This is a genomic window from Methylobacillus sp., from assembly GCF_036844465.1.
In the GTDB taxonomy this organism is placed as follows: domain Bacteria; phylum Pseudomonadota; class Gammaproteobacteria; order Burkholderiales; family Methylophilaceae; genus Methylobacillus.
The window spans coordinates 176257-233765 of sequence record NZ_DAIUFW010000005.1 but is presented as its reverse complement, the minus strand read 5'-3'; the positions used below and the strand labels follow the sequence as shown (position 1 = coordinate 233765).

Here is a 57509-nt window from a genome sequence, read left to right as displayed (position 1 = left end):
CAGGCAGCGCCAGCGTTACCGGCTGTTCTATCGCCTTCATCGTCGGCAGCACACGCTCCAGCAACAGGCGGGCGGCTTGCGTGTCGCCTTCCTTGGCCTTTTCAACTAACTGCCCGATGATTTCCGGCAGGTGTGCAGCTATGCCTTGCCTTAACCGTGTAACCTCTCCGATACCTGGCGGCCTTCCGTTGGGGTTCCCTGATTCGCCAGCTTTCCAGCGTCCCCGCTTTTTCTGCTCTGTCATTCCTGTTTTTCTCCTGTTCTATCAAGTGCCTCGAGTACGTCCCGGCAATTCCGCGCCATGAAAGCCACGCCACCAGCACAGCGGATACGCTCAAGGAACAAACTTTGCTCTGGCCGTAGCCTGCCCTTGGCGGCCTTCACCTCCACGCCCAGCAGGCGGCCATCCTTCATCTGTCCCAGCACATCGGGGCAACCCTTCCAGCCGAACCTTATAAACCGTTTACCGATTCGCGCGGCTCCCGAGTTCATGCGCTCACACCACGCAACGGCAGGGTGTGCAGATAGCGCCTGCAAAACCTCTCGTAATGCTCCAGCCTCTGGGGTTTCGTTCTTACGTTCCACGGGCAAGTCATCGCCAAATAAATCACTCATGGCATACCTCCCGTTTTCTTTCCCGTTCCCGTTCCCGCTGTTCCCCCCTTATATAGGGGGGGGCGGGAATCGCGGGAAAACCCGAACAATCCCGAAACGGGAAACTTCGGGAATCGCGGGAAACTTCTGAAACCCGCATGGATAAAGCCTTGCAGCCGGATTGACCTTTAAAATGCACTCTTTGGAGCTTCCCGTTTTTTCCCGTTTTCTTTCCCGAAATGTCCCGTTTTGCACTTTCAGGATTTCGGGAAGATTCAGACTATCCATAGCCAGCCCTCCCGATGTTCCAGCAGTCCTCGGGATACCAGTCCACTGATTGCGGATTGTGTGCGCTCTGTCTGGCGCTTGGTTTCACATGGCAGCCTGTCCCTCGTTTTGGCTATAGCATCTTCCAGCCTTATGCACGGCCTCCCCGCTGGTGCGCCAGCTTGTCCGAATGTTGGCGAGTTCTTGAAAACATCCTGTAGCGCCTCCCAGATGATTTTTTGATTCCCAGACTTTGGCGGCAGGGCGCGGCGTATCTCTCGGCCCATACCATCGGCAGGGATTGCCACGCATGAAGTGATTTCCTCTCCGTCATCATCGTGGCCCACTGGCACCACGTGAAGCGCGAAGGGAAACGCCTCCCCGGTCATATCGTCTTTGGACTTTTGCACCTTCCATTCTTTGAAACCTTCCCCGTTAATCACCTCCACGGCGCTATCAAGGGCAGCGTATAGGCTGGAATGGCCACGTAACCCGGCGCTGGCGTTCTTGCCCGTATGGTGTACCAGCAGCACCAGCCCGCCCGTCATGCCTTGCAGTTGCTTTGCAGCGGCAATCAGGCGGCCCATGTCGGCGCTGGAGTTTTCATCAGCCCCCGGCGCGGCGCGGTTCAATGTGTCGATAATCACCAGCCCATTACTACCCCCCTCGGCATTGATTGCCCTTGCAAGGTCTGGCACGTCATCGCTTAACAGGTCGAAAGGCTGGGTAATAAATCGCAGGCAGTCAGGGATTGGCCTGTCATGGTGCAGCGTCCATGCCTTCGCCCGCTTGCCTAAACCCGCTTCACCCTCTAAGCAAACGTAGGTCACTGGCGACTTAATTACTCGGCGACCAAACCACTCATAATCACCACCAGCAACAGCGGCCCCCATGTCGAAGGTTAAGAAACTCTTACCGCTACCGCTGGCCCCATAGAGGGCGGCTATCCCCTCTGCAGGCAGCACACCACGTACCATCCAGCGCATGGGCGGGGCGTTGCATAGGTCGCTACCGGTTAGCAGCTTAAAGCGCATTGCAGGGCTTTTAGCGCGTTCCAGCAGTTCAGCTAACGCCTCGGCCCCAGCCTCTTGCAGATAGTCGTTTGCGTCATAGTTGGCGGGCTTCTCGGCTGGCATCTCTGCCCATCGGCCCGAAACCTCGGCGGCTATCTCGGCGGCTTGGCTTTCCTTGCCCTTGTCTGGTACCACCACCAGCAGCGCGGCGGGGTTCTGTTCGCGTATCGCCTTGGCTACGGTCAATATACGCCCAGCCCCGAAACTCACAGCGGCGGCGGCTCCAGTCGCTTGATTGATAGCCCATGCTTGCCCGATGCCTTCGCAGATATAAGCGCGGTCTTTTATCGCTCCAACAGTGAAAAAGCCATCATTGAACGATGCGCCGGGCAGGTTCAGCTTGTCGCCCTTGTCAGGTGGAATGAATTGCAGCGTTTGCAGCTGTTCGCCCTCCCAGCATGGCACCGCCAGCCATCCGCCCACATTTTGGCCACGGATGATTAACGGCTCGGCAGTCGCCGGATATACTCGCAATCCGTCCGGCTTCCCCTTTTTCCTGCAAATATAGCCATCAGCAGCATCAGCAGGGATGCAACGGCCCCATATTTCGGCGGCTTTAGTGTCTGTGGCTTGCGTAGCGGCCCTGTGGCGCGTTTTCTCTGTCTTACCTATATTCTGATATGGCTTGGCATTTTTTAATCGCTCTGTGCGCGTTTCTGTCCATCCATTTTCCTTCGCCATACCGTACAAGGTCGCCTCTGTGACTGCTCCAGTATCGTTAAATGATTTCCAGACAGCCCGGCAATCGTTCACGCCTGAATAGTTGCCAGCGGTTGCGCTCCAGTCGTGGAAGTCATCAAAAGACAGCCCGGCAGACTTAGCGGCCATGCCTGCCCGTATCCAATCCTCCCGGCTGCTCCCAGCATCGATATGGAATAACGCCTCTCTGGCGCGGTCTATGTCATTCATGGGCGGCCTCTCCGAACACTTCACGGATAACCTTTGGCGGCAGGAAATAGCGGCTTATGATGCGCGATTGACAGTCAGCCGATGGTGCAGGCAGGTCATGCGATTCAACGGGCCAGCCCAAACCCTTCAGGATGAAAACAACAGCAGACAAACGCCAGCTACCTGTTATCTGCTCGAACTCGGGATGTGTGAAAGTCTGGCCATTAAGCATCATTGAGAGGCAACGGGCCGGAAGGGTGTTCGGCGTTGGGAAAATAGGGTTAAAATCCGGTTCTGGCAGGAATGAAAGTTGCACCCCGGATGATGCTTGCAGGCTGTCCGGGGTTTTCATTTTGCGCCACCCTCTAACAGTTCACGGATTGCGGCTACTGGCCACGCAAGGCGGCCATTGATACGCACCGGGCGAATTGGGCCATTCTCAAGGCAGGCCCATGCCCGCAAGGTCTGGCCTTGGCGGTTTAGATAATATGCAGCGGGTGCTGTCGGAACCGTGGGGCTGGTTACTTGCTCCAGCGGCGGGTATTGAATATTGGCGGTTTTCATTGCGTACCTCGTTTTGTTGTTTACGAGGCTTCACAATCTTTTACCGCTAATTTTTTAATGATGCGGCGGTATTATGGCGCTAGGTTTAATGCGGCTTTGCGGGTAGGTGTCTGGTATCTGTCCGGTATTATGGCGCGGTATTTGGGCCAGTATATAAATAATCGGCTTTATCGCGCCATTCTTTCTGCCAATCTGGCAGTCGAACGAATACAGCATTAAGTTGGCTTTCTCTGACTCCCCTGTCATGAAGTGCTACGGCAATTAAAGCGGGGTTCCATGTTGCTGGTGCCTTCCCTGCACTGCCACGCGCAACACGGCACTCCTCTAACCATTTAGGCGGTGCGCCCAGATTCTTGGCCCACTTGTCGCGACTCCAATACAATCCATCAAATGCGTTGGCAATTCTTGGCGATGGTAAACCGGATTTAGCTTCCACTTTCGCGGCTGGCGTGGGTGTTGCTTGTTCGTCGCCAATGCTGACAATCCGTGGCGCAATTCGATTTAAGTCTGCAACCATAACGCGCAGATGGTCGCGGGTTCGTTCGATATATGGAAAGTAAACTATATTCCCATCGTAACTTTCAGCATATTGAATCCGTGCGCTGCCTTCCGCTTCGATTTCAAATAAATGGCCAGGCGGAATTACCAGCAACCCGGCCTTAAAATCTTCGTTGGCTTGCTCCATTGCGTTATACATTTTCACAAAGCCAAACGCCGCACAGATTTTTATCTGCCCCATTACCCCGGCCCTAAGAATAAGGGCAGGCTCTATATGTCGCTCCGTCTTGTTGCTCAAATATTGCGCGGCCTCGGCCAGTGTTAAATATCCCATCTTTGCACCCCTTCCGTGTGCTGCCTTCAATCAGGAAACCGCGCCATGCTGGTGAAGGTTCCAGCAGTTCGGGAGCTACCCTAGGCGCGGCTTAACTTTTACCGTCAGGCGGCGGCGTTGCCCTTCACTAACTGCAAGCCTGTTTTCACTGGTACAAACTCAACCCCGGCCTGCTCCAGTATCCATGCCTCGATTTTCACGTGCCACATACGCAACAGGTCAAGCGGGCGGCGGATATAGTTCTGTTCTCTCACACCCTGTGGTGCGTGGCCCTGTATCTGCGCTGAAATGCCAGCGGGAACCTCTATCCACTCGCACAGGCTGGCAAAGCTACGGCGCAACCCGTGCAGCGTCACATCGACACCAGCAACAGCACAGGCTTTATGATGCGCTGCCCTAGGTTCCTGCAAGCGTCCGGTTTTGGCTGTAAGGCTTGAGAATACCCATCCATTCCGGCGCGGCAATGCTTGCAGCAGGTTCGCCACATAGGGCGTTAACGGGATAATCCGCTGCCCTTCCACCTTGTCTTTAATCGTTATGCTGTTCCACTTGAAATCCACATCATCCCAGCGGATGGAGGCTAGTTCGTTGCGTCTGGCTCCAGTAAGTAATAAGGTTTGCAGATAGGCGCTAATGACGGGGTTCTGCATCTGGCGGATAGCATCAAACCATGCGGGCAACTGTTCGCGCTGTAATACATCGTTCTTAGGCTTTGGCTTGCCTAGGCTCTCACGGGCGGCTTTACTTTGCGCGGCGTTGGATTTAATCAGGGCCTTATACTCGGGATTACTGGCACACCAAAACAGAAACGCCTTCAATAGTCGTAACGATAGGCGGGCGCGGGTCGGTCTTTTCGTGGCCTGTTCCTCGGCCCATGCCTCCACCACTTCCGGCGTTAAATCAATCAGGCGGATGTTGGCCAGTGGTGCCAATGGCCCCGGCTCTGTCAGTTTGGGGCTACGTTTCCTTTTCTCTCCACCGGCCTGCATATCCTTCACGTGGTCGATATAGTGGCGCTCTGACCATTTCGGCTTACGGGATTTAATGTATTCCTTCCACGCCATCGAAACGGTTACAGCTTCACGGGCGGCCTGTTCTTCAATGGCAACGGCGGCGGCTTCCTTGGCCAGCCTTGCGGATTCCCTTTCGGCGTTCGCCTCGGCCTTCACTTGGCGCGGGTCGTTTCCTTGGTCTATCAGTATTTGAAGGCGGCGGGCTTCGGCCTGTGCATCTGGAATGTTCCATACAGCCACATCCCCGATAGTCAGGCGCATGGACTTGCCGTTAACCTTGGCCTGAAAGATATAGGACTTAGCCCCGCCAGCGGTTGCGATGATTCCCAGCCCTTTGACTTCAGCACACCATAGATAGGCGCGGCTTTTATCTTTGGGGCAATGGAAGGCTGCAATGCGCCCCGCTGTCAGCTTGTGCTTTGTCGCCTTGATTATCTGTCCCATGTTCGGCCCCCTTCGCTCTCATGTCACCAGTATGTCACCATGAAATGAGTATAACGAGGAACACTAATCAACACAAACAAAACATGATATATCTATAAACTAGTGTTTTATATGGGATTTAAGATAAAGCAGGAATGACAATCAACAGGGATAAATGCCATTTTGTGAGGATTGAAAATCCGCGTGTCGGCAGTTCGATTCTGCCCCTGGCCACCAAGGAATATCAAAGGGTTAGCTTCAGAGATGAGCTAGCCCTTTTTTCGTTTTCTGGCATTTTTCTGGCAAATTCCTGCAAAGCATTGCGCGCCAAAGCATCCTCTTGGTATTACTTCACTGCGAGCTTCCTCGCTTTACAAAAAGACGCGCCATATGTAAATAGAGATGTTGAATGTCATTACGTTTGTTCTTTTTAGGCGCATTTGGCTAGGTTGTTGTAGCAATTTTCGGGAAATTTGATACATGACTATCCTCGTGACCGGCGGTGCTGGTTTTATTGGCAGTAATTTCGTTCTCGACTGGCTGGCGCAGTCGGACGAGACTGTCATCAATCTAGATAAGCTGACTTATGCGGGCAACCTTGAGAATCTTGCCAGCCTGCAAGCGGACGGACGGCATATTTTCGTGCGGGGCGACGTGGGCGACCGTGTGTTGGTGGATGGGTTGCTGGCTGAGCACCGCCCGCGTGCAGTGCTCCATTTTGCGGCCGAGAGCCATGTGGACCGCTCCATTCACGGTCCCGAGGATTTCATACAGACTAATATTGTCGCTACTTTCCGGTTGCTTGAAGCGGCACGGACTTATTGGAGTGCTTTGCCCGTGACCGAGCAGGTTGATTTCCGCTTCCTGCATGTCAGTACCGACGAGGTGTATGGCGCCCTGAGCCCGGATGATCCGCCCTTTGCCGAAACCAACCGCTACGAGCCCAACAGCCCTTATAGCGCCAGCAAGGCCGCCAGCGATCACTTGGTGCGCGCCTGGCACCATACCTATGGTATGCCGGTATTGACTACCAATTGCAGTAATAATTACGGACCCTATCACTTCCCCGAGAAACTCATCCCGTTGATGATTGTGAATGCGTTGGCAGGCAAACCGCTGCCGGTTTATGGCAATGGCTTGCAGGTACGGGATTGGCTGTATGTGAAAGACCATTGCAGCGCCATCCGCCGCGTGCTGGAGGCGGGTGCATTAGGAGAGACCTACAACATTGGCGGCTGGAATGAAAAGCCGAATATCGAGATCGTGCAGCGGGTCTGTGAATTGCTGGACGAGATGCGCCCCAAGGCGGATGGCAGCAGCTACAAGATGCAGATCACGCATGTGGTTGATCGGCCTGGGCATGACCGGCGCTACGCTATCGACGCGCGCAAGATCGAGCGGGAACTGGGCTGGAAGCCTGCTGAGACCTTCGATACCGGTATTCGCAAAACCGTACAATGGTATCTGGATAACCCTGCCTGGGTGGAGCATGTGCAGACCGGTGCCTACCACGACTGGGTCGCCAAACAATACGAGGTTGCATGAATATCCTGCTGCTGGGCAAAAATGGGCAAGTTGGCTGGGAGTTGCAGCGCAGTTTGGCTGTGCTGGGACAAGTCACCGCCCTGGATTTCGACAGCAGTGACTATTGCGGCGATTTCTCCAACCCAGAGGGGGTGCGTGATACCGTGCGCGCGTTGCGGCCCGACGTGATCGTCAATGCAGCCGCGCATACCGCTGTCGACAAGGCCGAGAGCGAGCCGGAATTGGCGCGGCTGCTCAACGCGACCACGCCCGGTGTGTTGGCCGAGGAGGCCGGGCGCCTGGGCGCATGGCTCGTCCACTACAGCACAGATTACGTGTTTGACGGCAGCAGCAGCAACCCATGGAGGGAAACCGATGCGCCTGCCCCCTTGTCTGTCTACGGCGCGACCAAACTGGAAGGCGAGCGGGCCATTCAGCAATCGGGATGCCGTCACCTGATCCTGCGTACCAGCTGGGTTTACGGCGCGCGCGGCGGCAATTTTGCCAAGACCATGTTGCGCCTGGCGCAGGAGCGCGAGCGACTCACGGTGATCGATGACCAGTGGGGAGTGCCCACCGGCGCCGACCTGCTGGCGGATATCACCGCGCATGTCATCCGCCATTTGCAGCAGCATCCGCAGGACGGCGGTTTGTATCACTGCGCCGCGAGCGGCGAAACCACATGGCATGCTTATGCCGAGTATGTCCTTGCCTACGCAAGGCAAACGCAACCAGCGCTTCATTTAAAAGCTACCGAAATCGCGCCTGTGCCTACCAGCGCTTTTCCTACACCAGCACAACGGCCGCACAACTCGCGGCTGGATACCACCAAGCTGCAAACTGCCTTCGGCCTGGTGCTGCCGCCCTGGCAGCAAGGCGTGGCGCGCATGCTCACTGAAATTCTTTGACGGTATTGACGACGATGACAACATCACGCAAAGGCATTATCCTCGCGGGCGGCTCGGGAACCCGGCTGCATCCGGCGACACTGGCGATCAGCAAGCAACTATTGCCGGTCTACGACAAGCCCATGGTCTACTACCCGTTGAGCACGCTCATGCTGGCGGGTATCCGCGATATCCTCATCATCAGCACGCTGCAGGACACGCCGCGTTTTGAACAATTGCTGGGTGATGGCAACCAATGGGGTCTGCACCTGGAATACGCCGTGCAGCCCAGCCCGGATGGATTGGCACAGGCTTTCCTGATCGGCGAACAGTTTCTGGGCGATGCGCCCAGCGCCCTGGTGTTGGGTGACAACATCTTCTACGGCCATGATTTCCACGAACTGCTGCACCACGCACATGACCGAGCCGAGGGAGCCAGTGTCTTTGCCTATCATGTGCATGATCCCGAGCGCTATGGCGTGGCCGAGTTCGATGCAGCGGGCAAGGTGCTTTCGCTGGAAGAAAAGCCTAAGGCGCCGAAGTCCAGCTATGCCGTTACCGGCTTGTATTTCTACGACAACCAGGTGGTCGAACTCGCCAGGCAGCTCAAGCCTTCGCCGCGCGGAGAGCTGGAAATTACCGATTTGAACCTGCTATACCTGCAACAAGGCAGGCTCAATGTTGAAATCATGGGTCGTGGCTATGCCTGGCTCGATACCGGCACGCACGAAAGCCTGCTGGAAGCCGGGCAGTTCATCGCCACGCTGGAGCACCGTCAGGGCCTGAAGATCGCCTGCCCCGAAGAAATCGCCTGGCGCCATGGCTGGATAGACAGCGCCCAGCTCGAACGCATGGCCCAGATGCTCGCGAAGAACGGCTATGGCCAATATTTGCAACGGTTGCTGAAAGGAAAGGTATATTGATGCGCGCCACCCGCTTGGCTATCCCTGATGTCGTCTTGATCGAGCCCAGAGTGTTTGGTGACGCACGTGGTTTTTTCTTTGAGAGTTTTAATCAGCAGGCCTTCAACGAAGCGACTGGTACTTGCTATCAATTCGTGCAGGACAACCATAGCCGCTCTGGCAAAGGTGTGTTGCGCGGCCTGCATTACCAGATTCAGCAACCCCAGGGCAAACTGGTACGTGTCGTACGCGGCAAGGTGTGGGATGTTGCCGTGGATATCCGCAAAAGCTCACCTACTTTCGGGCAATGGGTCGGTACTGAGTTGAGCGATGAAAACCAGCGCCAGCTATGGGTGCCGCCGGGCTTCGCGCATGGTTTCGTGGTGCTGAGCGAAAGTGCGGACTTTCTGTACAAAACTACTGATTACTACGCGCCGTCGCATGAACGCTGCATAGCCTGGAATGACTTGCAGCTTGCCATCCAATGGCCGTATGCGGGCGAACCCAGCCTGTCGGCCAAGGATGCGCAAGGCGTCCTGTTCGCAGATGCAGAGGTGTTTGCCTGATAAGGCTTCTGGCATCCTCTGCGAACTGGATCTGGCATATTCATGCTGCATGCATGCTTCATGAGGCACGACAGTCCTGAATCAAACCTCTTCCACGCTATTGGCTACTGCCGCGTAAAGATCTCGCGTGGCGGCCAATACCGCTTCCTGCACTTTGGCTGCCGGAACGATGCTGCCGTCAGCACCGGGCAACGCGCGGGTGGCTGTTGCGCTGGCGACGATAGTAGGCGCGTAGCCGAGGTTGAATCCTCCATGCGCGGTAGAGTTGACGCACATGTGTGTCATGAAGCCTGCCAGGACGATATTCTTGATACCCTGGGATTTCAGCAGCGTATCTAATTCTGTCTCATGAAAAGAGTTGGGGTAATGCTTGGTAATCACGGTTTCGCCGTCAACCGGCGCCACGATGTCGGCAATCTGGCCGATGCGGGCACGCACGTCATACGGTGTGCCCTCGCCCGCATCGTGCTGGATATGAATGACCGGCACTTTGAGCGCGCGGGCTTTTTCCAGCAGCAGCTTCGCCTGCTCCAGCGCGGCTTCCACGCCTTCCAGCTTCAAGAGGCCTTCGCGGTAGGTGTTCTGACAGTCGATCATGATCAAGGCTGAATCAGTCAGCTTGGCCGGGGTTTGGCTTAGGCCTACCAGGTCGCGTAGTGTAGTGGTCATTGTTTCTCCATGTCTGTAAAGATAAGGTTGCAAATCCATGGGTTGTTGGTCTGCGCCCAAATTCTGTCTCTTTTTCGCATAGGGCGCAAAGTTTCTTTTATTAAGATATATGGTGATTGAATGGTGAGAGCCGGCTCTCACCATTCATGGCATGTAATGCTCATCGGGCCGATTTAATCAGCCTTGGCCATGCCGCTACCCAGCAGCAATCGTGATCAAAACCCGGCACCGTGAGCAAGGCAGGTTGCTGGCCGGAAGGGAAGCGGCGCTGATAGGATTGGGCAATGTCCGGCTCGATCACAGTGTCATTGGCGCCCACGTAATGCCATTGTGGAATGGCAGACAGCGCTTGCCATTCATCTGCGGGATTGAGCGAGCCTGTCAGCGGGCTCAATCTCTGTCCATGCGTCCAGGCCTGGGTATCCAGGTTGCCTGCCACAGTAACCAGCCTGATGACATCATTTCTTCGCGCTGCGGACAATGCGGCGATAGCACCGCCGCCCGAGTATCCGACCAGAATCAACGAAGTGGCGTGATAACGTTGCTTCAGTTGGTTGATGGCGAGATTGGTGGCCGTGATGATTTCCGGCGCGAAGCGGTGGCTGGTCCAGTAGCGGTTGCTGCAATGGCGACGGTCATGGCCGGTAATATACTGGCATGGCCGACCGAGATATACCGCTTGGTGCCCAGGGTCCTGAATGGCCAGTTGCAATCCCAGGGGCCGTGCAGGCGTTGGGTCGAAAGAAGGCGTGCGCGCATCCACCCACGCCAGGCCGTCGCCTTCTATATAGATTGTCAGTATGCCTTGCTGGATGGCAAGGCCGGGCGGAGCAAAAGCGGCGAGCACGAATTGGCCGCCATCCAGATGCATGCGTTCCCATCCGGCATCCTTGGCGATATTTCCGGCGGCAACATGGCGTTGCTCGATGGATAATGAGGCGCATCCGGCGACTAGCAGGCAAGTAAAGATAACCAGAATTTGTCGATAAGGCATGTAGAACGCAAACCGTTGTGTCATTGGGCTTTGATATAGGCCAGATCCTGAGCACGACGCAAGCCTGGCCATGATAGCGGGATATAAAAAACCAACGCCCACATCAGTAGGCGTTGGTTTTACAGGGATTGTCACATGTTTGGGATTAATTAAAACGCCCAGCGTACCTTGAGCGAAGCAGCCTGACCGACGAAATCGCTGCGGCCTTCCACATCATAGCGCGCGGTAATCTCGGTGCGCTCGGTGGCATTCACCGTCAGGCCGATGCCAGCGCGGCCAATCCAAGGGCTGAGTTCAAGGCCCTGGGTACGGAAGGATGCCCCGCCGCCGACATAACTGGAAGCAATACTGTTTTTCTGGTCAAACAAGTCATACCCGATGCCGAGGTTGGCAGTCAGCGCCGCGCGGTCCGTCATCCGGTGCTGCAAATGGCCTTCCATCATGGCGATGAGCTGTTCCGTGTTGTCGCCCTTCACTTTCAGGTTGAGAGCATCAGCGCCCTTCTCGGTGTAGGACTCATTGCGAATCCAGAAATAATCCGCGCGTATCGAGGGAATGAAACTCGTCCGCTCGCTCAACTGGATACCGTGGCTGATCCCCACGCCCACATGCGCCGTGGTGCTGTCGAAATCAGACTTCGCCACACGGTTCAGTCCGCCGAAAGTAATGCTGCGGCGGCCATTGTTCTTGTTGATGCCGACATCGGCCTGCCAATTGATTTCCACCGCGGGATTGGAAACCAGCGTGTGGCTGCCATAGGCAATCACCTGATAGGCGTCAATATCAGCGCGGTTGGAACGGGCGTTGGATTTGCCGTCGACATCGCTGTTCATATACGAGAAGGCGAGGCCCAGGCGGTTGCTGTCGTTGACCTCGGCATCCGCCCCGATGATGAAACCGTAGGTATCGGCATCGTAACCGGCAACACCTTTGCGGTTGTTCTGGTTGGCCTTGGCGGCAATTGGCTTGAACCAGAAGTGTTTATCGCCGAGGAAACCCTCGCCGGAAGAGCGGCCAATATTACCTTCCTGGCGTGCCTGGATGACGCGGTTGGTGGTGCGCATGCTGTTGGCAGTCACCTGGTTGATGCTGGCGCTCATCAGCGGCAAGGTTTGGGCCACGGCGTTGGAGACTTCCTGCGCGGAGCCCAACTGGCCCAGCGCAGTGACGATATTGGCCATATCGCCCGTGGTTCCGCCTGTGACAAAACCATCCAGCACCCGTGCTGCGCCTGCACCCTGGCTGAAGCTGGCAGAGGCGATGCTGTCGTGGATTCCGCTATTGCTGGTGGCAATGGTCTTGAGATCAATATCGTTGCCATTCACTGCGGCTTCAAAATCGAAGAGATAGCTGTTATCGGTCACGTTGAAGGTGGTGGCATTGAGATTGCCGCCAGCAGACACCATGCCTGACAACGCATTGTCGTTGGCGAGTGTGTTGACCTGAGAAACATTGACGTGCAAGCCAGTGTCTGCGTCAAACGTGGCATCGCCGGTGACGCGCAGCCTGCCATATTGCGCCGCGCTGGTGGCGCCTATCTCCAGTGTTGCGCCAGCATGCTGGTGGTAGTCGTTGTCAATTTGCGCCTCTGTATTGGCATTCACGATAACCCTGCCTTTGTTTTCCACGACAGCCGTCAGACTCTTGCCATCATTAAAGAAACTGGCAATGTCAGCATGATTGGCCAGCGTCAATGTGCCGCCGCTGTTGATCTCAAGATGCGATGTCCTGATTTCGTTTTCCTGGGTGAAGGTGCCGTTGACGACAACGGCTGCATTACCGTATATCCCGCCAGTTACACGCCCACTGCTACCTTCAAGATAAAGTGTTGCATCACCCAGGTCTACACTCCCATCAATCAGGCCCCGGTTCACAATACCGTTGGTAATGGTGCCAAAATTAGTAATGGCATCATAAGGGTGTCCGTCTCTTCGGCTGGAAATGGTGCCTTCATTGATGATTTGATCAATGGTTCCTCCATGGCTATTAAGAATAGCCTCACCACCATCAATGTGCTCGATGGTGCCTTCGTTATGGATCAGGCCAATATGCCCCGCATTGTGAATAGTGTAGTTGCTAGGGAGCGGGACAGGGTCTTCGTCACCGTCGTATTTGGAAATCATTGTCGCGCCAGCCAAGTTTCTCAATTCGGTAATTGTGCCTGCATTGAAAACAGCGTCTCCGTAATAGCTGGAAATCGTACCGCCATTGGTGATCGAGACATCGTCTACACCGTTTCCAACATGGATGGCAGCAGGTATGTCGGTGTCAATTTTCCCATTGTTGGAGATCGTGACGGTTTCATTGCTGGCAGGCGCGCATTGTGTGGTTTCAGTGCCGGGGATGGTGGAAGCGCCTCCGCTGCCGCAGGTGCTGGCTGCCAATATCTGGCCATGTTCCATCATGGACAAGGCAGCAATCACGGCTGTGGACAAGAGGCGTCGATTCATTTTTCTCATTGTTTTCCCTTTATTTGGAGTGGTGGTGAATGGAGTGCATTGCATGTTAAGCACGGGGTATTTCACTTAACGGCATATATCAATTCAACTTTAAAGGTTGAATTTCACCTTTAAAAGTCCTTCATGTCAATTGGTTGATAGTCAACTATTCAAGTTGGGTATCCACTTATGACACAGAACACTAAACAGCTCGCAGCGCAAATAGGCCGTAGCATCGCCAGACATAGGCAGGGCCTAGGCATTACCCAGGATCAGGTGGCGGAAAAACTGGGGATCGGGAATGAGGCGGTTTCCCGGATGGAGCGCGGCATTACTATCCCGACCATCGCCAGGCTGGCGGAATTGGCGGATATTTTTGATTGCGGCATAGAGGAATTGCTGCTGGATACCAGCCATCGCCCGCAGGATCAGGCAAAGAGGATCAATGCCATGTTGAGTCGTCTGTCCTCTCAGGACAGGGAAATGATCATTGAGACTATCGAGAAGCTGTTTACCAGGCTGGTCAAGAATTAGCCGGAGGCAGGCATGCAATATCGCATGTGATGTAAATGTGCGTTGCGGGCAAATTTCAAACCCTCGGTATTCGTGAGAAAATCACCTCATGCCGCGTTTATTCTATTCCTTGCTGATTTATCTCCTGCTGCCGTTCATTCCCTTGAAGCTGCTGTGGCGCGGCTGGCGTCAGCCTGAATATCGCCAGCATTGGGGCGAGCGGTTTGGTTTTTTCAGTGTTTCTGTCACCAAGCCGCTGATCTGGATGCATTGCGTTTCCGTGGGAGAAACACGCGGCGCGGCACCGTTGATCAGGGAGTTGCAGCGGCATTACCCGCAGTACCAAATCCTGCTGACGCATGCGACGCCGACAGGCCGTGAGGCCGGGCAGCAACTGTTTGGTGATAGCGTGCTGCGCTGCTATTTGCCGTATGACACGCCCGGGGCGGTGGCGCGGTTTCTGCGCCATTTTCAGCCCAGCGTCGGCTTGCTGATGGAAACCGAGCTGTGGTTCAACCTGATTGCGGGCTGCAACGCGAACGATATTCCTCTCCTGCTGGTCAATGCGAGACTTTCTGCCCGATCAGCGCGGAGGTATGCCAGATTGGGTCGGCTGGTCAGCGATGGCCTGCGGCAGTTGACGGCGATTGCCGCGCAAACGGAGCAGGATGCGCAGCGGTTGCAGTTATTGGCTGCGGCACAGGAGCAGCATTTGCCGGTTGAGGTGATGGGTAACCTTAAGTTCGACGTGATGCCGCCACCCGAGGCTTCGCAGCAAGGGAGAATATTGCGCGGATATTTTGGCGTCACTCGCCCAGTGTTTCTTGCCGCCAGCACGCGTGAAGGCGAAGAGGCGATGGTGTTGGATGCCATTACCGCTATGCGGTTGCCGCATTTGCTGACCGTGATCGTGCCGCGTCATCCACAGCGCTTCGATGAAGTGGCGAACTTGTTGGCAAAACGAGGGGTGCGTTTTGCGCACCGCTCCGAGTTGACCGAGGTGTTGCCTGACGATATAGAAGTAGTGCTGGGCGACAGCATGGGAGAGATGTTCGCTTATTATGCGGCTTGCGATGCTGCTTTTATCGGCGGCAGTCTGCAGCCGTTGGGCGGACAGAACCTGATTGAGGCCGCAGCAATGGGCAAGCCGGTGTTGATCGGGCCGCATACCTTTAATTTTGCCGCGGCGACGGAGATGGCGATTGCCGCGGATGCGGCATGGCGCGTGCAGGATGTGACAGGGTTGGCGAGTGCGTTGCAGCGCTTATTTGGTGACTCAGCATTGAGAGAGGCGATGAGCCGAAATGCCTCGACGTTCAGTGCCAGCGCAGGCGGTGCTACGCAGCGGATTAGCAGCCTTGTCGAGCGTTATTTGCCAATTGCCTGACAGATGGCTTGTATCTCAGGCAGGTTATCTCACCAGGCGTGAAATCATCTTGAAAGCATCTCCTTCCGCTTTTTCCAGCCATTCGAAGGTGATGGATTCGGTATTACTCACAATGACGCCCGCTTGGCGCAAGCGGTGCAGGGCATTTTCCTTATTGGCCGGGTTGCGGGACAGCACGGCATCTTCCGCCACTATTACCTGGTAACCCTGTTGTTGTAGCTGCAAGGCGGTTTGCAGCACGCAGATATGGGCTTCCATTCCGGCCAGTACAATGTGGGGCCGTTCGGTATGCAATTGCTCACGGAAAGCGGGCACCGCATAGCAGGAGAATGCGGTTTTCTCGATGCGGACGGCTTTGCCCAGGTTTTCCAGCAAGCCAGGCAACGTGCTGCCCAGACCTTTGGGATATTGCTCGGTGTAGATGACCGGCACATCCAGCAGATCAGCTGCCTGCAACAGCGTGCTGCAATTGCGCGTCAACACTGCGATGGAAACAGGTTCCATGGCGGCGGCCAGTTTTTCCTGCACATCAATGATGAGAAGCTGGCTGAGGGGACGTGAGGCTAGGTCAGTGGCGGGCATGATATTCAATCCGGTGATGCGCTGGTCAGCACCAGGCGCTGGTTGATGTCGGCGAGGTCGGTTTCTGTCAGCAATCCGACCGCAAACTGGAGCCTGAGCACATTCATGAGATAGCTGTAGCGTGCTTGCAGCAAGTCGCGCTTGGCGGTGAACAATTGTTGCTGGGCGTTCAGTACATCCACGCTGTTGCGCACGCCGACTTCGTAACCCAGGTTGGTGGAATCGAGCTGGCTCTGGCTGGAACGGAGCGCTTGTTCATAAGCCTGCACCTGCGCCACGCTGCCGGTGAGGTTGAGATAGGCCTGGCGCGTATCCAGCTCCGATTTTCTGCGGGCGGCTTCCACTTCGTCCTGCGCTTTTTGCTGATTGGCGATGGCTTCTCGCACGCGCGAGCTGACAGCGCCGCCCTGGTACAGCGGAATATTCAGCTTGAGGCCGATGGTCGCATTTTGCAGGTCGCTGCCGAATCCGTTCGGGCTACCGCCCGCGCGGTTATCCACATAGCTGCCGACCATATCCAGCGTCGGCCAGTGGCCCGCGCTCATGCGCTCGATTTCCTGCGTAGCCAGGCGCAGAGTTTCCTGCTGGATGCTCAAGGCCAGGCTGTTTTCTGCTGCCAGATGCACCCATTGCTCCATATCCTGCGGCTGGGGCGGGCGAGTTTGCAGGTTTTGTCGCACGGTGGCCAGCCGTCCAGGTAGCTGGCCTGTGATTGCCTGCACCGCGCGCTTGCGTACTTCATAGTCGTTGATCGCGGTGATTTCCTGCGCTTGCAGCAAGTCGAACCTGGCTTGCGCTTCATTGACATCGGTAATGGTGGCTGTGCCCACCTCGAAATTGGCCTGGGCCTGTTCCAGCTGCCGGGTGATGGCAGCTTTCTGGCTGTTGACCAGGTCAATCTGGTCTTGTGCCAGCAGCACGTCAAAATAAGCCTGCGCGCTGCGCAGCATCAGGTCCTGCTCGGACTGGATCAACTGTTTGTCGGCTTGTGATACCTGGGTTTTTGCCTGCTGGTATTGCACCCAGTTTTCCCGGCGCAAGATGGGCTGCGTGAAATTGACGCCGAATCCGAACACATCGAAAGACTCCCGTCCCGCATTCCGGTAAACGGCATTGGAACCTAAATAGCGGATATCGGTTTCGGAATGGCTGGCGTCGGTTGTGAAGTTGACCGTGGGGCGATACAAGGCCTTGCCTTGCTCAATTTTCTCCTGCATCGCCAGATTGCCGCTGCGGACGGCAGCTAGCGTGGGGTCGCTATTAAGCGCCATCTGGTAGATATCCAGCAGGTTGCTTCCTTGCTCCGCCTGGAGACTGGGACTGAAGGCGAATACAAACATAGAGATGAAAAGGCTGGCTGGTTTCATGGCCTGGATTTCTGGTCAGCGCGGATGCGCTCAATTAGGTGATTGGACAAAGCATGATGAGAAACGGGAGCCCAGGCTCCCGTTTTTTTATGATCAAAAGCTGAATTTTTCCGGCTGTGGCGCATTGTCGAGCTGTGGCAGGCAGGTTTCAAAGATCACATCATGGCGGAATACATCCTCACTGATGCGGCGGATCAGGGTGGCTTCCATCACAGGCGCTTCGCCGATGACGACAAACAGCTTGCCGCCGACATTGAGCTGCTGTGCGGCAGCAGTGGGAGGCAGCGCCAACGAGCCGGTAAAGACGATGATGTCGTAACGGCCATAGCCTTCCCAGCCATTGACGCCATCACCCAAATGCAGGGCCACATTGTCGATATGGTGGCGTGCCAACCGCTCGTGTGCTTGTTTGCGCAGATCATCAATGATCTCGACGGTATGCACTTCACGCGCGAGCGAGGCGAGCAGGGCGGTGAAATAACCACTACCAGTGCCAATTTCCAATACCTTGTCTGGTGGCTGGATGGCCAGCGATTGCAGAATGCGGCCTTCCATCTTGGGGGAAAGCATGGTCTGGTCGAAACCGATCGGGATTTCGATGTCCGCGAATGCAAGACCCTTGTACTGCTCGGGAACAAAATCCTCGCGTGGTACCTGGCCCAGCAACTCCAGCACAGTGCCATCCAGCACCTCCCACGGGCGGATTTGCTGCTCTATCATGTTGAAGCGGGCTTGTTCTACATTGTGTTGCATCGCATTTCCATCACATGGCTGTCGGTCTGCCGATTATAGCGTCAGGCGGCAGAGTTTCAAGGGATAGTCTCGGTGCCACTAACCTGACCGTCGCCATCATCCAGCTTGTACCGACTCAGCTTGTACCATAGTGAGCGTTCGCTGATGTCCAGCAGCCTGGCAGCACGACTTTTGTTGTCATTGGTTTGCTGCAAGGCGGCACGGATCATATCTTTTTCCAACGCTTCAGTGGCGAGTGGGAGCGACAGGTTGCGGGGAAGACCGCTGTCCGCAACATTGGTTGTTATTACTGCTGGCGCATGGCCGGTAATATCAGTGGGCAAGTGCTCAAGGCCGATGGGCTGGCCCGCACAGATGATGGCGGCCCGTTCCAGGATATTCTGTAATTCGCGGACATTACCCGGCCAGCGATAGGCTTGTAGCGTTTGCTGGGCCTGGGCAGACAAGGCAAGGCCGCGCGGCTTCAGGAAATGCTCCGCCAGAGCGGTGATGTCGCTGACACGTTCCCGTAATGGCGGCAAATCAATGCGAAATACATTCAGGCGATAGTAGAGATCCTCGCGTAATTTTCCCTCGGCGATAGCCTGCAATGGGTCGCGGTTGGTCGCAGCAAGCACGCGGATATCCACCTGGATATCGCGATTGCTGCCCAGGCGCTCAATGACGCCCTGTTGCAATGCTCGTAGCAGCTTGGCTTGCAGTGCCATAGGCATTTCCGTGATTTCATCAAGGAACAAGGTTCCGCCATCCGCCAGTTCGAATTTGCCAATACGGGTTTTTACCGCGCCGGTGAACGCGCCGCGCTCATGGCCGAATAATTCCGATTCGAGCATATCTCCCGGAATTGCCGCACAATTCACTGCAACGAATAATGCATCCTTGCGCGGCGAGAGCTGGTGGATGGATTGGGCAACCAGCTCCTTGCCGGTCCCGGTTTCGCCAGTGATCAAGGTAGTGGCTTTTTCCGGGGCAACCTGGCGGATGGCGAGAAGGAGTTTCTGCATGGCCGGGCTTTGCCCGATCAATTGGATATCCTGACTGGCTTCGGTGCGCAGGTAGCGGTTTTCCAGTTTCAACCGGCTCAGCGAAAGGGCGCGGTCAATGGCGATTTCCAGGGTGCTGAGGTCGAACGGGCGCAGTATGTAATCGCTGGCGCCCAGCTTCATGGCCTCGACCGCGGTGGCAATCTCGCCCTGGGCGGTGACGATGATGGCGGGAACCTCGATATGCTCCTGCTGCATGACGGAGAGCAGCTTGAGTCCGTCCATGACCGGCATGTGCAGGTCGCTGATGATGAGGTCTATGCCGCCCTGGCGCAGGATATCGAGCGCCTCGCGCCCGTTTTCCGCGAGCACGGGTTGATAGCCGGCTTGTTTCAGGCTGATTTCCAGCAGGCGGCGCATGCTGGGTTCGTCATCCAGCGCGAGGATGTTTTTAAGTTTATTCATGATGTTTACACTCCATTGCGCGGTATCTGGATGACGAATTCTGCGCCATGATTGGGACCGGGTTGCACGTGGATGGTGCCATGGTGTGCCAGGATGATCTGGCGCACGATCGCCAGCCCCAGGCCGATACCGCCGTTACGCTGGGAATAAAAAGGGTCGAAAATCTGCTCCCTGTGTTCCGGCGCGACGCCCGGACCATCATCGGCAACAAGGATACGGACATGGTCTGCCGTTTCCTCCAACTGGATATTGATATGGCCTTGTTCCGGCAATATCTGCACGGCATTGAGCAGCAGGTTGAGGATGACCTGCGTCATTTGTTCGATATCGCAATCGCAGACGATGGGTGGATTGTCCACAATCTCAATGGCGATGCCTTTCTTGGAGGCCTGGCTGCGCAACATGCCCGCGCACATGGTGACGAGCTCGGTAATATTGCAGGGCGACAACTCCGGCGGGCGCGGCTTGGCTGAGTCCACGAGGGTATTGACCAGTTTATTGAGGCGTTCGGTTTCCTTGACGATAAAGCCGCAGATTTCCTGGCTTTCCGCGCTCAGGTTGGGTTCGCGCAACAGCAGCTGCGCCGATGAGCGCAGGATGCCCAGCGGCGTGCGCACCTCGTGGCTCATTGCTGCTGCCATTTCTCCGGCTACCGCCAGCTTGGCGGCTCTGGTCAGGCTTTGCTTGGAATTGTCCAGGTCTTCCATCATCTTGGCAAAGGCACGGGACATTTCCGCGATTTCTTCTGGCCCCCCTGCTGGAGGCAAGGTAGCGCTGGGATTGCGCAGAAAGCGCGTGGCAAACTCGGTCAGGCGCGCCACTGGCTGGCTGATGGCGCGCGCGACCGGGATGGCGATTACGGTCGCCAGCAAAACCGTCACCACCAGCAAGCCGGCAAAAATATAGGCCATCTGGCGTACCGGGGTGAGTGCTTGCGACCGGTTCTGGGCGATCTTGACCTGCCAGTTAAAGCCGCGGTAACCCTCATAGCCGCTGGTGGGCGCAGTCGCCATCAATTTGTGCGCCGCCTGGGTTTTGGCCCAGCGTTCTGTTGACGAGATGATGTTGTCCTGGGCAAACAGGGCTGCGGCGCTGCGTCCGGAAATGCCACTGCGCAGAATCTGGTGAATCTGGTTCCAGTTGAATACTGCGACCAGCGTCCCCAACGGTTTGTCGTCGTCGAAGGCATCGTTGATATCGGTATAAATCGGCAATTGGCTGTTGTTGATCTGCCCCAGTTTGACTACTTTGTGCTGCATCAATGTATGCAGCCAGGGTTGCAGCCTAGGGGCAAATTTCCCCAGTTGGGCGGGGTTGCTGGAGGCGATGATGATGTTCTGGCGGTTGATGACATACAGTTCGATGTAAATATCCAGGTAGCTACCCTTGAGCTCGGTCAGGAAGCTGGAGAGGCGCTTGTCGATATCGCCGATGCGGGCATCTTGCATCACGTCCAACGTGCTCCAGGAGGAAATATTCTGCAAGCGCTCGAACATCATGCGGTCAATTTCCAACGCCGTGGCGGACACCTGGGTCTGCATGCCGTTCTGTATTGCATCCTTGAGCGTGCTCCGAGCTTCATAAAAGGCAAGGCCGGTGATGAGTACGTTAGGCAACAGCACCGCCAGAAGGAAGGCAAACAGCAATAAATGCCGGATGGAGGGCGCTTTCCGCAACATATCAATCAATGCGAGAATACCGGCTGTTGAAATAGGGTCCAGATCATGATGCCGCTGGCAATGGATGGGGAATATGGGCCTGGAGTGGAATCCACATGTAGCTTTCCGGAGAAAAACATGCGCATTATGCACTTGCTGCTTGCCGCCAGTGTAGTCTTGAGTCAGGGTGTCTGCAAGATTGCCGTTGCCGGAGAGGCAGAGGATGCCGGGCCTGGTTTTCTGGATGGGTTCGGGTTGGGCGGCTATTCCAGTGCTGGCATCAACCTGCACCCGGGTGGCAAGGCCGATGCAAGGCTGAACGAGATCAGCCTGTTCGTGACCTGGGACAATGGCGGGCGCCTGCGATTCTTCTCCGAAGTGGAAGCCGAAAAGCCGCTTAGCTGGTACAGCGGGGAGGGAACGACAGGCCGGGATTCCTATCTGGATGTCGAGCGGTTTTATTTCGATTACAACCTTTCCGAAAAGCTCAATTTCCGTGCCGGACGTTTTCTGACGCCGATGGGGCGCTGGAACGTCATCCATGCCGCTCCTTTGGTCTGGACTTCCACCCGTCCGCTGGTCACTAGCCGCTTGTCGCCCGAGGCCATGAATGGCGTCATGTTCTATGGCGCAGCGCCGTTCTCGGATAAGGCGTTTGAATACAAATTCTTTATCGAAGCATTGCAGGAGCGTCATCCCGAGCGCGATGGCGGTATTCCTTACAAGGACAGCAAGGGCATGCGGTTCGAGATCACCGGCAAGTTCAACTGGGGATTGTCCCTGCTGGATACGGTGGAAGACCGCAAAGAGGGTTCGACCCGCTACCGCATGGCCGGGCTGGATTTCATGGTGCAGCACAAGGGCTGGCAGTTCAGCGGCGAGGCATTGCAGCGTTATGCCACCGATGGACATGAGGGCGGGAGCGGAGCGTACCTGCAAGTGGTCGCGCCCTTGCGTGACAACTGGTTTGCCATTGGACGGCTGGAGAATTTCAAGCATCCAGCAGAAGGCTCTGCCGAGCGCTGGGTGCTTGGAGCAGCGTGGAGGCCGGTTGCATCCAGGGTGCTCAAACTTGAGTATGTGGGCGGCGATGAGGAACGCCCCGAAGCGACCAAGGGCTTCATGGCTTCGTTTGCGGTGTTGTTCTGATGCGGTTTTGGCTATGTATTCTGCTGGGCTTGCAACTGGTGCCGCCTGTGGTGCTTGCCGAGGAAGCGGAAACGATTGCCGTGATCGTACCCAAGTCGGAAAACCTGCGTAACTCCAGTAAGGCAGAGCTAGCATTGATCTTCTGGCGCAAGAAGCTTTACTGGGGAAGCGGCAGGCGAATCGAGCCGGTCAATCTGCTGCCCGAGAACGCCCTGCGCCGCCGATTTTCCCAGTCGATACTCGACAGCTTGCCCGAAGACCAGGTGGAGTATTGGAACGCGCTCTATTTTCATGGAACCACGCCACCGCACGTCGTGCGCTCGCAGGAAGCCATGCTGCGCTATGTGGCGGAAACGCCCGGTTCGATAGGGTATGTGGATGCCTGTCAGGTGGATGCCCGCGTGAAAGCGGTAGCCTGGCTGCTGGCGGATGGGAGCCTGACATATAGCCAGCCGGTGTTGAGCTGTTTTTGATGCGCCTGTTTTGATCAAGAGATCAACGAGTGTCAGACTCCAGTAAAAAGGTAAAAGACGTAGATGCGCGAGCCTTTGATCTTCTGGGTGCACGCATCGCACCTTTTGGCAAATACAAGGAGAGGGTCGCTGACCTGTCCGGTCATTATCTCAACTAGTTGGCGTGCCAAGTAAAAGTCTGGATCATGGCGTGTCAGATTTTCCAAGAATGCGTAGTTTGAATCGCTGCTTCCAGTTGGAAGTGGTCGTGGTGGGATTAGCCAGCAGCTTGCGCTGATAGATGGCGATCAACACGGCAACGATCACGCTCGCAATCCAGCCTGACCACAAGGTATGGCTCAGGAAGTGCGCTCCACGCATCTGTTGTATCCATCCCAGCGCCAGCCCTACGGATAAACCCACCCAGAATACCGTGAATGCCTTGCGCGGACTCTGCGGCAACCAGAACACGCAGAGCGCGGCAAGCCACAAGCCGGTGCTGGCATGGCCGGCAGGGAAGCAATGTCCGGGCACCCAGCCCGCGGGCACCTGGTCGAATAGCTTGAGGTATGGCACATGACCGCCATAGCGGTCTATATCCCAAGGACAATTCAATACTGACAAGCGCTTGATACCGCGGATTACGGCGGGTACCAGCACTGAAGACCAGGCGACGATCTGCAGGCGGTAACGCCAGAAATGATCCATCCTCTTGATGCGCCATACCTGGTCGATCAGCATCACCAGCAGCAGCAGGGTGCCGCTCTGGATAATGACGTTTTTCAGGCTACCGTGGGCAAAATCAGTGGCAAACCAATGATTGCGCCAGGGGAAATCCTGTAGTGCCGCATCAAAAAACCAGTCCTCCAGCCAGATGTCGATATTAGTGAAATATTCCAGCGCCAGGATCGCCGTCATGGATAGCAACAAGAATACGGCAACCTGGTTCCAGGGCGCTACCTGCACGGATTTAATGGATTTGATCATAGAGCGCTCCTGTTGCTGGAAAAAGCTGGGGAGGCATATTTCAACTTACCCTGCTGGAAAGCATGCGAAGCACTCTGGTAATACGCAATGGCTTCTTCCTTGAGCGTTTCATCCACGGCTACCGGCGTAGCCTCGAAATCCTTGGGATCGATATGGAATGCCTGCACCTTGCCCTTGGGAGATAGCACAATCAATTGTCCACGCTTGTAATATCCCAGATCCTGGTAATTGCTGATGAATGCGCGCGGCTCGCCAAGCTGCGCTGCAAATAATGATTCACCATAAAAGCGTTGCGATGGTGACACGCCCAGCACCTGCATCAGCGTCGGGGCAATATCCATCTGGCTTGCCAGACGGTCATATGTGCCGGGCACCAGCAAATCAGGCGCGTAGAAAATCAACGGGATATGATATTTGGCCACCGGCAGGCTGGTCTTGCCCGCCACCGAGGCGCAATGGTCGGCGACGATGACAAACAAGGTATCCTTGAACCAGGGCTTGCTGCGAGCCTGCTCAATGAAATGGCCGATGGCATAATCGGTATAGGCTACTGCCCCGCTACGCGTGCCCTGCGCTGCATCCACTCGCCCTTCGGGGAAAGTGTAAGGCCGATGGTTGCTGGTGGTCATGATCTGCGCCATGAAAGGCCGTCCCTCTGCATCCGCCTTATCCAGCGCCACCAGGGTATTGGCAAACAGGCTTTCATCCGCCACGCCCCATACATTTTCCGCGGCAATCGTATTGGCAGGGAAATCCGTGCGGTCAATCACCTGGTAATCATTATTGCGGAAGTAGTAATTCATGTTGTCGAACACGCCGTAGCCGCCGTAGATGAAGAAACTCCTGTAATCATGGTTCTTCAATTGCTGGCCCAAGGTCGCCAGGTGTTCGTTATTCGGGCGGTGGATGATGGCCTGGCCTGGAATCGGCGGCGTGCCCAGCGACAAGGCCTCCAATCCCCGCACTGTGCGCGTGCCGGTTGCATACAGGTTGCTGAACTTCAGGCCCTCACTGGCCAGCTTATCCAGGGCGGGCGTCAGGCCCGGCCTGCCGCCGAAACTTCCCAGATAATCTGCGGATAGGCTTTCCACCGTCACCAGCACGATGTTTTTGGGGCGGCGTTTAAAATTAGCCGGCAAGCTACCCACTTGCATTACGCCTGACTGGTCGCCCTGCCGGATATCTGCAATGGCTCCAGAATGGACGCCAAGACGGGCCAGCACTTGTGCTGCCTGCTGCTCAGGCAGCGTCGCATAGAACTTATCGTAGTCCAGTTCATTGCGGCGCATAGCGGCAGCAAACGTGAATAAACCGTTTCCGGCCAACTCTTCCGCATAGTGGTTGCTGCTCTCTGATTGGTCCAGATTGGCAAACTGCGTTGCAGCCAACGGCAATACAATACTCAGTCCAATCAATGCCAGACGCTTGCGCCAGCCGTGCGGCTGCACCTTGATGGTCACCGCGCGGGAAATACCCCACACTGCAAATGTCGCCACAAGCCCGATCACGGCCAGTATCAAGGGCACAGGATAGGATTCCCAAATATTACCCAGCACCTCATGGGTATATACGAGGTAATCCACAGCAATGAAGTTGAAGCGGGTCGTGAACTCCTGCCAGAAAATGAATTCAGCCACCACGCCGAAAATCAGCAACGCCACTGCCGCCCAGAGAAATCCCCAGCGCAGGAAACAGGCAACCCGGCTGGTACGCAGCCGGTTGGACAGCAACCCGCTGAACACCAATAAGGGAGCTACCAGATAGGCCAATGTCCAGGCATCAAACCAGGCACCCAGTGCCAGTGCATGCAGGCTATCTCCCCAGCCAGGCCTGGTGCTTCCAAGATCCAGCCATAACACAATACGCAACGCCAGCCACAAGACAGCAGCTACCATCGCAATTACCAGACTTAACGGCCATGCGCGCCGTAATGGTGTTGGACTTTCCACCGACGGTTGAGTAACAGACATCCACTATTCCCTTTTGAACAAGACCTATCCAAAAGGGCAAACATCATTCCATCACGCTACAGTTTTCATGAAAATGAAGGAAAGCTATCCAATACTATGATTACATTGATAAAATTAACACAGTGAGAAACGAGGGTTTTGCCTGATGAAACCAAACAGTCATAAATTTCCCGCAAAAATTGCGGGATTTTTTGCATGATGACTTACGTTTACTGCAATAAATGTCCAAGGGATATTTGTCTGCAGGCTTGCTTAACTGACGGTTATTACGCCCGGTAAGTAGGGCTGTGATGTCAAATCCAGTCTGCCAATATTTTTTCACCGAGATTGCTGGTGGCGATATTCAGTATGGTGTAAGTACCTTGCCAGCGGCACTGGTTAACAGATCAAGACCGTTTAAACGCAAGAAGGCTGATCAAGGTTATAACTTTTGGAATAAAACTTGAGTTTCACACACGTTCCCAATGTACTCATGCATGAGCCGGATTGAGGTGGTCTGCTATGCTAAAATCACATCATGACCACGCTTAAATTGAAACCTGGTGCAGCAACTTCGCCCAAGAATCCTGGCAAGCCGCCGGTACGCAGGGCCGATCCCGCCAAGCGTTCGCGTACGACAGCACCAGAGTATGTGACGAAAACTACGCCGGCAGGTGCGGTAGAAACAAGACAGCCTGCGCGGCAGGTTGCTGAGGCGGAGCGAAGGACAAGGCCAGGTGCTGGCAGAAATGCTGCAGAAAAACCTGCGCCAAAGCCAGCAGCACAGCATCCTCGAAAGCCTTATGGCAAACAGGACGACAGGCCACGCCAATTTGCCGACCGTGACACACCGCGTCGCGGCGGCAAGCAGCGCGACGGGTTCGAGCCGGGCGAGTTCAATCAGGACAGGAAGACCAATCCCAAGTTTTCACCTCAACCCGTTGCCAGCCAGCCGGAATTGCCCAGGTTATCCAAACGCATGGCCGAGCTTGGCTTGTGCTCGCGCCGCGAGGCAGACGAATTCATCGCCAATGGCTGGGTGACGGTGAACGGTGAAGTGGTGGATGTACTCGGCACCCGTGTATCTCCTGATGCCGAGATCAAGGTGAGCAAGGAAGCGAGCAAGCATCAAGCGGAAACGGTGACTATCCTGCTGCACAAGCCGGTGGGCTACGTGTCTGGCCAGGCAGAGGATGGTTATCAGCCAGCGTCCGTGCTGGTGCACCCGGACAATCAATGGCCGGAAGACCCTAGCCAGACCGTATTCAAGCGCGGACACCTGCGTGGTCTGGCGCCTGCCGGACGCCTGGATATCGATTCCACCGGACTCTTGGTGCTGACCCAGGACGGGCGGGTCGCGCGCCATTTGATCGGTGAGGATTCAACTACCGAGAAAGAGTATCTGGTGCGCGTGACCGGTACGCTCAGCGAGGATGGCCTGAAAAAGCTCAATCATGGCTTGAGTCTCGATGGCGTCAAGCTCAAGCCTGCCAAAGTGTCGTGGCAGAATGAAGATCAATTGCGCTTTGTGTTGCGTGAAGGCCGCAAGCGTCAGATTCGCCGCATGTGCGAACTGGTCGGGCTGACTGTGGTCGGGCTCAAGCGCGTGCGCATTGGCAGCGTGGTATTAGGCAAGCTGCCTGTGGGCATGTGGCGCTATTTGCGGCCAGGAGAGCGTTTCTAGCAAGTATCAGAACAGATTGTAGAGGAAGGTAAATGGGATTATTCGATAGTATTGCAGGCACGGTAATGAACAAGGTGGCCGGGAGCAGTGGCAACCCGATGATACAGGCCGGGCTGGAGCTGATAAACAAGAACGGCGGCCCGCAGGGGGTGTTGGAGAAATTGCGTGAGCATGGCCTGGGCGCCGAGGTTGAATCCTGGCTGGGATCCGGCAGTAATTTGCCATTGAGCGCGCAGCAGGTAGTGCAGGTATTTGGCGCTGAGTTGGTCAAGTCGATGGCGGCGCAATTTTCCATGCCAGCTAATGATTTCGGCAGCAAGCTCGCGGAATACCTGCCGCAAGCCATCGACAAGCTCAGTCCGGATGGCAAGCTGCCCGGCAGCCAAGCGGAGTTGATGGCACGGGCAATTTCCCTACTCAAGGGTTAATGGATTCTGCGGGGTGGCGGGGGGAATGCTCCACGCAGAATTGCCAACATGCGGCATGACCTATGCCGTCCAGATCAACAACAGATGACATGACATGGATCTCTTATTATTACTCAAGGCACTTATCCTCGGCATTGTGGAAGGTGCTACCGAATTTCTCCCCATCAGCAGCACCGGCCACCTCATCATCATCGGCGACCTGCTCGGTTACAACGATGACACCAGCAAGGTATTCAAAATCGTTATTCAGCTGGCTGCTATTCTCGCCGTGTGTTGGGAGTATCGTGCGCGCCTGATCAAGGTCGCTACCGGCCTGCCCACGCAACCGTCAGCGCGGCGCTTCGTCGGCATGCTGATCATCGGTTTTCTGCCAGCTGCAGTGCTCGGTCTGATATTCCACTCCACCATCAAGGAATTGCTGTTCAATCCGATCACCGTTGCCACCGCGCTGGTGGTTGGTGGCCTCATTATCCTGTACGTGGAAAAGCGCACCTACCATCCGCGCATCAACGACGTGGACGAGATGCGCTGGGGTGATGCGCTCAAGGTCGGCTTCGCCCAGGCGCTGGCGATGATTCCCGGTACTTCGCGCTCGGGCGCCACCATCATGGGCGGCCTGATCTTCGGTTTGTCGCGCAAGACAGCAGCGGAGTTTTCCTTCTTCCTCGCCATTCCTACCATGTTCGCTGCCACTGTCTACGACCTGTACAAGAACTGGGAGCTGTTGCGGTTGGAAGACTTGCCGGTGTTTGCGGTTGGCTTTATTGCTTCCTTCGTTGCTGGTATGTGGGCAGTGAAGAGCTTTATCAAGTTTATCTCCAACCACACTTTCGTTGTTTTCGCCTGGTACCGTATCGTCTTTGGCCTGATTGTGCTGGCGACCTGGTATTTCGGCTGGGTGGAGTGGTCGGAAGCCTGATGGCAGCGCGCTGATCGTTTACCTTGCATCGCGGCTTTACACTAGTTGGTTCGCTGCGTGAGCCAACGCGGGATGCTGGTTTCCCCGGTGATAGCCATTCCTTGGCTGTTGGTAGATTATTGTTCTCGCTCAATCAAAACAGGATAGGTTATGAATAAAATCCTTAAATATTCCTTGTTTGGCCTAGGCGGCATTATTTTGGGTCTGGTCATCGTCGTGGCGTTATTTGCCGCGACTTTCAACCCGAACGACTATAAGCCCATGATCGTGCAACTGGTCAAGGACAAAAAGCAGCGCACGCTCAATATCGAGGGTGATATCAAGCTGGCGTTCTGGCCCAAGCTGGGGGCTGATCTGGGCAAAATCTCCCTTTCCGAGCACAACAGCGACAAGGAGTTCGCTGCCGTGGACGGCCTCAAGGTCTCCGTGGCGCTGATGCCGCTGCTGAAGAAAGAGCTGGTGGTGGACGCGGTGTATGTCGATGGCGCGCGCGCCAATATTGTGCGGCACAAGGACGGCACTACTAATTTCGATGATCTGTTGAGTAATGATGAGGAAGAATCCTCGCAAGAAATCACCTTCGATATCTCCAGCATCAACGTCAGCAATTCCGCTGTGAGCTTCACGGACGAGGCGGCAGGCAGCACTTACGCCGTCAAGCAGTTCAACCTCAAGACCGGCCGCGTTGCGCTGGCGACGCCGTTCGACCTGGCCAGCGATTTCGACGTGAGCGTCAGCGCCCCCAAGGTGGAAGCCAAGGTCAAGCTGCAGGGCAATTTCATGGCCGACCCGGAAGCCAAGCACTTCGCCGTCAGCAAGCTGGATGCGACGGTCAAGGGGCAACTGGCCGATGTGCAGGATGCGGATATTCGCATCAGCGGCGATGTGGACGCCAAGCCGGACACCATGGAGTTCCTGGTAAACAGCCTGAAATTGGCTATGAGCGGCAAGCTCAACGATGCCAGGCTGACCGCCGAGCTGACCGCGCCCAAGCTGATCGTGAAAAACGACGAAGTATCGGGCAGCAAGGCCGCGCTGGCGTTCAGCCAGGAAAAAGCCGGGGACAGCCTCAAGGCGCAACTGGCGCTTGCGGACGTGAAGGGTTCGCCAAGGGAAGTGCAGAGCAGCGGTGTCAGCGGCGAATTCAACCTGAAACAGCCGGACCGGAGCGTGGAAAGCAAGTTCTCCTCGCCGTTCAAGGGCAATCTGGAAGACCTGGTATTCGAGCTGCCCAAGCTGGCTGGCAAGATCGATATCAAGGACAAGGCGCTGCCCAAGGGCGCGGCGCAGGGCGAGTTTGCGCTTGCCGTGCTGGCCGATGTCAAGCAGGAGAAAGTGCGCAGCGACTTCAACCTGAATGTCGAGGATACGCGGCTGAAAGGCGACGCGGCCGTGGCCGGGTTTGCCAAGCCGGATATCCGTTTCAACCTCAGCGGCGACAAGCTGGACCTCAACAAGCTGCTGGGCAGCAATGCGGGCAAGGGCCAGGCGGCCAGCAAACCAGCGGCCAAGCCTGCGGCGGATGCCGGAGCGCCGGACCTGTCTGCGCTGAAGGATTTGTTGCTGCAGGGCAACATTAATATCGGCAGCATCATTTACGAGAAATTCCACCTGTCGAACCTGAATCTCGGCATCAAGGCGGATGGCAAGGCGCTGAATGTCAGTCCGTTCAATGTCAAGCTGGACGAGACCACGGTCAAGGGCAAGTTCGGCATCAGCCGCTTCGAGAGGCCGATTTATCATTTCGACGTGGATATCGACAAGTTGGACGCCGACCGCTACATCACGGATTCCGAAGCGAAGCCCGAGAAGCCTGCGCCAGCCGCCGGCAAGCCGCAGGAAGACGCGCCGATAGACCTCAGCGCGTTGCGCCAGTTGAATGCGGATGGCGAACTGCGCATCGGGGCGCTCAAGGTCGCCAATGTCAAAAGCACGAATGTGCGCATCAAGCTCAAGGCGGACTCGGGGGTGGCCGAGCTCGCCCCTTTTTCCGCTAGCCTCTACGAGGGCGCCATGAACGGCGCCCTGACGGTGGACGCGCGCGGCACGCCGCAAATTGCCGTCAAGCAGGAGATGAAGAGCATTGCGATCGGCCCCTTGCTGACGGATGCCATCAACAACGACATGCTGCACGGCAAGGGCAGCCTGAGCCTGGATATCACCACCAGCGGAGATACCGTGAACTCCCTCAAGAAAGGGCTGAACGGCAAGGCGGCGCTCAACCTCAAGGACGGCGCGGTCAAGGGCATCGATATCGCGGGGACATTGCGCGGCGTCAAGGACAAGCTCAATGCGCTCAAAGGCCAGACCAATGTTGCTGGCGACAAGACCAAGCAGACCGACTTCAGCGAAATGTCTGCCAGCTTCAATATCAAGAGCGGCGTGGCGCATAACGACGACCTTGATATGAAGGCGCCCTTGTTCCGCATTGCAGGCAAGGGCGATATCGATATCGCCAATGAAAGCCTGAACTATCTCGCGCAGCCTACCGTGGTCGCCTCGCTCAAGGGGCAGGGCGGGGCCGATCTGCAGGAACTTAATGGCTTGACTGTGCCGATCAAGCTGACAGGAACATTCAGCAAGCCTGCCTACGCGATCGATTTTGCCGGTCTGGCAACCGCGATTGCCAAGAACAAGCTGCTGGAAGGCGCGGGCGGCGCCAAGGGCGAGGCAGTCAAGAACCTGCTTGAAGGCAACCGCGAGGAAGCGGTGAAATCCCTACTCAAGAACAAGAGTGACAAGAGCCAGGGAAGTGCTGAAAGTGAATCACCGGCGCCAGCCGATGCGCCGAAAGACAAGGTCAAGCAAAAACTGCAGAACCTGCTGGGGCGTTGAATTGCCCGCCTTGCAATACCCTCCCATCGCCGACAGGCTGATTGCCTGGCAGAAACAGCACGGACGGCATGACCTGCCTTGGCAGAATATGCACGATCCTTATGCCATCTGGGTTTCCGAGATCATGCTGCAGCAGACGCAAGTCACGGCAGTGATCGGTTACTACCAGAAATTCATGCAGCGTTTCCCCACCATCGAAAGCCTCGCGTCCGCCAGCCAGGACGAAGTCATGCAGCATTGGAGCGGCCTGGGCTATTACTCGCGCGCGCGCAACCTGCACAAGGCCGCGCAGCAAGTGATGAGCCTGCACGGCGGAACATTTCCCCGCGACTTTGAAGCCATTCAGGCCCTGCCGGGCATAGGCCGCTCTACTGCAGCCGCCATTTCATCGTTTGCATTCGGCTTGCCGCAGCCGATTCTGGATGGCAACGTCAAGCGCGTGTTCGCGCGCTATTTTCTCATGGAAGGCTGGCCCGGCTTGCCCGCGGTCGAGAAAAAACTGTGGCAGATCGCGGAAGCCATGCAGCCCCAGACAGAAATGGGAACCTACGCGCAAGCACTGATGGACCTGGGGGCGACGGTATGCGTGCGTAGCCGCCCGCGCTGCGCGAATTGCCCATTGCAGGAAGATTGCGCTGCGCTGTTGGCTGACCGCGTCGGCGAACTGCCTGCCTCCAAGCCGAAAAAAGCCATCCCGGAAAAAGCCGTGCAGATGCTGGTCATCACCCATGAAGGCCGGGTGTTACTGCAAAAGCGTCCTGACAGCGGGGTCTGGGGCGGATTATGGAGCCTGCCGGAGCTGGCGCCAGAGCAGGATGGTAGGCAATGGAGTCAGCAAGCGCTGGGTGTACAGGGAGAAAAGCTAGAATCCCTGGTGCGGCTTACTCACATATTTACTCATTTCAAGTTACATATCAGCGCTAATCTGATGCCGGTCACTGCTTTGCCTTTACAAGTGCAGGAAGCAGGATGGCAGTGGATGCCGCTGGACGAGGCTATTGGTGCAGGATTACCGGTGCCTGTGCGCAGGATTCTGCAGATGCTATCTGTGCGCATGCATCAGGAACCTCATGCGGAACAAGCTCAATTGTTGCTGGTTTGATCCTGGTTTTGCGTGGACGATGGCAATAAAAAAGCCCGCTGAACGGGCTTTTTTCATTCACTGTGACTGGACTGGCTTAGATTTCGCCCCAGCTTTCGTCCCACATGCAATGCTTGATCTTGCGACGGTTGGCGATGAGTTCATCAATGGAAGGCTCATCGTTCAGCGCGCGCTTGATCGCCAGCTTGGTGGCATCGTAGTTGTTCTTGTACATATCGGCCTTGTCCAGCTTGCCTTCGTTTTCCAGCGCGGTACAGCCTGGATCAATCCAGAGCAGGTTGATGATGCACAGATCGTTGACCTGGTCCTTGGGGATAATGCCTTCGATCACACAATCCAGCACAGCATCAGCCACTGCAGCCTGAACCACGCCGCCGAACAAACCGATGGTGGTGGAATCCTTCAAGGTTACCTTTGGCACCATCATGGTGGCAGGGCGAACCTGCTGATTGATATCGCGCACAGCAAACATCGCGGAATGGCCCTTGCTTTGCGCCATCAGGTTGGCAAATGCCTGGCCGACAGGACCGTCAACCGCGCCAATCACGATCTCTGGCATCGCGGCGGTAACGTCCTTGCCTTCGCTGAAAATAGTGGCTTCGCCAGACTTGAAAACGATTTTTGACATCAGGGTTTCCTTTAAGCAGTGGTAATCGGATAACGAAAAAAGCGAGTCTACCCAAGCAGCAGGACCGGGTCAAACCAACAAGGGGTGCGGAGCATGTTGCAAGTAGTGATGATTAACCAGCATCCTGATGATAATAAAGAATATTTTTATGCCACTACTCCTAAGGAGGTAGTGAATGTTGCACTTTCTACCACAAGGCGACATGACAGAAAAAGAAGATAGTCATAAATATGGCGCATCAGGCTAAATTCCCGCTTTTCCAGTTCGTTATACCGTTTATCGGCATGGTATTGCCGCTTGTCGGAAGAATTGGAAAGCAGGCGGGTTTGCGTTGCATGATGCATCCTGACAAAAAGGAGTGTTGTATGAGTTCTGTGCAAAAAGGCTTTACGTTGATCGAGCTGATGATCGTGGTGGCGATCATCGCGATCCTGGCCTCTATCGCTGTGCCGTCCTATACGCGCTATGTGGCTCGTGCCAAAGTAGCTGAAGCTATTTCACAACTATCTGACCTGCGCAACCGCATGGAGCGTAACTATCAGGACAAGCGCCGCTATAGCTGTGAGGATGTCACCATGCCTACGAGTCCCGCAGTACAACATTTTAGCTATGCATGCAGCACACCCAGCGGAAATCAGACTTTTCTTATCACTGCGGCTGGTGTAGCAACCCAAGGTATGAGCGGCTTTGAGTTCACGATCAATCAGGATAATGTACGAAGAACCACTGCTTTTCCCGATACTTCAGTGCCTGCGAATTGCTGGATCACCAAACATGGCGGGAGTTGCTAGGTGATGAGACAACAAGGCTTCACTCTGGTGGAAATGATGGTGACATTGTTTGTCCTGGCTATCCTATTGGCTGTTGCCGTGCCAAGTTTCCGCGAAATGCTGTTGAATTTCCAGATCCGGGCGGCGGCGGAAGGATTGAATACCGGATTGCAGCTCGCGCGGGCGGAAGCGATCCGTCGCAATACCAATGTCGTTTTCACGCTGAATGAAAATGCCACCTGGAAAATAGGCTGCCAAGTGGTGGTGGCAGATGATGACAATGATGGCGTGGACGACTGTCCTGAAGTCATCCAGAGCAAGGAAGGCGTGGAGGGTGCGGCCAAGGTGAGTATCGAGGTCGATCCAGCAGGAGCCGCGAGCGTGACCTTCAATGGCTTGGGCCGGGTGACGTACAACAATGACGGCAGCAATGTCATGCGCCAGATCGATATTGATGCCAATGAAGGCAGTAGCCGGAATCTACGCATTCTGATCAGGGGCGGTAGTGTGCATTTCTGTGATCCCAATGTAACAGCAGCCGGAGACCCGCGTATATGCGCCTAAATCATATTCATGCCAAGCGCCGTGCTGCGCAGGGCGGCTCTATCCTGCTGGAAGGGCTGATTGCTATCCTGGTGTTCTCCATGGGGATATTGGCAATCATCGGTTTGCAGGCCAGCTCCATGAGAACCGTGTCTGATGCCCAATATCGTCTGGAGGCGAGCTATCTGGCTAATCGCTTGGTTGCCAGCATCTGGGCTTCAGGGTCGGCGCAGATCAACAATTATGGTTTGCCAGGGGGCAGCTCTCCCGAGTTGGCTGCCTGGCTGGCAGATGTGAAAAACCGATTGCCAGGCGCTGAAACCCAGGCGCCTACGGTGCTTATTGCTGGTGATGCTACTGCGGGCTATACCGCTACGGTCACCGTGTTCTGGCAACCGCCCTCGGAAACAGAGCCGCACAGTTACACCACTGTTGCCTATATCAACAACAATGCTGCGCCATGAAGACAATAACGATATTGAAACCTCAACACGGGTACAGCCTGGTGGAAATCATGGTCGGCATGACCATAGGTTTGCTTGGCCTGCTGGTAATTGCGCAAGTGCTGTCCGTATCGCAGGACAGCAACCGTACCACGAGCAGCGGCGGCAATGCGCAGCAGAATGGCGCGCTGGCCTTGCTGGCGATCGAGCGTGACATCAGGCAGGCCGGGTATGGCATGAACGTATCGCAGAACCTGGGTTGCCAAGTGATAGGCGTTGACAGCAACACGGGGCGTGATGTGCGTTTCCTGTTTACCCCTGCCGTGATTACCCAGGGACTGGATACGGCGCCTGACGAGATTCAATTGACCTACAGCAATGCCAGCATGGTCACTAGCCCGGCGGCTCTGATGAAAAATTCCGTGGTGACCGGGTCCAATACTGTCTATACCGTGACAAATCGTTTCGGCTTTACCGTGGGCGATCTGATCGTTGCCGCAACGCCAGGCCAGGATTGTGACTTGGCTCAGATTACGACCACACCAGCCAACCCTTACCAGAACGATATCCAGAATGCCAGCACCGCGCGTTTCCATGGCAGCCAGGTTTTCAGCACAGGGGCCCAAATCTACAACATGGGCAAGAACCCGGTCAGCAACCGTTATTCCATTGTGGATCAAGGTTTGCGGGTATTCTCCGAGATCACCGGAGAAACCGAGATTGTGGCTGATGGCATTGTGGATTTGCAGGCGGATTACGGCATCAATGTCGATGGCGATAGTGAGGGGCAGGTGGATGAATACCGTACTTCCCCTGATCTCGATGGCAACGGCGTCATCAGTTGGGATGAATGGGAAAAGGTCATGGCTGTCCGTATCGGGCTGGTGAGCCGCAGCAGCAAAAGGGAAGCTAGTACGGTGACGGATGACGTTCCCACCTGGGTAGGCGGCACCTTCCACAATGTGACCACTCGGGAAGACTGGAAGCAATATCGTTATCGCGTGTTTGAAACCACCGTGGTGATCCGCAATATCCTATGGAAGCCGCCCACATGAAGATCGCACACTCATACACAACAGCTTCTGCCGCCACCCAGCGCGGCGTAGTGCTCATGGTGGCCTTGATTGTGTTGATCGCCATGACGCTGGCCGCGCTTGCCCTCTGGCGTGCGGTCGACTCTGGCAACGTCATTGCCGGTAATCTTGCTTTCAAGCAGTCCGCCACCATGTCTGCCGACCGCGGTTTGCAGGCGGCTCTGGTGTGGCTGGACAACAATCGCAATGCGCTCAATGACAGCAACCTGACGCAAGGATATGTTGCCAATACCCTCAATACCGAGCCGGATTGGTACAGCAATGCCATCTGGAGCAATGCGGTGGATGTAGGCACGGATGCAGCAGGAAACCGCGTGCAATACCTTATCCATAGGCTTTGTCGCACTACAGGCGCTTATAACGGGGAAGATGGCGCGGGCGTGACTAATTCATGCTCGACATCATTATCAAAAGCGCCGGCAACCAACGCCACGCTGGGTAGCAGCCTGCAAATTGGTGCTGCCGTATATCAGTCCAATCCATCCGTGTACTACCGCATTACCGCCCGCGTGCTCGGACCACGCAACACTATAAGCATTGTCCAGGCAACCGTGATGGTTCCGGTGTAATTACAAGTTAAGTATCCAGCGTTTCCAGGGGAGCAAAAAATGACACGATCAACTCAACGAATTTTCTGCTGGCAAGCCGTCTTGCTTACTGTTTGTCTGATAGCTTCCGCATGGAGCGCGCAAGCCGAGGTGACGGATATTTCCAGTAACCCCATGTCTACCGCCTCCGGCACAGTAGTACGCCCAAACGTAATGTTTGTGCTGGATGATTCGGGAAGTATGAATTACAACTACATGCCGGATTATCTGGCAACAACTGGTAAATGTTGGACGAGTAGTGGCTTGATGAATACAACGTGTCAGGGTACTTCAACCAATGGGGGTAAACCTACGAATGGTGGAGATCCTCCAATTTACAGCTCTTTTGTCAATACGGTTTACTACAATCCAGCCATCAGCTATACGCCACCAGTTAGTCCATGCGATGTATCACAAACGCTGCCAGCCATGAATAGCGCCAATACCAATGGATGGAAGGCAGTGAGAGTGGCTGGCCACTCTATCAATAATGATACTTGCGCCCAGAGTTCCACAACTGCAAATATCCTGAATCAATATCCTGAGCGTAAATATTGCAAAAGCTCAAGCTCTTCCGATTGCAAACGGAATGGCATTGATACTGTTGCAAATTCCAACCGTGTTGGTTATGACTGGCCTAATAGCACATATGCTTCCGGAAGAAATTTTCAGGATGGTAACCCTCATTATTTTCTGATTAACCCCAAGGAGTATTGCACAACAAGTAAGCTCGAAGTATGTGAATTAAGAACAACGCCTGATGCAACATTTAGTTATCCCGCTTATGTCAGGTATTGCAACTCAGCGACCAATGCCAGTGCGACAGGTGTAGTCAGTGGTAGTGGCAAATGCCAAGATAAATATACTGGCTCATATACTTTTGCCAGATATGGAAATTTTGTGAGAGTTGACATTACTTCTGGCAAGACTTTTACTAAATATCCAGATCGTGAAGATTGCGCAGGCGCATCTTGCAGCTATGCGGAAGAAATGACCAATTTCGCCAATTGGTATGCCTATTACCGCACACGCGCATTTGCCATGAAAAGTGCCGCAGGCAGGGCGTTTGCAACCATTGATAACAGTTATCGGGTTGGGTTTGTCACCATTAATCCAGGCTCGAAGGTAAAATCGGATAAATATCTCAAGATTGATGATTTTGAGCCCACTCATAAGGCGAACTGGTATAAGAAGTTCTATGCATCGAGCTCCAGCGGGAATACTCCATTGCGTCAAGCGCTTTCCCGTGTGGGGCGGCACTATGCAGGAAAAAAAGATGGCATTAATGCTGGGATGGAGGAAGATCCAGTGCAATTTGCCTGTCAGCAGAACTTCGCCATTCTGACCACCGATGGTTACTGGAATGATGCCGCAGGGGTAACAAAAGACGGTGGAACGATTGGCAATCAAGACAATATAGATGAAGGTTATTCCAGACGTGCAGATGGCGCATATGACGGCGACCCAAAGAAGATTGTAAATAAAAAAGAGGTTGATGCAGCAGACGAAACATTGGCTGATGTTGCCATGTATTACTACAAAACCGATTTACGTCCAGATATGGAAGACAAGGTGCCAACCACCAGCAAGGACAGAAATGCCAAGCAGCATATGAATACATTCACGCTTGGTTTAGGGTTGGATGGAGAGTTGAATTATCGCCCAGATTATGAAACCGCCAATGAAGGTGATTTTGCCGAGATCAAGCAGGGATTGAAGGATTGGCCAATACCTGCGGCCAATTCTCCGAGTGCGCTTGACGATCTCTGGCATGCTGCTGTCAACGGTCGTGGCTTGTATTTCAGTGCAAAACAGCCCAAGGAGTTGATTTCCGGTTTGCGCAGCGCCCTGGCGGGTGTGTCGGAAAGAACCGGGGCTGCGGCTGCATCAGCGACCAGCAGTCCCAATATCACCCATACCGATAACTTTATTTTCAGCTCCACTTATCGCAGCTTGCATTGGGATGGTGATGTGCAGGCGCAGACGATCAACCCGACCGATGGCACGGTAAGCGAGGCCAATGTCTGGAGCGCTCAGGCGCAGTTGAATGGCAGTGGGCGGAATATTTACAAATATGATCGTACTCTCAAAGTCATTGAACCATTTGCATGGGCTAATCTGAGTACTGCGGAAAAAGCCTATTTCAATAATAAAGGTGAGTTACTTTCTCAGTACACTGATGGTTTGAATGCTGATACCAAGGTCATTGCAAATTCAGGCGAAAACCTGCTGAATTACTTGCGTGGCCAATCGGTGCATAGCGGGGAAGAGACGCAGACAGACAAGGCCTACCGCCTGCGTACGTATTTGCTGGGCGATATCGTGAACTCTGCGCCTGCTTATGTGAAACAGCCGCGATTCAATTTCATTGACAATGTCTCGCCCAACTATCAGGCATTCAAGACCGATGCTGCGCAGGCAAACCGTCATGGCATGCTGTATGTCGGCGGCAACGATGGCATGCTGCACGCTTTCAATACCACCAATGGTACCGAAAGTTGGGCTTACGTCCCACAGTCGGTCATGCCGAATATGTACAAGCTGGCGGACAAGAATTATGGCGCTAACCACCAGTTTTTGGTGGATGGATCACCCCAGGTGATGGATGTCTATGATGCTGCTACATCTGCCTGGCGCACGATTCTTGTCGGTGGGTTGAATGCAGGTGGGCGTGGATATTTCGCGCTGGATGTGACCAGTGAGGACAGCCCGAAAGCCTTGTGGGAGTTCTGTCATACCAATAGCTATTGCAACCGCTGGGATGAGGATCTTGGCCTGACCTATGGTAACCCGGTCATTACCAAGATGCCTGCGGGTAGCATCTATGCTGGACGCTGGGTAGTGATCTTTACGTCAGGCTACAACAATGTATCGCCTGGCAATGGACAGGGGTATTTGTATATTGTCGATGCCATTACCGGTGCATTGATCCAAAAGCTGGGTACAGGCGAGGGGGCGGCAGAAAGCCCTAGCGGGTTTGCTAAGCTGGCGAGTAGTTCCGGCATTAATGGTAATGCCGATATTGATGCGGCGTCAGTGGCATTGTATGGCGGCGACCTGGAAGGCAACCTGTGGAAGGTGAATCTGGAAACTTCTGTTCCAACCATAACGCGTATGGCTAAATTGACCGATCCTGTGGGGTTGGGTCAGCCCATCACTACCAAGCCGGAAATCGGCAAAGTGCCCAAGGTGACGGAGCCAGTGATTTTTGTGGCGACAGGGCGTTATCTTGGCTTGAGCGACGTGACCAATACCCAGCGGCAATCGGTATATGCCATTCGTGATAATGGCGTGAATTACAACGGACGCTCCTTGACACCGCGCGCAATTACCCATGGCGATACGACATCATCCATTACTGGCGGTGTTCTGGATTGGGCGAGCGGCGGCTGGTATGTGGATTTGCCCGAGTCGCGCGAACGCGTCAATCTTGATCCCCAGTTGGCATTGGGTACACTGACCGTCAACAGCAATACGCCACAGATTGATGGTGGGAATGCGGATGGCTGCTCACTGGGGGGTACAACACGCGCCTACCAGTTTGATTTCAGGACTGGCCTGATGGTGCCTGGTGCCACTACTTTTGGTCAGAAACTTTCTACAGGCTTGTCGGTGGGTATGGTGATCGTGCGTTTGCCCAATGGGCAGCTCAAGGCCATCATCACTGATGCGCAAGGTAGAAAGACGACCATAGGCATTGATACGGCTGCCTCTGACACCGTATCGCGGCGCACAGGGTGGCGGGAGCTGACCAAGTAGGGGGTGTAATTGCCGAGTGCGAGTGAAAAGCCGGGGAGTCCCCGGCTTTTTTATTGATGGTGCTGTTGTTCCAGCTTGTCCAGCAAGATACCTGCCGGATTGCAATCCGTCTGTGCGGCAATTTCCACCATGCCGGTCGGGCTGGTGACGTTGATTTCGGTCAAGTAGTCACCGATGACATCCAGGCCGACCAGGAATAATCCTTTTTCCTTGAGCAGTTTGCCGACTGTGACGGCGATTTCGTGATCGCGGGCGCTCAATGGTTGCGCTATGCCTTTGCCGCCTGCGGCGAGATTGCCGCGGGTTTCGCCGTTCTGCGGGATGCGTGCCAGGGCATAGGGCAGCGGCTCGCCGTCGATGACGATGATGCGCTTGTCGCCCTGTGCGATGGCGGGCAGGTAGCGTTGCGCCATGACGGTTTGCCCGCCGTGGCGCGTGATGGTTTCGAGGATGACGCCGAGGTTGGGATCGTCCTGGCGCAGGCGGAAGACGCTGCTGCCTCCCATGCCGTCCAGCGGCTTGACTACGATATCCTGGTGTTCTGCAAGAAACTCACGAATCAGGTTTTGATCGCTGCTGACAAGGAAAGTGGGCGCAAACTGCGGGAAGTTGAGCACGTCTAGCTTTTCGTTCCAGTCGCGGATGGCAGTCGGGTTGTTGTAGACGCGCGCGCCTTGTTTTGCCGCTTGCTCCAGCAGGTAAGTGCTGTAGAGGTATTCGTTGTCGAAGGGCGGATCCTTACGTATGAAAATGGCGTCAAATACCTGTGGCGTTTCTTCCTGCATATCGCCCAGCGCATACCATGAATCGCCATCGGCGAATGCAAATGGTCGCACTCTCAGACGGGCATTGTCATGGCGCAGGAACAAGTAGTGCTGCATGGCGACGAACAGGCTGTGACCGCGCCTAGAGGCTTCGCGCATGATGGCGAGGCTGGTGTCCTTGTAGGGTTTGAGGCTGTCCAGCGGGTCGAGGATAAAGGCTAAATCCATGGTTCAGTCCTGAAAATCCGGGTCGGTTTCCTGCAACTCTATCGCGGCGGCGAGCAATGCCAGCCGCGCCACCACGCCATAGGCATAGAAGCGGTTGGGCGGCGCGTCGGGCGCGCCTGCACAATCGGGCGTGGTGCAAGGCGTTTCGAACGCCAGGGGCTCAAAATGCATACCGGGTGCATTGAGGTTTTCGTCGATGCCGCGCGAGGTGTGGACGCGGTAAAAGCCGCCGACTACGAAGTGGTCCATCATGTAGACCACGGGCTCGGCCACGCCGTCGTTCAGCACTTCGAAGGTATACACGCCTTCCTGCAGGATGACTTCGCTGACTTTCAGGCCTTCCTTGACGACGGACATCTTGTTGCGCTGCTTGCGGTTGAGATCGCGCACGTCATCGGCATTTTTCACCGTCATGATACCCATGCCGTAGGTGCCTGCATTTGCCTTGACGATGACGAAGGGCTCCTGCGTCACGCCGTATTCCGCATATTTGGCGCGGATTTTTACCAGCAGGGCTTCCACTTTTTCAGCTAACTGGTCCTCGCCTGTCCGTGCATGGAAATCCAATCCGGCGCAGGTATCGAAATAGGGATTGAGCAGCCAGGGGTCGATATCCAGCAATTGGCTGAATTCATTGACAACTCGGTCATAGGCGGCGAAGTGCTGCGATTTGCGCCGTGTGGACCAGCCTGCGTGCAAGGGCGGAATCAGCGCTTGCTCCAGGCCTTGCAGAATCTCGGGGATGCCGCCAGAGAGGTCGTTGTTGAGCAGAATGGCGCAGCTGTCGAAATCTTCCAGCACCAGCCGGTTGCCCTTGCGCTGCACCGGTTCCAGCAGGATGCTGTGGCCATCGTGCGTTTCCAGGTGCGTGGGTTCGGTAATCTCGGGAGAAATGCTGCCGATGCGTACTTCCATGCCTGCCTGACGCAGGATATGGGTGAGGGCGTAGATATTGCGCAGGTAAAAGGTGTTGCGGGTATGGTTCTCAGGGATGAGTAATAACCGGTGAGCGTCAGGACAGATTTTTTCTACTGCCACCATGGTGGCCTGGATACATAAGGGCAGGAAATCCGGATTCAGGTTATTGAATCCGCCGGGAAACAGATTGGTATCCACAGGCGCCAGCTTGAAGCCTGCATTACGTAAATCCACAGAGGCATAAAACGGTGTGCCATATTCCAGCCACTGATTGCGGAACCAGTGTTCTATGCGTGGCATGCTTTCCAGCAGGCGTTTTTCCAGTGTCAGCAACGGACCGGTCAAGGCGGTCGTCAGGTGGGGAACCATCATAAGAATTTAGTCTGGCTAGTGATTAAAGGTAGCCGCTGATTCTAGCCTAAAGCAGAAACACGAGTGAAAAAAAAGGCGCATGACTGGCATGCGCCGGAGGAGGAGATTGTGCATGAAACGGGCGCTGGCACGCCCGTTGGTGGTTCAAGGTTTAGTAGTGGTAAGCGCGTTCGCCATGTTCGGCAGTATCCAGGCCTTCGCGTTCGGCTTCCTCGCTGACACGCAGGCCGATGACCACATCCACGATCTTGAACAGGATATAGCTGCCAAGCCCGCCCCAGACGATGGTGACGCCGACTGCAACCGCCTGTGCATAGAGCTGGCTCATCATGGAGCCGCCCTCTTCATAGCCCACGCCGCCAAAATCAGCGCTCATGAGGATGCCGGTGCCGATGGCGCCGATCAATCCGGCGACACCGTGGATGCCGAAGACATCAAGGGAGTCATCGTAGCCAAGTTTGGCCTTGAGGCTGATGACTGCCCAGAAGGCGATCACGCTGGCGACAAATCCAAGAATGATGGCACCCAGCGGGCCGATGAAACCACAGGCGGGAGTCACGGCAACCAAGCCTGCAACCGCACCGGATACTGCGCCCAGCAGGGAGGGCTTGCCCTTGAATATCCACTCGGCAAACAACCAGCCCATGACAGCGGCGCCAGTGGCGACCTGGGTGTTGATCATCGCCAGGCCTGCAGTGCCGTCAGCAGCGAGTTCGCTGCCGACATTGAAGCCGAACCAGCCTACCCACAGCATGGCTGCGCCGACCATGGTCAGGGTGATACTGTGCGGAGGCATGGCTTCACGGCCATATCCCAGACGCTTGCCTACCACCAATGCGCCAACCAGTGCTGCAATACCGGCATTCATATGCACGACAGTGCCGCCGGCAAAGTCAGCAGCTTCCAATACGGCGAGGAAGCCACCGCCCCAGACCATGTGCGCGATCGGGATATAGACAAAAGTCACCCAGAGCGCGAGGAAGACGAGCACGGCGGAGAACTTCATGCGTTCCGCAAAACCGCCCACGATCAGCGCCGGCGTCAAGGCGGCAAACGTCAGCTGGAAAGTGATGAAGACATATTCCGGGATGGTGCCGCCTTCCAGCAGGCTGTCGGGCGTGACGCCGGACAGGAATGCTTTGCTGAAACCGCCGATGACGCTGTTCAGGCTGCCACCATCGGTAAAGGTCAGGCTGTAGCCATACGCGACCCAGAGCAGGGACATCAGCGCAGTGGTGACGAATACCTGCGTCAGGATGGAAACCATGTTCTTGGCGCGTACCAGGCCACCGTAGAACAGGGCGATGCCCGGCACGATCATGAACAGGACCAGCACCGTGGCGATCATGGTCCAGGCGGTATCTCCTGCACTGAGCGTGGCAACGGCTTGCGTTGCGGCAGGTGCAATTTCGGTAATGACGGTGTCGTTGACGATCAGAGACTCTTCTGCCGCCAACGCCAGGCTGGAAAAGCCCAATAAGCCACATAGGGCAAGCATGGAAAGAATATTTTTCATATCAGGCTCCTTACAGCGCATCAGCGCCAGTTTCACCTGTGCGGATGCGGTACACCTGCTCCAGGTCAAAAACAAAAATCTTGCCGTCGCCGATCTTGCCGGTAGTGGCGGATTTCTCGATGGCTTCTATCACCTGGTCAAGCAGGTCGTCGGCAATTGCGATTTCCAGTTTGACCTTGGGCAGGAAATCGACGATGTATTCTGCGCCCCGGTAAAGCTCGGTATGGCCCTTCTGGCGGCCAAAGCCCTTGACCTCGGTGACGGTGATGCCCTGCACGCCAATGGCGGAAAGGGCTTCACGCACTTCGTCGAGCTTGAATGGCTTGATGATGGCGGATACAAGTTTCATGGATGTCTCCTTGTTGCGGGATGGTTAAGCAATCCGGGAGGCAAGGCAGGCATTGACATTGCCCGGCTTGTCCCCAGGGTATTCAAGTTCAGAAAGTCTTTTGCACGAAGATGGTCACGGTGTCCTTGCCGATGTTCTTGCCGTCGATCTTCCAGGCATCATCCGTATCGGAGCCGGTGTAGTAGCCGCCTGCTACCACGCCGTTGTCCCAGCTTCTGGTCATGCCCAGCTTCCAATCGGTATAGGAAAATGCCTTGTCGTTGGAAGCGCCGGCGGTCTTGCCATCAAAGTATTGATAGCCGACATGGGCCAGAATGGCGTAACCGGTTTCACCAATCGGCAGGTCGAGCGCCAGATCGAGATAATTGGAACCGCGACCGTCCTTGATGCCAAACGCGCCATTGGAAATGACATAAGAATTTTTTAGCGTGACCGGCCCCCAGCTCAATGCGCCATAGATTTCTGTCGTGTCAGGGCGTTGCACGCCACTGATGGTTTTGCCAGGATAAAAATATTGCAGCAGGCCCACGTCATAGCTGATGCCGCTATCGCCGAAGGTATTGGTGTAGCCGCCGTACACATCCCATTCCATGCTGTTGTCTTCCTTGTAGCCGCCATCGTTTACCCAGCTGACGTTGGAGCCCCAGGTGCCAAGATAGAAGCCGCTGGCGTGTGCGTAGTCCACACCGCCTTGCAACGCGGGTTCATGCGCGGTTTGCGTCAGGCCGCGGAAGATATATTGGCTGGTCACGCCAATGTTGTAGGTGACGGAGTGCGGAGAGGTTTCTGTGCCGGACTCTTCCGCCATGACAACGGCAGGTGTTGCGAATGTGCCCAGAATGCCTGCAAGTAGCAGAGAGTGACGCATGATGTACCCTTTCAGTGAGTTAAAAACAAAAAACTTCTGTTGGGTAATAAGCAACACTTGTGCCATTAATTAAACATTCATATAAATCAAATGGTTACTAATGATTTTTGGAATTTTCTATCGATCCAGAATGGTGCGTGGTCTGAAGGTGGAGGATAAGTGATTGAGTTTGTTGTATTTAATAGGGTTTTGACGGAAAGGAAACCTGCTAAACTAGCACTCCTCCTGGAGTTATTGACATGATGAATAGCCAATTTTTTGAAGATTTATCCAATAAAATCAAAGAAATGTATGATGCATCACCCGCAGAGGATATGGAGCGCAACATGCATGCCCTGTTAAAGGGCGCATTCACCAAGCTGGAGCTTGTGACGCGCGAGGAGTTTGATATCCAGGCGGAAATCCTGCGCAAAACCCGCGAACAATTGGCCGAATTGGAACAACAATTGGCGGAGATCGAGGCGCGGCTGGAGCAATCTGCTTGAGCATGGCGCTGGCGGTGTTGCACAGCCGCGCGCTGGCCGGGATGGAGGCGCCGGAAGTTGCGGTAGAAGTGCATTTGGCTAACGGCTTGCCGAGCTTTACTATCGTTGGTCTGCCCGAGGCCGAGGTCAAGGAAAGCAAGGACAGGGTGCGTGCTGCCCTGCAGACCGCACAGTTCGAGTTTCCGGCCCGTCGAATCACCGTCAACCTTGCTCCGGCTGATCTGCCCAAGGAAAGCGGGCGCTATGACCTGCCGATCGCCCTCGGGATTCTTGCCGCTTCCGGGCAGATTCCCGCGCAAGCGCTGGATCAATATGAGGTAGCAGGCGAGTTGGCCTTGACTGGCGAGCTGCGTCCGATACGCGGCGCACTCGCCATGATGTGCAAGGCCAGAGATAGCGGACGTGCGTTCATCCTGCCCCGCGAAAGTGCGGCAGAAGCCGCGTTGGTGCAAGGGGCAACCGTCCTGCCAGCCAACAGTTTGTTGCAGGTATGCGCTCATTTGGCTGGACGCGAGCTATTGCTGCCTCAACCAGTTACGGTGGAAAAGGTGTCGCGCAACGAAGCTGATTTTGCCGAGGTGAAAGGCCAGCTCCAGGCCAAGCGCGCGTTGGAGGTGGCTGCCGCAGGCGGGCATAGCGTGCTGATGTCCGGGCCGCCGGGTACTGGAAAATCCATGCTGGCCTCGCGTTTTGCTGGGGTGCTGCCTGCCATGACGGAAGCCGAGGCATTGGAATCCGCCGCGATCCAGTCGCTGGGCAAAGGCTTTCGCGCCAGCGATTGGGGAAAGCGGCCTTATCGCGCGCCGCACCATACTGCTTCCGGCGTGGCGCTGGTGGGCGGCGGTGCAATCCCCAAGCCCGGCGAGATTTCGCTGGCGCATCACGGGGTCTTGTTTCTGGATGAACTGGCGGAGTTCGACCGCAAGGTGCTGGAGGTGCTGCGCGAGCCATTGGAATCCGGACATATCACCGTCTCGCGCGCCGCGCGGCAGGCAGAGTTTCCTGCACGCTTCCAGTTGATTGCCGCGATGAACCCTTGTCCGTGCGGTTATTTCGGCCATCCCAACGGCAAATGCCGTTGCACGCCGGACCAGGTTTCGCGCTACCGGCATCGTCTGTCCGGCCCTTTGCTGGACCGGATCGACATTCATATCGAAGTTCCTGCCTTGAGCGAGAATGAGTTAATCAATGCCCCCGCAGGGGAGGCCAGCGCAGCAATACAGATACGGGTCGAGCAGGCGCGGCAGCGACAATTGCAGCGCCAGGGCGTAAACAACCATGTGCTGACGAGCGGGCAGGTGGATGAATATTGCCAGCCGGATGAAGCTGGGAGCGCTTTGCTGAGACAGGCGATTACCCGGCTTGACCTGTCCGCGCGGGCTTACCATCGCATACTCAAGGTAGCCCGTACCATCGCTGACCTGGCCGCCAGCGATACCATTCAAGCCGCGCATATCGCCGAGGCTGTGCAGTACCGCAGGTTAGGATTATAGATGGCTGATGATCTGAAAGGTTGGCGCGAGGAACAGCGCTCCGCCTATATTTACAAGGCATTGTCACAATACGAGCGGGATACGCGGCTGGCTGCCATGTTTGCCGGACTTGCCGAGGCTGCAATTACCCAGGCAGGCATCTGGGAGCAGAAGCTGGCTAAGGCCGGCCATGTGGTGGCAGCCTATCAGCCGGATTGGCGAGCCAGGATAATTGTATGGTTGTTGCGCAGCATTGGCCCCAGACGTATCCGCCACTTGCTGGCTGCCAACAAGGTGCGCGGTATTTCGGCGTATGGGACGAGGCGGGTCGAGTTGGCATCGCATGCCATGCCCGTGAAAGTGCAGGAAGTTGGTAGCAGACACAGGCTGGCGAGCAATAATGGCGGCCTGCGGGCGGCGGTATTTGGCATCAATGATGGCCTGGTCTCCATTGCCTGCCTGGTGCTTGGGGTGGCGGGCGCGGAAAGCAGCGCGAAGCTGATTTTGCTGTCCGGCGTGGCCGGTTTGCTTGCTGGAGCATTCTCCATGGCGGCTGGCGAATATATTTCCATGCGTTCCCAACGTGATTTGTTTGAACACCAGATTGCGCTAGAGCGGGAAGAGCTGGCGCTTTACCCAGAACAGGAAGCAGCGGAACTGGCCCTGATTTATGAGGCAAGGGGCATGACCAGCGAAGAAGCCAGGCATCTGGCGAATCGGCTGGTCGCGGATCCGGAACTCGGATTGGAAGTGCTGACCCGCGAAGAGCTGGGCCTGAATCCTGATGAGTTGGGGTCGCCGTGGGCGGCGGCTATTTCCTCGTTTGTTTCGTTCCTGATCGGCGGCACCATCCCTTTGCTGCCATGGCTGCTGGATATGCAGGCTAGCGCGTTTGAGCTGGCTTTTGCCCTGACCGGCAGCGCTTTGTTCGTTGTCGGCGCTTCGCTCGCATTTTTCAGCGGACGCAGCATGTTATATGGCGGTATGCGCATGCTGCTGATCGGCTCGGCAGCAGGCGGGATGACCTACTGGATAGGCAGTCTACTGAGTACTGCGATGGCGCTTTAGGCAAGGCACTGGCTGCGTGTTATGCGCGATGCTGCCGCTGCCTTATAATGACGGCCTGAATATTCCATTGTCCGGCAATGGTTGTTTTGCCGGTATTTAAGGTTTTGCATGAAACATTACGACATGTCCTCCACTGAAGCGTTGCTGCGTGAAATCCTCGCCAAGCGCATCATGATCCTGGACGGTGCCATGGGCACCATGATCCAGCAATACAAGCTGACGGAGGAGGACTATCGCGGTGGGCCGCAGGGGCGCTTCGCCGATTTTTCCGCGCCGGAAGGCGAGCGCGAGCTGTTCGTCAAAGGCAACAACGAGCTCCTGACCCTGACCCAACCGCACATCATCCAGGATATCCACGAGCAATACCTAGCGGCAGGCGCGGACATCATCGAGACCAACACCTTCGGTGCCACCAGTGTGGCGCAGGAGGATTACTTCATGGGGCATCTGGCCTATGAAATGAACGTGGAGGCGGCAAAGCTGGCGCGTGCGGCTTGCGACAAGTATTCCACGCCGGATAAGCCGCGCTTTGCCGCGGGTGCGCTGGGGCCGACACCCAAGACCGCCTCCATTTCGCCGGATGTAAACGACCCTTCGGTGCGCAACATCACCTTCGACCAGCTGGTGGCGTCCTATCACGAGCAGACGCGCGGGCTGGTCGAAGGCGGCGCGGACATCCTGCTGGTCGAGACCATTTTCGACACCCTGAACTGCAAGGCGGCTTTGTTCGCGATCGACCAGTATTTCGAGGAAACCGGCAAGCGCCTGCCCATCATGATCTCGGGTACAGTCACTGACGCTTCGGGCCGTATCCTCTCCGGCCAGACGGTGCCCGCATTCTGGAATTCCATCCGCCACGCCAGACCGCTGACGGTAGGGCTCAATTGCGCGCTGGGAGCGGCGCTGATGCGGCCTTATGCAGAAGAGCTGAGCAGGATTGCCGATACTTTTGTCTGCATCTATCCCAACGCCGGTCTGCCCAACCCCATGTCGGAGACCGGCTTTGACGAAACACCGGAAGACACCTCGGCCCTGTTGAAGGATTTTGCCGACAGCGGCTTCGTCAACGTCGCCGGTGGTTGTTGCGGCACGACGCCGCCGCATATCGCGGCGATTGCGGAAACCATCAAGGACATCCCGCCGCGCCGCGTGCCGGAGATTCCCGTGGCGACACGGCTGTCCGGCCTGGAGCCTTTCACCATCGATGAAAACTCGCTGTATGTGAACGTGGGTGAACGCACAAATGTGACGGGCTCCAAAGCGTTTGCACGCATGATCCTCAACGAGAAGTATGAAGAAGCGCTGGTGGTAGCGCGGCAGCAGGTGGAGAACGGCGCGCAGGTGATCGACATCAACATGGACGAGGGCATGCTGGATGCCGTGCATGCCATGACGCATTTCCTCAATCTGGTAGCGTCCGAGCCGGATATTGCCCGCGTACCTATTATGATCGACTCTTCGAAATGGAGCGTCATCGAGGCAGGCCTGAAGTGCGTGCAGGGCAAATCCATCGTCAACTCCATCTCCATGAAGGAAGGCGAGGCGGAATTCCTGCGCCAGGCCGCGTTATGCCGCCGCTACGGCGCGGCAGTGATCGTGATGGCATTTGATGAGGTCGGCCAGGCCGATACCTGCGAGCGCAAGATAGAAATCTGCAAGCGCGCCTACGACCTGCTGGTGGAGAAGCTGGATTTTCCGCCGGAAGACATCATTTTCGACCCCAATATCTTCGCCATCGCCACCGGCATTGAGGAACACAACAACTACGCCGTGGACTTCATCAATGCCACGCGCTGGATCAAGGAAAACCTGCCGCATGCGCGGATTTCCGGTGGTGTGTCCAACGTCAGCTTCAGCTTCCGCGGCAACGACGTGGCGCGCGAGGCGATTCATGCCGTGTTCCTCTACCACGCAATCAAGGCGGGCATGACCATGGGCATCGTCAATGCGGGCATGATAGGCGTTTACGACGACCTCGACCCCGAGTTGCGCGAGCGCGTGGAGGACGTGGTGCTGAACCGGCGCGAGGATGCCACCGAGCGCATGATTGAGTTCGCCGCGACTCTGGCTGCGGGCGGTAAAAAGCAGGAAGCTACGCTGGAGTGGCGCGGCACGCCGGAAAATCCGGCATCTGTGGAAAAGCGCATGGAATATGCCATGGTGCATGGCATTACCGAATTCATTGTGGCCGATACTGAAGAAGCACGGCAGAAGATCATGGGTAATGGCGGGCGGCCTATTCAAGTCATTGAAGGGCCGCTTATGGATGGCATGAATGTGGTGGGCGACCTATTCGGGCAGGGCAAGATGTTCCTGCCGCAGGTGGTGAAGTCCGCGCGCGTCATGAAGCAGGCGGTGGCCCATCTGATCCCGTTCATCGAAGAGGAAAAACGCGCCGAGGAAGCGCGCACCGGCATCGTTGCCAAGCCCAAGGGCAAGATGGTGATCGCCACGGTCAAGGGCGATGTGCACGATATTGGCAAGAATATCGTTTCCGTGGTGTTGCAATGCAATAACTTCGAAGTGGTCAACATGGGCGTAATGGTGCCGTGCGCGGAAATCCTGGAACAGGCCAAGGCGACCGGGGCGGACATCATCGGCCTGTCCGGCCTGATTACCCCGTCATTGGAGGAAATGGCCTACGTCGCGCGCGAAATGCAGCGCGACCCTTATTTCCATGGCATCAAGATGCCGCTGCTGATCGGGGGAGCCACCACTTCGCGCGCGCATACCGCCGTCAAGATCGCGCCGCATTACGACGGCCCGGTGATCTATGTGCCGGACGCCTCGCGCTCGGTCGCGGTGATGCAGTCGCTGCTGACGCCGGAGCAGCGCGACAGTTATGTCGCTGAAGTCAATGCAGACTATGAACGCGTGCGTACCCAGCATGCCAACAAGAAGGGCGTGCCGATGCTGAAGCTGGCGGACGCCAGGGCCAACAAGGCCAAGCTCAGCTTCACCGGGGAATATGCGCCGGTCAGGCCAAAATTCATCGGCAGGCGAGTGTTCAAGAACATCGACCTCGCGACCATCGCGCGATATATCGACTGGGGGCCGTTCTTTCAGACCTGGGACCTGGCCGGGTTCTATCCCGCCATCCTGGAGGACGAGATTGTGGGCGAAGCTGCGACCAAGTTGTTCGCAGAAGGTCAGGAGATGCTCAAGAAAATCATCGAGGGGCGCTGGCTGACCGCCAATGGCGTGATTGCGCTCTTACCCGCCAACAGCGTCAATGACGATGATATCGAGATCTACACGGATGAAAGCCGCAATGAGGTAGCGTTCACTTACTACGGCATGCGCCAGCAGACGCAGAAACCTGTCGTCAACGGCGAGCAGCGTCCTAACCAGTGCCTGGCGGATTTTATCGCACCCAAGGAAAGCGGCATTGCTGATTACATTGGCATGTTTGCCGTCACCGGTGGCCTGGATATCGAAAAGCACTTGCAGCGTTACGAGGCGGAGCAGGACGATTACAACAGCATCCTGCTGAAATCATTGGCGGACCGTCTGGCGGAAGCCTTCGCCGAATACCTGCACGAGCGCGTGCGCAAGGATTTATGGGGCTATGCCTCAGATGAAATCCTGAGCAATGAGGAGCTCATCAAGGAAAAATATCGCGGTATACGTCCCGCGCCGGGTTATCCTGCCTGTCCCGACCATACCGTCAAGCCGGATATGTTCAACTTGATGAAGTGCGAGGAAGTGAACATCCAGCTGACCGATGCGTTTGCGATGATACCGGCGGCGGCTGTGTCCGGGTTCTATTTCGCCCACCCTGAATCCCGCTATTTCAGTGTCGATAAAATAGGCGAAGACCAGTTGTTGGATATGGCGAACCGCCGCAGCCTGCCGCGCGAATACCTGGAACGCTGGCTGGCGGCCAACCTGTCCTGAGCGGCGTTGGTGAACATTGACCTGAATCTGAAAGCGAATTAGAAGCATCATGCATATTCATATCCTCGGTATTTGTGGCACGTTCATGGGCGGCATTGCCGTGCTTGCCAAGCAAGCCGGACACCGCGTGACCGGCTGCGACGCCAATGTCTATCCGCCCATGAGCACCCAGCTTGAGGCGCAGGGCATAGAATTGGTGGAAGGCTTCGGCCCGGAGCAGGTGTCGCTCAACCCGGATATCTTCGTGGTCGGCAACGTGGTGGCGCGCGGTAATCCCCTGATGGAGGAAATCCTCAATCGCGGCTTGCCTTATATTTCTGGCCCGCAATGGCTGGCCGAGAACATTCTCTATGCCAAGCCGGGGCAAGAAGCCAAGTGGGTGCTCGCCGTCGCGGGCACACACGGCAAGACGACGACCACTTCCATGCTGGCGTGGATACTGGAATATGCCGGGCTGGCGCCCGGTTTCCTGATTGGTGGTGTGCCGGAGAATTTCGCTATCTCCGCTCGCCTGCCGGGTGTGCCGCGCCAGGATGACAAGAGCATTTCCCCATTTTTCGTGATCGAGGCGGACGAGTACGACACGGCGTTCTTCGACAAGCGTTCCAAGTTCGTGCACTACCATCCGCGCACTGCGATTCTCAACAATCTGGAATTCGACCACGCTGACATCTTTGCAGACCTGCATGCCATCGAGACCCAATTTCACCATCTGGTGCGCACAGTCCCGAGTAACGGCCTCGTCGTCGCGAATGGCCGTGAGGATAGCCTCAAGTGCGTAATCCAACGCGGTTGCTGGACACCGGTAGAATATTTCGGCACCGATTGGCAGGCACAGGATGTCGATGCGGCAGGCAGTTTCACCGTGAGCTTTCAGGGCAAGGCGCAAGGCCGGGTGCAATGGGAACTGCTGGGCGAGCACAATCGCATGAACGCGCTGGCTGCGCTGGCCGCGGCGCGGCATGTGGGCGTCACGGTGGAAGTAGGCATCCAGGCATTGTCGGAATTCAGGAACGTCAAGCGTCGCATGGAGGTGCGCGGTGTGGTGAACGGCATCACGGTCTATGATGATTTTGCCCATCATCCGACGGCGATTGCCACTACTGTGGCGGGTTTGCGCGATAAAGTGGGCAAGGCACGCATTCTCGCCGTGCTGGAGCCGCGTTCAAACACCATGAAGCTGGGCGTGATGAAGTATGCCTTGCCGGGCAGTCTGACTGATGCCGACCTGGTATTCTGCTACGGTGAACACCTTGGTTGGGATGCGGCAGCGGCCTTGCAACCTATCCAGCACAAGGCAGCCGCTTTCGGCAGCCTGTCAGGGCTGGTGGATGCTGTCGCAGCCGAGGCGCAGCCGGGCGACCATATCCTGGTCATGAGCAATGGCGGATTTGGTGGTATTCATCAGCAACTGCTGCAAAGGCTGGCATAGTGAAATTCAAAGCAGTTTAACCAATGAAATTCAATATGAAACCGTTCAGGAACAGGGGGGTGCTTTGGTGGGCACTGCTCGTGTCAGCGGTTGTTCATGCAATTGTTATTGCTACACTGAATTTCGAGATGCCGGATCCCAAATTCTTCAAGGATAAAATCCTGCCGCTGGAAGTGGTGCTGGTGAATGCCAAGACGGAATCCAAGCCCAAGAAGGCCGATGCGTTGGCGCAAGCCAATCTCGACCGCGGCGGCAATACCGACCAGAACCGGCAGATGAAGACTGCGCTGCCCCCGCCCAAGAAAAAGAAAACCGAGGTAGCGCCCAAGCAGGCGGCAGAAGCTGCGGCTTCTTCACGTCCCGAACAGCAGAAACAGGAGCAGACGCCAGCGCAGGACAAGGTAGCCGAACTGGAGCGGCAGGCGCAGGCGTTGATGGATCAGATCAACCAGCAGAAAAAGCTGGAATCAGCCCCTGCACAGAGCGCTGCCACATCCACGCCTGACCAGGGGCAGCAGCAGGAAGCACCACGTAATTTCAACGCACGCGACTTGGTGGCCAGCAGTATGGATATTGCGCGACTGGAGGCGCAGATCGCCAAGCAGCAGGACGAATACCAGAAGCGGCCCAAGCGCAAGGAGTTGGGCGGACGGACGCAGGAATACCGTTTTGCCACTTATGTCGAGGCATGGCGGCAGAAGGTGGAGAAAATCGGTAATCTTAATTATCCTCAGGCTGCTAAGGAGCAGAAGCTCTACGGCAGTTTGGAGTTGTCCGTGGATATTCGCGCGGACGGTTCCATAGATAAAATCCGGGTGACACGCAGCTCAGGCCACAAGGTTTTGGATGATGCGGCCAAGCGTATTGTCGAGCTTGCCGCGCCCTATGCCACTTTCCCCGATGATATCCGCAAGGAGTTCGACATCATCGGCATTACCCGTACCTGGACGTTCACCAAGGAAGATAGCCTGGCAACACAATAAGCCAAGCAGGGGCTGGAGAGACTTCCTCAATCCGGCAGGATTTGCACTCCCTGATCCAGTCGAAGGGCAATGGCTTTCTTTAATGCCTCTATACTCTCAGTATCCAATGTTTGTGGCAGGCTTTCGCGTTTGCTTATCCCCCAGATCGGGTTGGGAAAGTGTCGGTCGCGTTTGAAACGCGGGATAACGTGCCAATGAACATGAGGCGTCATATTGCCCAGGCTGGCCAAGTTGATCTTGTCAGGCCGGAGGACTTCCCGCACCGCTTCTTCGACAGCAAAAACCACCAGCATGAGATGTTCACGTTCAGCAGGCTTGAGATCGCTCATTTCCTTTACGTGGCGGTTGAGGATGATGCGGCAGAATCCCGGATAGTCCTTGTCCTCAATGCGCACCACCCTGCATAAGGCATCCTGCCAGAGAATTTCCCCGCCTGAGGTGATGCAAAGTTCGCAGGTTTTGAGATACGAGGTTCTTCTGGTCATGATGTTTACTGATACGCTGGAAAAAATGGATTGGAGCACTGTTGCATATGATGTGAGTATGGCATGCAGTGCGGAACTTTGTACATCCAGGTCGTCTCCAACTCGAATTCTTCAATTTGCTACCATACTGGTCACGGCAGTACTACACGGATATCAACAAAATGACACGCCCCCTCTCTGGCAGGCTTACACGCCTGTTGTTATTGATTGCCTTGTTGCTGGGGCTGGCTTATGCCTTCAGGATGGAGTCGATTGTCTGGCATTTGTGGGGTGCGCAGCGGCAAAGCGCTGATACCACCAGCCCACGCCTCAAGGATTATGTCGTTGAGCGCGAGGCGATTGAAATACCCGGAGTCGGGAATGATTTGTCCGACCTGAGCTACAACCACGAAACCCATACCTTGTTCACTGTTTCCAACAAACAGCCTTTGATCGTTGAGTTATCGCTGGAAGGCAAGGTATTGCGTACCGTGCATGTCAAGGGAATCGGTGATATGGAAGGAATTGCACATGTTAGCGGCAACCGTTTTGTATTGCTTGATGAGGGAAAGTACAGCCTGGTGATGACGGATATCGAGGATGGTACAGATGAGGTGGATGTTAGCGATGCGCCTTCCTTTACGCTGGCCATGTATGCGGATGACAACAAGGGATTCGAAGGCGTGACCTGGGACCGGGAGCGACAGCGCTTGCTGGTTGCCAAGGAACGCTCACCCAAACGCGTAATTGCTGTCCAGGGATTTGTGGATGCCGAACCTGACCAGCCAACGACCATTCATATCGAGAAATTGCCTGAGACCGCTTCCAGCGGGCTCAGGGATCTATCTGCAGTCAGCTATGATGCCGATACCGGTCATATATTGCTGTTGAGCGATGATTCGCGCATGGTGGCGAAATATAATGCTGATGGCAAAAGACTGGATACTTTATCGCTCTGGCGTGGTTTCCAAGGGTTGAGTCGCACCGTGCCGCAAGCGGAAGGACTGGCGATCGGCCCCGACAAGCGTATTTATGTCATCAGCGAGCCCAACCTGTTTTATGTATTCAAGCCCAAGCCGGACTCGCAAACCTGACTAAACCTGTTCTAACCCCGCGTGGCAAATTGGGCAAAGCCCTGCACGAATTTGCGCAGATTTTCCCTGGTGCGCTCGTCCTGTAGCTGGTCCTGTTCATCAAACACTTCATGCGCGCGTGACACCAGCAACCTGCCGCCGCTCCAATAGCGCACTTCCAGTTGGCGCAGCACGGATAGCCAGGCATCCTGCGCGAGTATGGTGCCGAATCCCGATGGCGAAGCGCCCAGCACGGCAAAGGTGCGTTGCGAGAATACTTCCTCGATGTCCTTGGGCGGCCGGGAAAGCCAGTCGATAGCGTTCTTCATCACGCCGGGAATGCTGTGGTTGTATTCCGGACTGGCGAGGATAATGCCGTCGCTGGCGATAATCTTCTGCTTCAAGGCAGTGACGGCATCCGGGATGCCGGATTGCGCTTCCAGGTCGCCATCATAGAGTGGTATGCCATGCAGGGTGGCGATTTCCAGCTCGACCCCGGCGGGCGCCAATTCACGCGCTGCCTTGAGCAGGGCGGTGTTGAAGGAATGCTGGCGCAGGCTGCCTGAAATCCCGAGTAGTTTGGTCATGCTGTTCTCCTGTTGTGAAATATCAGTTCAAGTTCAGGCATTGCCTTGCACCACGAGTTCCGTATATTCCTCGAATGTGATGATGCCGCCCATGGTAGCGACCTTGGCGAGTTCCTCTGCATGCAACACGTCCTGTACGACGTCCAGCCGCTTCCATTGCGGTGCTGGCGTGGTGCAGCCAGCTTGTGGAATATAAGGAGAAGCCTGCACGCGGTGATGCTTGTGGATATAGCGCGGGCAATTGACGAACACTTCCTCGATCTTGACCCTCACTACCAGCTCTGCTTCCTGATATTCGGATAACAGTGGGTCATCCGCTGCGATACTGGCAGTGCCGTGCACGCGTACGCGGTGCGGCGTCT

52 protein-coding genes (2 of these 52 only partly in view) are annotated in these 57509 nt (G+C 55.8%); 27 read left to right on the top strand and 25 right to left on the bottom strand.

What is annotated here, in order from left to right; genetic code table 11:
• The 6 genes from V7Z75_RS08995 to V7Z75_RS08970 form a co-directional block, all read right to left on the bottom strand.
• A protein-coding gene (locus tag V7Z75_RS08995) for a DUF5681 domain-containing protein (RefSeq protein WP_334108281.1) crosses the window boundary here: on the bottom strand, positions 1-244 show its 5' portion. 179 nt of this gene lie to the left of the window's left edge; only the first 244 of its 423 coding nucleotides appear in the window; the start codon lies at positions 242-244; its stop codon lies off the left edge, out of view.
• The gene (locus V7Z75_RS08990; RefSeq protein ID WP_334108280.1) at positions 241-615 is read right to left on the bottom strand and encodes a VRR-NUC domain-containing protein; all 375 of its coding nucleotides are present in this window, start codon (positions 613-615) and stop codon (positions 241-243) included. The genes V7Z75_RS08995 and V7Z75_RS08990 overlap by 4 nt, the downstream gene beginning before the upstream one ends.
• A gap of 254 nt (positions 616-869) precedes the next feature.
• Complete coding sequence (locus V7Z75_RS08985; RefSeq protein ID WP_334108279.1) at positions 870-2843, bottom strand: AAA family ATPase; 1974 nt, start codon at positions 2841-2843, stop codon at positions 870-872.
• Entirely contained in the window at positions 2836-3174 is a 339-nt protein-coding gene (locus V7Z75_RS08980) for a hypothetical protein (protein ID WP_334108278.1), read from the bottom strand. Before V7Z75_RS08980 ends, V7Z75_RS08985 begins: the two co-directional genes overlap by 8 nt.
• 339 nt (positions 3175-3513) lie before the next feature.
• Positions 3514-4218: a hypothetical protein gene (locus tag V7Z75_RS08975; protein WP_334108277.1), complete on the bottom strand. Its 705-nt coding sequence runs from the start codon at positions 4216-4218 to the stop codon at positions 3514-3516.
• A gap of 104 nt (positions 4219-4322) precedes the next feature.
• Positions 4323-5675 (bottom strand): tyrosine-type recombinase/integrase, encoded by a 1353-nt coding sequence (locus V7Z75_RS08970; protein WP_334108276.1) that lies wholly within the window; start codon positions 5673-5675, stop codon positions 4323-4325.
• Between the two features lie 134 nt (positions 5676-5809).
• On the opposite strand from V7Z75_RS08970, the gene V7Z75_RS08965 reads away from it, so the two are divergent.
• Genes V7Z75_RS08965 through rfbC form a run of 5 tightly spaced genes read left to right on the top strand, consistent with a single transcriptional unit; the run spans position 5810 to position 9533 of the window.
• Positions 5810-6088, top strand: a complete 279-nt coding sequence (locus tag V7Z75_RS08965) for a hypothetical protein (RefSeq protein ID WP_334108275.1) — start codon at positions 5810-5812, stop codon at positions 6086-6088.
• 46 nt (positions 6089-6134) lie between these two features.
• Complete coding sequence (rfbB, locus tag V7Z75_RS08960) at positions 6135-7199, top strand: dTDP-glucose 4,6-dehydratase (RefSeq protein WP_334108274.1); 1065 nt, start codon at positions 6135-6137, stop codon at positions 7197-7199.
• Positions 7196-8086 carry a dTDP-4-dehydrorhamnose reductase gene (rfbD, locus tag V7Z75_RS08955; protein WP_334108273.1) on the top strand — a complete coding sequence of 297 codons (891 nt, stop codon included), beginning with the start codon at positions 7196-7198 and terminating at the stop codon, positions 8084-8086. The genes rfbB and rfbD overlap by 4 nt, the downstream gene beginning before the upstream one ends.
• Before the next feature lie 14 nt (positions 8087-8100).
• On the top strand, positions 8101-8988 hold the full coding sequence (gene rfbA / locus V7Z75_RS08950) for a glucose-1-phosphate thymidylyltransferase RfbA (protein WP_334108272.1): 888 nt from the start codon (positions 8101-8103) through the stop codon (positions 8986-8988).
• Positions 8988-9533: a dTDP-4-dehydrorhamnose 3,5-epimerase gene (gene rfbC / locus V7Z75_RS08945; protein ID WP_334108271.1), complete on the top strand. Its 546-nt coding sequence runs from the start codon at positions 8988-8990 to the stop codon at positions 9531-9533. Before rfbA ends, rfbC begins: the two co-directional genes overlap by 1 nt.
• 81 nt (positions 9534-9614) lie before the next feature.
• Here rfbC and V7Z75_RS08940 read toward each other — a convergent pair whose 3' ends face one another.
• The 3 genes from V7Z75_RS08940 to V7Z75_RS08930 all read right to left on the bottom strand — a co-directional run bounded on the left by V7Z75_RS08940 (position 9615) and on the right by V7Z75_RS08930 (position 13646).
• Positions 9615-10202: a cysteine hydrolase family protein gene (locus tag V7Z75_RS08940; protein WP_334108270.1), complete on the bottom strand. Its 588-nt coding sequence runs from the start codon at positions 10200-10202 to the stop codon at positions 9615-9617.
• A 160-nt stretch (positions 10203-10362) separates the two neighbouring features.
• On the bottom strand, positions 10363-11220 hold the full coding sequence (locus V7Z75_RS08935) for an alpha/beta fold hydrolase (RefSeq protein WP_334108269.1): 858 nt from the start codon (positions 11218-11220) through the stop codon (positions 10363-10365).
• Between the two features lie 125 nt (positions 11221-11345).
• Complete coding sequence (locus V7Z75_RS08930) at positions 11346-13646, bottom strand: autotransporter family protein (protein WP_334108268.1); 2301 nt, start codon at positions 13644-13646, stop codon at positions 11346-11348.
• A gap of 177 nt (positions 13647-13823) precedes the next feature.
• On the opposite strand from V7Z75_RS08930, the gene V7Z75_RS08925 reads away from it, so the two are divergent.
• Together V7Z75_RS08925 and waaA are read left to right on the top strand one after the other, a co-directional pair.
• Entirely contained in the window at positions 13824-14168 is a 345-nt protein-coding gene (locus tag V7Z75_RS08925) for a helix-turn-helix domain-containing protein (RefSeq protein ID WP_334108267.1), read from the top strand.
• Between the two features lie 88 nt (positions 14169-14256).
• Positions 14257-15534 (top strand): lipid IV(A) 3-deoxy-D-manno-octulosonic acid transferase, encoded by a 1278-nt coding sequence (waaA, locus tag V7Z75_RS08920; protein WP_334108266.1) that lies wholly within the window; start codon positions 14257-14259, stop codon positions 15532-15534.
• A 24-nt stretch (positions 15535-15558) separates the two neighbouring features.
• Here the strand turns inward: waaA and V7Z75_RS08915 are convergent, their stop codons facing one another.
• The 5 genes from V7Z75_RS08915 to V7Z75_RS08895 all read right to left on the bottom strand — a co-directional run bounded on the left by V7Z75_RS08915 (position 15559) and on the right by V7Z75_RS08895 (position 21363).
• On the bottom strand, positions 15559-16116 hold the full coding sequence (locus V7Z75_RS08915) for an isochorismatase family protein (RefSeq protein ID WP_334108265.1): 558 nt from the start codon (positions 16114-16116) through the stop codon (positions 15559-15561).
• A gap of 5 nt (positions 16117-16121) precedes the next feature.
• On the bottom strand, positions 16122-17483 hold the full coding sequence (locus V7Z75_RS08910; RefSeq protein ID WP_334108264.1) for a TolC family outer membrane protein: 1362 nt from the start codon (positions 17481-17483) through the stop codon (positions 16122-16124).
• Positions 17484-17576: 93 nt separating this feature from the next.
• The gene (locus tag V7Z75_RS08905) at positions 17577-18236 is read right to left on the bottom strand and encodes a protein-L-isoaspartate O-methyltransferase family protein (RefSeq protein ID WP_334108263.1); all 660 of its coding nucleotides are present in this window, start codon (positions 18234-18236) and stop codon (positions 17577-17579) included.
• A 56-nt stretch (positions 18237-18292) separates the two neighbouring features.
• Positions 18293-19684 (bottom strand): sigma-54-dependent transcriptional regulator, encoded by a 1392-nt coding sequence (locus V7Z75_RS08900; protein WP_334108262.1) that lies wholly within the window; start codon positions 19682-19684, stop codon positions 18293-18295.
• A gap of 5 nt (positions 19685-19689) precedes the next feature.
• Entirely contained in the window at positions 19690-21363 is a 1674-nt protein-coding gene (locus tag V7Z75_RS08895) for a sensor histidine kinase (protein ID WP_334108261.1), read from the bottom strand.
• 117 nt (positions 21364-21480) lie between these two features.
• Between V7Z75_RS08895 and V7Z75_RS08890 the strand changes: the two genes are divergently transcribed.
• Together V7Z75_RS08890 and V7Z75_RS08885 are read left to right on the top strand one after the other, a co-directional pair.
• Positions 21481-22491: a hypothetical protein gene (locus V7Z75_RS08890; protein ID WP_334108260.1), complete on the top strand. Its 1011-nt coding sequence runs from the start codon at positions 21481-21483 to the stop codon at positions 22489-22491.
• Entirely contained in the window at positions 22491-22964 is a 474-nt protein-coding gene (locus V7Z75_RS08885; protein WP_334108259.1) for a hypothetical protein, read from the top strand. Before V7Z75_RS08890 ends, V7Z75_RS08885 begins: the two co-directional genes overlap by 1 nt.
• A gap of 183 nt (positions 22965-23147) precedes the next feature.
• Here V7Z75_RS08885 and V7Z75_RS08880 read toward each other — a convergent pair whose 3' ends face one another.
• Complete coding sequence (locus tag V7Z75_RS08880; protein WP_334108258.1) at positions 23148-23930, bottom strand: phosphatase PAP2 family protein; 783 nt, start codon at positions 23928-23930, stop codon at positions 23148-23150.
• Positions 23927-25900 (bottom strand): LTA synthase family protein, encoded by a 1974-nt coding sequence (locus V7Z75_RS08875; RefSeq protein ID WP_334108257.1) that lies wholly within the window; start codon positions 25898-25900, stop codon positions 23927-23929. The genes V7Z75_RS08880 and V7Z75_RS08875 overlap by 4 nt, the downstream gene beginning before the upstream one ends.
• A 517-nt stretch (positions 25901-26417) precedes the next feature.
• Between V7Z75_RS08875 and V7Z75_RS08870 the strand changes: the two genes are divergently transcribed.
• From V7Z75_RS08870 to mutY, 5 genes are all read left to right on the top strand, one after another.
• Positions 26418-27563 (top strand): pseudouridine synthase, encoded by a 1146-nt coding sequence (locus V7Z75_RS08870; RefSeq protein ID WP_334108256.1) that lies wholly within the window; start codon positions 26418-26420, stop codon positions 27561-27563.
• A gap of 32 nt (positions 27564-27595) precedes the next feature.
• Positions 27596-27991 (top strand): YidB family protein, encoded by a 396-nt coding sequence (locus tag V7Z75_RS08865; protein WP_334108255.1) that lies wholly within the window; start codon positions 27596-27598, stop codon positions 27989-27991.
• A gap of 94 nt (positions 27992-28085) precedes the next feature.
• Positions 28086-28910: an undecaprenyl-diphosphate phosphatase gene (locus V7Z75_RS08860; RefSeq protein WP_334108254.1), complete on the top strand. Its 825-nt coding sequence runs from the start codon at positions 28086-28088 to the stop codon at positions 28908-28910.
• Positions 28911-29060: 150 nt separating this feature from the next.
• On the top strand, positions 29061-31745 hold the full coding sequence (locus tag V7Z75_RS08855) for an AsmA family protein (protein WP_334108253.1): 2685 nt from the start codon (positions 29061-29063) through the stop codon (positions 31743-31745).
• Positions 31746-31755: 10 nt separating this feature from the next.
• A complete protein-coding gene (gene mutY / locus V7Z75_RS08850; protein WP_334108252.1) occupies positions 31756-32847 on the top strand; it encodes an A/G-specific adenine glycosylase in 1092 nt (363 codons plus the stop codon).
• Between the two features lie 76 nt (positions 32848-32923).
• On the opposite strand, the gene fae is transcribed toward mutY, so the two are convergent.
• Positions 32924-33475 carry a formaldehyde-activating enzyme gene (gene fae / locus V7Z75_RS08845; protein WP_334108251.1) on the bottom strand — a complete coding sequence of 184 codons (552 nt, stop codon included), beginning with the start codon at positions 33473-33475 and terminating at the stop codon, positions 32924-32926.
• Positions 33476-33840: 365 nt separating this feature from the next.
• On the opposite strand from fae, the gene V7Z75_RS08840 reads away from it, so the two are divergent.
• From V7Z75_RS08840 to V7Z75_RS08815, 6 genes are all read left to right on the top strand, one after another.
• The gene (locus V7Z75_RS08840) at positions 33841-34266 is read left to right on the top strand and encodes a type IV pilin protein (RefSeq protein ID WP_334108250.1); all 426 of its coding nucleotides are present in this window, start codon (positions 33841-33843) and stop codon (positions 34264-34266) included.
• Positions 34267-34269: 3 nt separating this feature from the next.
• The gene (locus V7Z75_RS08835) at positions 34270-34809 is read left to right on the top strand and encodes a GspH/FimT family pseudopilin (protein WP_334108291.1); all 540 of its coding nucleotides are present in this window, start codon (positions 34270-34272) and stop codon (positions 34807-34809) included.
• Positions 34800-35252, top strand: a complete 453-nt coding sequence (locus V7Z75_RS08830; protein ID WP_334108249.1) for a type IV pilus modification PilV family protein — start codon at positions 34800-34802, stop codon at positions 35250-35252. Before V7Z75_RS08835 ends, V7Z75_RS08830 begins: the two co-directional genes overlap by 10 nt.
• On the top strand, positions 35249-36286 hold the full coding sequence (locus V7Z75_RS08825) for a PilW family protein (RefSeq protein WP_334108248.1): 1038 nt from the start codon (positions 35249-35251) through the stop codon (positions 36284-36286). The genes V7Z75_RS08830 and V7Z75_RS08825 overlap by 4 nt, the downstream gene beginning before the upstream one ends.
• The gene (locus V7Z75_RS08820; RefSeq protein WP_334108247.1) at positions 36283-36894 is read left to right on the top strand and encodes a pilus assembly PilX family protein; all 612 of its coding nucleotides are present in this window, start codon (positions 36283-36285) and stop codon (positions 36892-36894) included. The genes V7Z75_RS08825 and V7Z75_RS08820 overlap by 4 nt, the downstream gene beginning before the upstream one ends.
• A gap of 918 nt (positions 36895-37812) precedes the next feature.
• Entirely contained in the window at positions 37813-40671 is a 2859-nt protein-coding gene (locus V7Z75_RS08815; protein ID WP_334108246.1) for a pilus assembly protein, read from the top strand.
• A gap of 50 nt (positions 40672-40721) precedes the next feature.
• On the opposite strand, the gene gshB is transcribed toward V7Z75_RS08815, so the two are convergent.
• The 5 genes from gshB to V7Z75_RS08790 form a co-directional block, all read right to left on the bottom strand.
• Positions 40722-41663 (bottom strand): glutathione synthase, encoded by a 942-nt coding sequence (gshB, locus tag V7Z75_RS08810; RefSeq protein ID WP_334108245.1) that lies wholly within the window; start codon positions 41661-41663, stop codon positions 40722-40724.
• A gap of 3 nt (positions 41664-41666) precedes the next feature.
• Entirely contained in the window at positions 41667-42950 is a 1284-nt protein-coding gene (gene gshA, locus V7Z75_RS08805; RefSeq protein ID WP_334108290.1) for a glutamate--cysteine ligase, read from the bottom strand.
• A gap of 154 nt (positions 42951-43104) precedes the next feature.
• Positions 43105-44469 carry an ammonium transporter gene (locus tag V7Z75_RS08800; protein ID WP_334108244.1) on the bottom strand — a complete coding sequence of 455 codons (1365 nt, stop codon included), beginning with the start codon at positions 44467-44469 and terminating at the stop codon, positions 43105-43107.
• A 10-nt stretch (positions 44470-44479) separates the two neighbouring features.
• The gene (glnK, locus tag V7Z75_RS08795) at positions 44480-44818 is read right to left on the bottom strand and encodes a P-II family nitrogen regulator (RefSeq protein ID WP_334108243.1); all 339 of its coding nucleotides are present in this window, start codon (positions 44816-44818) and stop codon (positions 44480-44482) included.
• An 88-nt stretch (positions 44819-44906) separates the two neighbouring features.
• Positions 44907-45686 carry a TorF family putative porin gene (locus tag V7Z75_RS08790; protein ID WP_334108242.1) on the bottom strand — a complete coding sequence of 260 codons (780 nt, stop codon included), beginning with the start codon at positions 45684-45686 and terminating at the stop codon, positions 44907-44909.
• A gap of 239 nt (positions 45687-45925) precedes the next feature.
• Here V7Z75_RS08790 and V7Z75_RS08785 point away from each other — a divergent pair, with 239 nt between their 5' ends.
• The 6 genes from V7Z75_RS08785 to V7Z75_RS08760 all read left to right on the top strand — a co-directional run bounded on the left by V7Z75_RS08785 (position 45926) and on the right by V7Z75_RS08760 (position 55023).
• Positions 45926-46171 (top strand): accessory factor UbiK family protein, encoded by a 246-nt coding sequence (locus V7Z75_RS08785; protein WP_334108241.1) that lies wholly within the window; start codon positions 45926-45928, stop codon positions 46169-46171.
• Positions 46172-46173: 2 nt separating this feature from the next.
• Positions 46174-47664, top strand: a complete 1491-nt coding sequence (locus V7Z75_RS08780) for a YifB family Mg chelatase-like AAA ATPase (protein ID WP_334108289.1) — start codon at positions 46174-46176, stop codon at positions 47662-47664.
• Positions 47665-48711, top strand: coding sequence for a VIT1/CCC1 transporter family protein (locus V7Z75_RS08775; RefSeq protein WP_334108240.1), 1047 nt, complete (start codon positions 47665-47667; stop codon positions 48709-48711).
• A gap of 123 nt (positions 48712-48834) precedes the next feature.
• On the top strand, positions 48835-52608 hold the full coding sequence (metH, locus tag V7Z75_RS08770) for a methionine synthase (protein WP_442919902.1): 3774 nt from the start codon (positions 48835-48837) through the stop codon (positions 52606-52608).
• A 49-nt stretch (positions 52609-52657) separates the two neighbouring features.
• Positions 52658-54040 carry a UDP-N-acetylmuramate:L-alanyl-gamma-D-glutamyl-meso-diaminopimelate ligase gene (mpl, locus tag V7Z75_RS08765; protein WP_334108238.1) on the top strand — a complete coding sequence of 461 codons (1383 nt, stop codon included), beginning with the start codon at positions 52658-52660 and terminating at the stop codon, positions 54038-54040.
• Positions 54041-54075: 35 nt separating this feature from the next.
• Positions 54076-55023: an energy transducer TonB gene (locus V7Z75_RS08760; protein WP_442919904.1), complete on the top strand. Its 948-nt coding sequence runs from the start codon at positions 54076-54078 to the stop codon at positions 55021-55023.
• Positions 55024-55049: 26 nt separating this feature from the next.
• On the opposite strand, the gene V7Z75_RS08755 is transcribed toward V7Z75_RS08760, so the two are convergent.
• Positions 55050-55508 (bottom strand): HIT family protein, encoded by a 459-nt coding sequence (locus tag V7Z75_RS08755; RefSeq protein WP_334108236.1) that lies wholly within the window; start codon positions 55506-55508, stop codon positions 55050-55052.
• Between the two features lie 161 nt (positions 55509-55669).
• Between V7Z75_RS08755 and V7Z75_RS08750 the strand changes: the two genes are divergently transcribed.
• Positions 55670-56581, top strand: coding sequence for an SdiA-regulated domain-containing protein (locus V7Z75_RS08750; protein ID WP_334108235.1), 912 nt, complete (start codon positions 55670-55672; stop codon positions 56579-56581).
• 11 nt (positions 56582-56592) lie between these two features.
• Here the strand turns inward: V7Z75_RS08750 and V7Z75_RS08745 are convergent, their stop codons facing one another.
• Positions 56593-57147, bottom strand: coding sequence for an NADPH-dependent FMN reductase (locus tag V7Z75_RS08745; protein ID WP_334108234.1), 555 nt, complete (start codon positions 57145-57147; stop codon positions 56593-56595).
• Between the two features lie 33 nt (positions 57148-57180).
• Positions 57181-57509, bottom strand: the 3' portion of a protein-coding gene (locus tag V7Z75_RS08740; RefSeq protein ID WP_334108233.1) for a pyridoxamine 5'-phosphate oxidase family protein. Its footprint extends 328 nt past the window's final position; the window shows 329 of its 657 coding nt (coding positions 329-657); its start codon lies off the right edge, out of view; it ends in the stop codon at positions 57181-57183.

Coding starts and splice junctions, on each gene's coding strand:
- V7Z75_RS08775 (WP_334108240.1), top strand. CDS start 47,665: ATGGCTGATGATCTGAAAGGTTGGCGCGAGGAACAGCGCTCCGCCTAT.
- glnK (WP_334108243.1), bottom strand. CDS start 44,818: ATGAAACTTGTATCCGCCATCATCAAGCCATTCAAGCTCGACGAAGTG.
- V7Z75_RS08865 (WP_334108255.1), top strand. CDS start 27,596: ATGGGATTATTCGATAGTATTGCAGGCACGGTAATGAACAAGGTGGCC.
- V7Z75_RS08785 (WP_334108241.1), top strand. CDS start 45,926: ATGATGAATAGCCAATTTTTTGAAGATTTATCCAATAAAATCAAAGAA.
- V7Z75_RS08970 (WP_334108276.1), bottom strand. CDS start 5,675: ATGGGACAGATAATCAAGGCGACAAAGCACAAGCTGACAGCGGGGCGC.
- V7Z75_RS08830 (WP_334108249.1), top strand. CDS start 34,800: ATGCGCCTAAATCATATTCATGCCAAGCGCCGTGCTGCGCAGGGCGGC.
- V7Z75_RS08885 (WP_334108259.1), top strand. CDS start 22,491: ATGCGGTTTTGGCTATGTATTCTGCTGGGCTTGCAACTGGTGCCGCCT.
- V7Z75_RS08800 (WP_334108244.1), bottom strand. CDS start 44,469: ATGAAAAATATTCTTTCCATGCTTGCCCTATGTGGCTTATTGGGCTTT.
- V7Z75_RS08880 (WP_334108258.1), bottom strand. CDS start 23,930: ATGATCAAATCCATTAAATCCGTGCAGGTAGCGCCCTGGAACCAGGTT.
- V7Z75_RS08875 (WP_334108257.1), bottom strand. CDS start 25,900: ATGTCTGTTACTCAACCGTCGGTGGAAAGTCCAACACCATTACGGCGC.
- V7Z75_RS08930 (WP_334108268.1), bottom strand. CDS start 13,646: ATGAATCGACGCCTCTTGTCCACAGCCGTGATTGCTGCCTTGTCCATG.
- metH (WP_442919902.1), top strand. CDS start 48,835: ATGTCCTCCACTGAAGCGTTGCTGCGTGAAATCCTCGCCAAGCGCATC.
- mpl (WP_334108238.1), top strand. CDS start 52,658: ATGCATATTCATATCCTCGGTATTTGTGGCACGTTCATGGGCGGCATT.
- V7Z75_RS08975 (WP_334108277.1), bottom strand. CDS start 4,218: ATGGGATATTTAACACTGGCCGAGGCCGCGCAATATTTGAGCAACAAG.
- V7Z75_RS08820 (WP_334108247.1), top strand. CDS start 36,283: ATGAAGATCGCACACTCATACACAACAGCTTCTGCCGCCACCCAGCGC.
- V7Z75_RS08790 (WP_334108242.1), bottom strand. CDS start 45,686: ATGCGTCACTCTCTGCTACTTGCAGGCATTCTGGGCACATTCGCAACA.
- rfbD (WP_334108273.1), top strand. CDS start 7,196: ATGAATATCCTGCTGCTGGGCAAAAATGGGCAAGTTGGCTGGGAGTTG.
- V7Z75_RS08840 (WP_334108250.1), top strand. CDS start 33,841: ATGAGTTCTGTGCAAAAAGGCTTTACGTTGATCGAGCTGATGATCGTG.
- V7Z75_RS08860 (WP_334108254.1), top strand. CDS start 28,086: ATGGATCTCTTATTATTACTCAAGGCACTTATCCTCGGCATTGTGGAA.
- V7Z75_RS08755 (WP_334108236.1), bottom strand. CDS start 55,508: ATGACCAGAAGAACCTCGTATCTCAAAACCTGCGAACTTTGCATCACC.
- V7Z75_RS08895 (WP_334108261.1), bottom strand. CDS start 21,363: ATGTTGCGGAAAGCGCCCTCCATCCGGCATTTATTGCTGTTTGCCTTC.
- V7Z75_RS08990 (WP_334108280.1), bottom strand. CDS start 615: ATGAGTGATTTATTTGGCGATGACTTGCCCGTGGAACGTAAGAACGAA.
- V7Z75_RS08935 (WP_334108269.1), bottom strand. CDS start 11,220: ATGACACAACGGTTTGCGTTCTACATGCCTTATCGACAAATTCTGGTT.
- V7Z75_RS08985 (WP_334108279.1), bottom strand. CDS start 2,843: ATGAATGACATAGACCGCGCCAGAGAGGCGTTATTCCATATCGATGCT.
- rfbB (WP_334108274.1), top strand. CDS start 6,135: ATGACTATCCTCGTGACCGGCGGTGCTGGTTTTATTGGCAGTAATTTC.
- V7Z75_RS08910 (WP_334108264.1), bottom strand. CDS start 17,483: ATGAAACCAGCCAGCCTTTTCATCTCTATGTTTGTATTCGCCTTCAGT.
- V7Z75_RS08915 (WP_334108265.1), bottom strand. CDS start 16,116: ATGCCCGCCACTGACCTAGCCTCACGTCCCCTCAGCCAGCTTCTCATC.
- gshA (WP_334108290.1), bottom strand. CDS start 42,950: ATGGTTCCCCACCTGACGACCGCCTTGACCGGTCCGTTGCTGACACTG.
- V7Z75_RS08900 (WP_334108262.1), bottom strand. CDS start 19,684: ATGAATAAACTTAAAAACATCCTCGCGCTGGATGACGAACCCAGCATG.
- V7Z75_RS08855 (WP_334108253.1), top strand. CDS start 29,061: ATGAATAAAATCCTTAAATATTCCTTGTTTGGCCTAGGCGGCATTATT.
- V7Z75_RS08905 (WP_334108263.1), bottom strand. CDS start 18,236: ATGCAACACAATGTAGAACAAGCCCGCTTCAACATGATAGAGCAGCAA.
- V7Z75_RS08825 (WP_334108248.1), top strand. CDS start 35,249: ATGAAGACAATAACGATATTGAAACCTCAACACGGGTACAGCCTGGTG.
- rfbA (WP_334108272.1), top strand. CDS start 8,101: ATGACAACATCACGCAAAGGCATTATCCTCGCGGGCGGCTCGGGAACC.
- V7Z75_RS08780 (WP_334108289.1), top strand. CDS start 46,174: ATGGCGCTGGCGGTGTTGCACAGCCGCGCGCTGGCCGGGATGGAGGCG.
- V7Z75_RS08750 (WP_334108235.1), top strand. CDS start 55,670: ATGACACGCCCCCTCTCTGGCAGGCTTACACGCCTGTTGTTATTGATT.
- V7Z75_RS08835 (WP_334108291.1), top strand. CDS start 34,270: ATGAGACAACAAGGCTTCACTCTGGTGGAAATGATGGTGACATTGTTT.
- V7Z75_RS08745 (WP_334108234.1), bottom strand. CDS start 57,147: ATGACCAAACTACTCGGGATTTCAGGCAGCCTGCGCCAGCATTCCTTC.
- V7Z75_RS08760 (WP_442919904.1), top strand. CDS start 54,076: ATGAAACCGTTCAGGAACAGGGGGGTGCTTTGGTGGGCACTGCTCGTG.
- waaA (WP_334108266.1), top strand. CDS start 14,257: ATGCCGCGTTTATTCTATTCCTTGCTGATTTATCTCCTGCTGCCGTTC.
- fae (WP_334108251.1), bottom strand. CDS start 33,475: ATGTCAAAAATCGTTTTCAAGTCTGGCGAAGCCACTATTTTCAGCGAA.
- gshB (WP_334108245.1), bottom strand. CDS start 41,663: ATGGATTTAGCCTTTATCCTCGACCCGCTGGACAGCCTCAAACCCTAC.
- rfbC (WP_334108271.1), top strand. CDS start 8,988: ATGCGCGCCACCCGCTTGGCTATCCCTGATGTCGTCTTGATCGAGCCC.
- V7Z75_RS08870 (WP_334108256.1), top strand. CDS start 26,418: ATGACCACGCTTAAATTGAAACCTGGTGCAGCAACTTCGCCCAAGAAT.
- V7Z75_RS08925 (WP_334108267.1), top strand. CDS start 13,824: ATGACACAGAACACTAAACAGCTCGCAGCGCAAATAGGCCGTAGCATC.
- V7Z75_RS08940 (WP_334108270.1), bottom strand. CDS start 10,202: ATGACCACTACACTACGCGACCTGGTAGGCCTAAGCCAAACCCCGGCC.
- V7Z75_RS08965 (WP_334108275.1), top strand. CDS start 5,810: ATGACAATCAACAGGGATAAATGCCATTTTGTGAGGATTGAAAATCCG.
- V7Z75_RS08890 (WP_334108260.1), top strand. CDS start 21,481: ATGCGCATTATGCACTTGCTGCTTGCCGCCAGTGTAGTCTTGAGTCAG.
- V7Z75_RS08980 (WP_334108278.1), bottom strand. CDS start 3,174: ATGAAAACCCCGGACAGCCTGCAAGCATCATCCGGGGTGCAACTTTCA.